Here is a 57,671-nt window from a genome sequence, read left to right on the forward strand (position 1 = left end):
GCGCACATCCCGGCCGCACGAAGGCCGAGGAAATCACGCTGTTCAAGTCGGTCGGCGCCGCATTGGAAGATCTGGCAGGCGCGGTGCTTGCCTTCGAAGCGCAGCGTGACATGGCCTGATCGACGCAAGGCGGCCAGGCCTTTCCGCATCCGGCATCCGGCGACCGGTTTCACCGAATCGTGAGAGCGCCGCCCGCTGGCGCGCATTGACGCGGACGGCATGCGGCTTACCTTCGCCCGACACCTACAGCGCCGCGCGTCTTATCAGACGCGCAACGGACGCTGCAGCACTTTGAATTCCTGCATGTTTTTATCCCTAAATCGGCTACGATTTAAGGAAACATGCAGAAGCGAGACGGAGCGGCTCATGATCGGGCGGGCAAGACAGTTCATCACGGCCGCAACCCTGGCGCTCGGTCTCGCCAGCGAAGCGTCCGCGATCGACGTCAGCGACTGGAATTCGGTCGTCGCGGAGGCCAAGGGCCAGACCGTCTATTTCAATGCCTGGGGCGGCGCAGAAAACATCAACGCCTATATCAAATGGGCCGGCGACGAAATGAAAGCGCGCTACGGCGTCTCCGTCGTCCATGTGAAACTCGACGACACCGCAAAGGCGGTCGCGACCGTCGTCGCGGAAAAGGCCGCTGGAAAGGACCATGGCGGCGCTGTCGATCTCGTCTGGATCAACGGCGAAAACTTCGCGGCGATGAAACGCGAGGGCCTGCTTTTTTCTCCCGATTGGGCGACGAAACTGCCGAATTGGGCCTATGTCGATCATGAGAGCAAAGCGACGGTTCTCACCGATTTCACGATAGCGACCGAGGGACTGGAAAGCCCCTGGGGCAGCGCCAAGCTCGTTTTCTTCTACGATTCGGCGCGCACCCCGAGCGGCGAACTGCCCGATTCGGCCGCTGAACTGCTCGAGTGGGCCAAGGCCAATCCCGGCCGTTTCTCCTATCCGCAGCCACCGGACTTCACCGGCTCGTCGTTCCTCAAGCAGGTGCTGACCGAGCTGATCGACGACAAGGCCAAGCTGCAAAAGCCCGTTGACGAGGCGACCTTTGCCGGGGATGCCGCTCCGCTCTTTGCCTATCTCGACAAGCTCACGCCGCTGCTCTGGCGCAAGGGCAAGGCCTATCCGCAGAACTACCCTGACATGAAACAGAAGTTCGCCGACGGCGAGCTCGACATCATTTTCGCCTTCAATCCGGCGGAAGCGTCGGCGGCGATTGCCAATGGAGAACTGCCGGACAGCGTGCGATCCTTCGTCTTTTCGGGCGGCACGCTCGGCAACACGCATTTCGTCGCGATCCCCTACAACGCCTCGGCGAAAGCGGGCGCGCTGCTCTTCGCCAATTTCCTGCTCTCACCCGAGGCCCAGCTGCGCAAGCAGGACCCGAAAATCTGGGGCGACCCGACCGTCCTGTCGCTGGCAAAGCTTCCGGCCGCCGAGCGGCAAGCCTTCAGGGCACTCGATCTCGGCGCCGCGACGCTCGGCCCCGACCAACTTGGACCTGCGCTCGGCGAGCCGCATCCGGACTGGATGACGCGAATTGAGGCGGAATGGACCCGGCGATATGGGGCAGCGAACTAGGCGGCTGGATCAAGACCGAGGGGTCACGTACGTGACCGCCGGCAACGGCCTTCTTGTCATCATCCTTGGACTCCCGGTGCTGGCGGGGGTCGCGGGAACGATCCTGCCGGCATTCGGCTACCTGCCTGCTCTCGGCGGCTTTCGCCCGACGACGGTGTATCTCGCCGAGCTTGCTGGCCAGCCCCACATCCTTCGTTCCGTCCTTATCGCCCTGGCGGCGGGCCTGATCACCACCTTTGCGGCGCTCGCAATCGTCGGAACCTTCACTGCAGGCTTTGCCGGCACGCCGATTTTTGCCCGCATCCATCATCTCGTTTCGCCGCTGCTTGCCGTTCCACACGCCGCCGCGGCCTTTGCTCTCGCCTTCCTCATCGCGCCTTCCGGGCTGCTTCTCCGACTGGTCTCGCCGGAGCTGACCGGCTTCACGCGGCCGCCGGACTGGCTTCTGCCGAACGACCCCCTCGCGCTCTCGATGATCGCGGGGCTTGTCACAAAGGAAGTGCCCTTCCTCTTCCTGGTGACGCTCGCTGGCTTGCCACAACTTCCGCTGCGCAGGGCAAGGCAGCTGATGGCGGCACTTGGCTACGGACGTTTGTCCGGCTTTCTGATCAGCCTCTGGCCGACGCTCTACAGACAGATCCGACTGCCTGTCTTTGCTGTGCTTGTCTATTCCGTCTCCGTTGTCGATATCGCGATGATCCTTGGTCCGCAGCTGCCGGCGACGCTGCCTGTGCGCATTGCTCATTGGGCGGCCGATCACGACCTCAGGATGCGATTTCTTGCCTCCGCCGGCGCATTGTTGCAACTCTTCGTCGTCTTTGCGGCGATCGGAATCTGGCTCGCGCTCGAACGGCTCGGAAAGCTCGCGCTAACCTTCCTGACGTTCGCGGGTACGCGACTGCGGAAAGACATGCTGCCCCGGGCAACATCGGGATTGGCCATGGCGGGCTGCGCCGCCATCATATTTTCGGGACTGGGCGCCCTCTTCATTTGGTCCGTCGCCGGTCTCTGGCCGTTTCCAAAAGCACTGCCCGGAATGATAACCGCCAAGATCTGGCTGCGCACGTTGCCACAGATCTCTGAGCCGCTGCTCACGACTGTCGCCCTCGCCCTTTCCGCCTCGGCGCTGGCATTGCTTATCGCGATTTCATTGCTTCATCGAGACGGCCAGGGCGGCAACGGTGCAAGCTACAAGCTTCTTTACCTGCCGCTCATCGTACCCGAGATCAGTTTTGTCTTCGGCCTGCAGGTCCTGGCGGTCTCGATCGGCTTCACACCCGCTTTCCCAAGCGTGCTGGCGGTCCATTTGCTGTTCGTCCTGCCCTATGTCCTCCTCTCGCTGTCGGCACCCTGGCGCGAACTCGATCCACGTTTCGAACAGGTAGCGGCCGGGCTCGGGAAACCGCCCCTGCGGGTGCTCGTGACGGTCCGGCTGCCGCTTCTGTTTCGAGCCTGCCTCACCGCCTTTGCCGTCGGGTTTTCGGTGTCGGTGAGCCTCTACCTTCCGACGCTGCTGATCGGAGCAGGACGGCTGACAACGATCACCACCGAGGCGGTTGCTCTTTCGGCCGGCGGCGACCGGCGCGTCATCGGTGTCTATGCGCTCGTCCAGGCGGCTCTTCCCTTTCTCGCATTTGTCGTTGCGTCGCTTGGGCCCCAGTTGCTATTCCGCAACCGTCGCGCAATGAGGATGTGAATGCAGGCAGTTGACGACCCGATGCCGCTCACGCTGGCGGATGTGACGATTCGGCTCGCGGAGCGAACGTTGCTGTCCGTATCGGCGACGGTGATGCCCGGCGAGGTTCTGACCGTCATGGGCCCGTCCGGCTCCGGCAAGTCGACACTGCTCGCCTTTGCCGGCGGGTTTGTCGATCCGGCCTTCCGTGTCAGCGGCCGAATTCTGATCGGTGACAGAGACCTGACCGATGTCCCGGCAAATAAGCGCCGCGCCGGCATCCTGTTTCAGGACCCCCTGCTTTTTCCGCATCTCTCCGTCGGCGGCAATATCCTGTTCGCGATGCCGCAGGCGGTGAAAGGACATAAGATGAGACGACAGCTCGCCGAGCGGGCATTGGAGCAGGTCGGGCTCGCCGGCTTCTTCGATCGCGATCCGGAAACGCTCTCCGGCGGCCAGAAGGCGCGCGTGGCGCTGCAGCGTACGCTCGTTTCGGCACCGCGTTACCTCCTTCTCGACGAACCTTTTTCGAAACTCGACGCGGCACTCAGGCAGCAGACCCGCGCGCTGGTCTTCTCGAAGGCGAAGGCGGCAGGCGTGCCGATCATTCTCGTCACCCATGACGGCGCGGACGCGGAAGCGGCCGGCGGCAGAGTGATCGAGATCGGCAGCGAGGCAGAGGCCTGATGCGCGATCTTCCGCCACTGCCGGTTCGTGACATTCTGCCCCGTGTGGGCGAGGTGCTCAAAGAGGCGCCGTCCGTCGTGCTCTCGGCGCCGCCCGGCGCCGGCAAGACGACGCTTGTGCCGCTCTTTCTTCTGGACCAGCCCTGGCTCAACGGCGGCAAGGTGATCCTCCTGGAGCCACGCAGACTCGCCGCCCGTGCCGCCGCCGGACGGATGGCCGAGCTGCTCGAAGAAAAGGTCGGTGAGACCGTCGGCTACCGCATGCGGCTCGACAACAGAATCTCGGCGCGGACGCGAATCGAGGTGGTGACCGAGGGCGTCTTCAGCCGGATGATCCTCGACGACCCCGAACTTTCCGGCGTTTCGGCCGTGCTCTTCGATGAATTCCACGAGCGCTCGCTCGACGCCGATTTCGGTCTGGCGCTGGCGCTCGATGTGCAGTCGGCTTTGCGCGACGACCTGAAGATCGTCGTCATGTCGGCAACGCTCGACGTCGGGCGGGTCGCCAGGCTGCTTGGCGATGCTCCCGTCATCGAAAGCCAGGGCCGCAGCTTTCCGATCGATATTCGCTACGAGGAGAGGAACGCTGGCGAGAGCGCCGAGAATGCGGTTGCGCGGGCGATCGTGGACGCCCACCGATCCGAAGCGGGTTCGATCCTCGCCTTCCTTCCAGGCCAGGGGGAGATCACCCGCACCGCCGAGCGTCTCGCCGGGCGTTTTGATGAGAAAACCGCGGTCGTGCCGCTCTACGGCAATCTGAGCCAGAAGGAGCAGGATGCGGCCATCCGCCCGGCACCCGCCGGCACGCGCAAGATCGTGCTGGCGACGTCGATCGCCGAGACCTCGATCACCATCGACGGCGTCAGGATCGTCGTCGACAGCGGTCTGCAGCGACTGCCGGTGTTCGAAGCCTCGACGGGGATCACCCGGTTGGAGACGGTGCGCGTATCGCGGGCATCCGCCGATCAGCGCGCTGGGCGCGCCGGACGAACCGAGCCCGGGATTGCAATTCGCCTGTGGCACCCGGGCCAGACCGCAGCGCTTGTCGCCTTCACGCCGCCGCAGATCCTCGCGAGCGATCTTTCCGGCCTTCTGCTCGACCTCGCCCACTGGGGCGTTGCCGATCCATCCTCGCTCGCCTTCATCGATCCGCCGCCCGAGACGACGTTGCGTGAGGCGCGCAGCCTGCTCGTCGAGCTTGGAGCGCTCGATGCCAACGGTGCGCTGACACCGCGCGGGCGCAGGATACGCGATCTCGCTTTGCCGGTCCGGCTGGCGGCAATGGCGGTCTCGGCGGCGGAAGAGGGCGAGGCGCAGGAAGCCTGCCTGCTGGCGGTGATGCTGACCGAGCAAGGCCTCGGCGGCAGCAGCCTCGATCTCGAGGAGCGGCTGCGCCGGTTCCGGGCGGACCGCGGCGATCGCGCCGATGCCGCTCGGGGGCTGGCAAGGCGCATGGCGGCCGACCTCAAGGCGCAGATGAGCAATGGCCAAAGCGCGCTGCCCGGTCCATTGCTGATGCACGCCTTTCCTGACCGGATCGCGCTCCAGCGCGGCGGCCGCGGGCGCTTCGTCATGGCGAACGGACGCGGCGCCGAAGTACCGGAAACCGAGCGGCTTGCCGCAGCGGGAATGCTGGTCATTGCCGATCTGACCGGACGGGCTGGCGCCCAGCGCGTGCTCGCGGCAGCAGAAATCACCAGGGCGGATGTCGAGGCACATATGCCGGAGGCAATCCGGCGGGAGGAGCAGATCTTCTTCGATCGTGCGAGCCACCAGGTGCGCGCCCGCCGGGTCACCCGCCTCGGCGCCATCATCTTCGAGGAAACGCCGCTTTCACGCCCGAGCGGCGAAGCGGCGGCGCGCGCGCTCGCCGACGGCGTTCGTCAGTTGGGCCTTGCCGTCCTGCCCTTCTCGAAGGAAACGGCACAATTGCGCGATCGCATCGGCTTTCTCCATAGGTCGATCGGCGAACCCTGGCCGGACGTCTCGGATGAAGCGTTGCTGTCGCGCCTCGACGACTGGTTCGTGCCGTTTCAGCATGACGCCGGCAGCATCGACGGGATCAGGGCCCATGATCTCGCCGAAGGCCTGCTGTCGCTCGTTCCTTACGATCTTCAGCGCGATCTCGGTAAGCTCGCCCCGACGCATTTCGAAGCGCCGACCGGGCACCGCCATTCGATCCACTATGATGGCGACGAGCCCCTGCTTTCGATCCGCGTACAGGAGCTTTTCGGTCTGAAAGAGCATCCAACGATCGGCAATGGGCGGCTGCCGCTGCTCCTGGAACTCATATCGCCCGGCCACCGCCCGATCCAGACGACCCGCGATCTGCCGGGCTTCTGGGCCGGATCGTGGCGGGACGTGAGAGCCGACATGCGCGGGCGCTATCCGAAGCATCCCTGGCCGGAGGACCCGGCGAACGCGATGCCGACGACACGCGCCAAGCCGCGTGGTACATGAAACCACTGTATAATTCCCGGATCAGATGAGTTTGGGGCATTATAGGGGTGCTGCGACTCCCAAATCCGGCGGACGCAGCGGTGGAACGAAAGCGGCAGCATGGCAGCAGCGATGGCACTCGACTACAATGACATGAACAGCAACCGCAGCCTCAGGCTTCAGACGCTCGTTCGTCTGCGTTGGCTGGCCGTGGGCGGCCAGTCGCTTGCGGTCATCATTACCGCGGTGTGGCTGCAGTTTCCCTTGCCGCTCGTTCCCTGCCTGGCGCTGATCGCGAGCCTTGCGCTGCTGAACACCCTCCTGACGATCCGATTTCCACCGACACACCGGCTGACACCGCCGGCTGCCTTCGCGCTGCTCGGCCTTGATCTCGCGCAGTTGACGGCACTGCTCTTCATCACCGGAGGCCTCGCCAATCCCTTCGCGCCGCTCCTTTGCGTGCCGGTCATCATCTCCTCAGCCTCGCAGCCGAAGCCGCACAGCATCGTGCTGGCGGGCTTTGCGGTCATCGGGGTTACCGCACTTGCCTTCTCGCCCTACCCGCTGCCCTGGTATCCCGGAACCGTTCTCCTGATCCCGCGGGTGCTGACGGCCGGTATCTGGTTCGCGATCGTTTCGATGACGGCGTTTGCCGCTTTCTACACTTACCGGGTTTCGCTGGAGGCAAGCGAGCTTTCGGAAGCGCTAACCGCAACCGAGCTCGTGCTTCAGCGCGAAAAACACCTGTCGCAACTCGACGGCCTCGCCGCCGCCGCGGCGCACGAACTCGGAACGCCACTCGCCACCATCAGCGTCGTCGCCAAGGAGATGGAGCGCGAGCTCGGCGACGATCCCCGCTTCGGCGAGGACGTCCACCTCTTGCGCAGCCAGAGCGAACGCTGCCGCGATATCCTGAAGCGGCTCACGACGCTTTCGTCCGAGAGCGAAGAGCATATGCGGCTCCTGCCGCTTTCCTCGCTGATCGAGGAGGTGATGGCGCCGCATCGCGAATTCGGGATCGAGATCGAGCTCAAGGAAAAAGGCGATCGCGCTTCGGAACCGGTCGGCATCCGCAATGCCGGGATCCTCTACGGGCTCGGCAATCTGCTCGAAAACGCGGTCGATTACGCGCGCAAGAAGGTGACGGTCACGGCCGAGCATACGGCCGAACGCGTCAGGGTGACGATCGAGGATGATGGCGATGGTTTCTCGCCGGATATCCTCATGCGCATCGGCGAGCCTTATGTCACCAAACGGCAGAAGGACGACAGCGCCGGCGGCCTGGGTCTCGGCCTCTTCATTGCCAAGACCTTGCTTGAGCGCTCGGGCGCTCGACTGCGCTTCGAGAACGGCAGTCCGGGTGCGCGTGTCAGCGTCGAATGGCCGCGCGCGCTGATGGATACGAAACTGGCGAAATGACTTTTGGCAGTTTATTGAAGACGACAGCGAGAAAACCCACATAATTTCAGCGAAAACGGCATTGTTCGGGCCGTGTTTTGCCTAGGGATCGGAAGAAATGACGGAAAAATCGACAACCGCGCCGAGTGCACAGTCTTCGGATGCCGACCTGATCGGCCCGGACAGGACGCTGCTGATCGTCGATGACGACGGTCCGTTCCTGCGCCGTCTTGCGCGGGCGATGGAAGCGCGGGGCTTCACGGTCGATATTGCCGAGTCGGTCGCCGAAGGCATCGCCAAGGCCAAGGGCAATCCGCCGAAGCACGCCGTCATTGATCTCCGGCTCGGCGACGGCAGCGGCCTCGACGTGATCGAAGCGATCCGCGGGCGCCGGGACGACACGCGAATGATCATGCTGACCGGCTACGGCAACATCGCCACCGCCGTGAATGCGGTCAAACTCGGCGCCGTCGACTACCTCGCAAAGCCGGCCGATGCCGACGACATCTTCGCCGCGCTCGTCCAGCGCCAGGGCGAGAGGGTGGAGCCGCCGGAAAATCCGATGTCCGCGGACCGGGTCCGCTGGGAACACATCCAGCGCGTCTACGAGATGTGCGACCGCAACGTTTCGGAAACCGCCCGCCGACTCAACATGCACCGCAGAACGCTGCAGCGCATTCTGGCGAAGCGCGCCCCGAAATAATCCGATATCAGCTGTTTTTGAAGTGAAGGCGCACGCGGCTGCCTAACCGTCGCGCGTGCCGGCCACGATATCGCGAATCGAGTCACCGAGTTCCCCGTTTCGCTCCGCTGCCCACTCAGCAAGCATCAGTCGCTGGGCGGCTGTCCGGGCGAATGATTGAACGACGGACTTGCGCGTTGCCGGCGCGAGGCGATGTTCCGGTGCCTCTCGCAGCATGTGCGCCCCGTAGCCGTCGGAAAGCAGCAGGCCGCATTCTTCCGGAAAGATGTCCAGCGGCACGGCCGCGTGGGTCGCGAAAAACAGTCGGTCGCAATGCAGCCGGTACTCGGGCCATTTGCGATCTACGCGAAAATCCTCGATCGACGTCTTGATCTCGATGATCCAGATCTCGCCCTTTGCCGAAAGCGAAATGAGGTCGGCGCGCCTGCCGCTTGCGAGCGTCAGTTCGGGCAGGACGGAATGCCGAAATTCCGCAAGCAGCCGCTGAACGCCGCGGCGCACCTTCATCGCCCGTTCGGACTGACGTCCGTCGGAGAGCGGATTGTCTCCATGGATCGATAGAATCGTCATCGGTTCACTCTCGGACTAAAACAATTCCAGCAGAGGCGTGAAGCGGTTTCCGTCCGGAATTGCGTCGTTTCAACACCTTCCACTTCGCCATTTTGTTGCAAAAAAGCAATCGTGACGGAATTTACACTTTTCGGCCAAATTGCGGCGGCGCAGTCCCTTGCGCGGCGCGATGCAATCGAAAATAAGCTGATGACGCTGACGGCCGGGCATCCTCCCTCCCGTATTCCCTTACTTCCTTTCACGAGACCCCCATGCGCTTCCGCAACGCTATCCTCTTGTGCAGCCTGGCCGCCACTGTTGCCCTCGCCGGCTGCTCGCAAACGACGTCCACGACCGGCCCGGCTCCCGAGGGTCAGAAAATCGCGACGAATCAGATCTTTACCGGCACATACGGCGCCGTCGAGGACCACGGCTACGCGCTGCCTGCTATTCCGATCAACCGGGTCGACCAGCGTTTCCACCGCCAGATCGTCGACTACGCGACGAAGGAGCGACCGGGCACGATCATCGTCAACACGCCGAATCGCTTCCTCTACTATGTCCTGCCGGGCGGTAAGGCCGTACGTTACGGCATCGGCGTCGGCAAGGCCGGGTTCGCCTGGGAAGGCGAGGCCTATGTCGCCTGGAAGCAGGAATGGCCGACCTGGCATCCGCCGAAGGAAATGGCCGAGCGTAAGCCGGAAGTCGCCAAATATGTCGAAGACGGCATGGGCCCCGGCATCAGCAATCCACTCGGCGCGCGAGCTCTCTACCTTTTCAATGACGAGGGCAAGGACACGCTCTTCCGCCTGCATGGCACGCCGGAATGGGCCTCGATCGGCACTGCCGCGTCGTCGGGCTGCATCCGCCTGATGAACCAGGACATCATCGATCTCTATTCGCGTGTCCGGCCGGGCAAGGGCGCAAGGGTGGTCGTTCAGCAGTAACGCTGCCGGGTTTTGATAATGAGAGAGCCGTCGGTCGATGCCGGCGGCCTTGTTTATTTTCCAGCCAATTTAGTGTGTCAGCGGCGCCGTTGCTCGCCCCTCACCATAGCCCTCCCCCGCACGCGGAGAGAGGAGACTGAGGCGGTGCGGCATCGTCCCTTCTCCCGCCTGCGGGGAGAAGGTCGCGGCAGCGGGATGAGGGGCTGCTTATGCCCCCAGCTTCGCCTTCAACTCCAGACGACGGCGATGCAGGACCGGCTCGGTGTAGCCGTTCGGCTGTTCGCGTCCCTTGAGGACGAGGTCCAATGCGGCCTGGAAGGCGACCGATTCGTCGAAGCGGTCGGCCATCGTCGTATAGTTCGGATCTTCCGCGTTCTGCTGGTCGACGACCGCCGCCATTCGCTTCATCGTTTCGACGATCTGCATCTCGCTGACAATGCCGTGATGCAGCCAATTCGCCATGTGCTGCGCCGAAATGCGCAGCGTCGCGCGATCTTCCATCAGGCCGATATTGTTGATGTCCGGCACCTTGGAGCAGCCGACGCCCTGGTCGACCCAGCGCACGACATAGCCGAGAATCCCTTGGGCATTGTTGTCGAGCTCTCGCTGGATTTCGGCCTCGGTCCAGTTCGGCCGCGCCGCCACCGGCACCGAGAGGATGTCGCCGAGCTTGGCACGCGGCCGGTTCTTCAGGCCCTCCTGAACTTCCGCGACGTTGATGCGGTGATAGTGCGTCGCATGCAGGGTCGCGGCCGTCGGCGACGGAACCCAGGCGGTGTTCGCGCCCGCCCTCGGATGGGCAATCTTCTGTTCGAGCATCGCCGCCATAAGGTCCGGCATCGCCCACATGCCCTTGCCGATCTGCGCGTGGCCGGAAAGCCCGCACTCGAGGCCGATGTCGACGTTCCAGTTCTCATAGGCCGTGATCCACGCCGCCTGCTTCATGTCGCCCTTGCGAATCATCGGGCCGGCTTCCATCGAGGTGTGGATCTCATCGCCGGTGCGGTCGAGGAAGCCGGTGTTGATGAAGACGACGCGCTCGCGGGCGGCGCGGATGCATTCCTTCAGGTTGACAGTGGTGCGCCGCTCCTCGTCCATGATGCCCATCTTCATGGTGTTTGCCGGCATTCCAAGCGCCGCCTCGACGCGTGCGAAAATCTCGCAGGCAAAGGCAACCTCTTCCGGCCCATGCATCTTGGGCTTGACGACGTACATCGAACCCGCGCGCGAATTCGCCCGGCGGCCGTTGGATCCGATGTCGTGAAGCGCGATCAGGGCCGTGACCATCGCGTCCATGATGCCTTCCGGGATCTCGCGGTCGTCGCGGTCGAGTATCGCCGGGTTGGTCATCAGGTGGCCGACATTGCGCACCAGCATCAGCGAGCGTCCGGGCAGCGTCAGCGCCGTTCCGTTCGGCGTCGTGTAAACCCGATCGGCATTGAGCTTGCGGGTGAATGTCCTGCCGCCCTTGGAAACCTCTTCCTCGAGGTCGCCCTTCATCAGACCCAGCCAGTTGCGGTAGACGACGACCTTGTCTTCGGCATCGACAGCAGCGACGGAATCCTCGCAGTCCATGATCGTCGTGATCGCCGATTCGATGATGATGTCCGACACGTTAGCCGGATCACCCTTGCCGATCGGCGTCGTCGCATCGAGGACTACGACGATATGAAGATTGTTTTGGCGCAGAACGATTTCCGATGGCGCTTCGGCAGGACCGGAATAACCGGCGAAGCGGGACGGATCCGCGAGCGCCGTCTTGGTGCCGTCCGCAAGCGCGATCGCAAGCGCAGAAGCTTCGACCCTCAACCCTGCCACATCGCTCCAGCGACCCTTGGCGAGCGGCGCGCTTGCATCCAGAAAGTCCCGGGCCCAGGCGATGACCTTGGCGCCGCGCTTCGGATTGTAGGTCTTGCCCCGCTCCGCGCCGTCGGCGTCGGGAATTGCGTCGGTGCCATAGAGCGCGTCATAGAGCGAGCCCCAGCGGGCATTGGCGGCGTTCAGCGCATAACGCGCGTTCATCACCGGCACGACGAGCTGTGGGCCGGCGATCGTCGCGATCTCGGGATCGACATTCGCGGTGGAGACGGAGAAGGCTGGGCCTTCCGGCAGAAGGTAGCCGATCTGCCTCAGAAAGGCCTCGTAGACGTCGAGATCGACGGGCGGGCCGTTGTCGCGATACCAGGCATCGAGCTGCGCCTGCATCTCGTCTCGCTTGGCAAGAAGCGCCCGATTCTTCGGCGCGAGATCGTGGACGAGATCAGCGAAAGCGGAAAAGAACCGCTCGGGGTCGACGCCGGTGCCCGGCATCGCCTCCTCAACCAGGAAATCATGGAGACCTGCATTGATCTTCAACCCAAACTTCTCAACGCGGTCCATGCGACAACTCCTGAAATCTCTGTTTCGGTATTCCGATAAGTAGGGCGGGACGCGGATGGGGAAGCGCGCTGACCCGCTCACGCGCGCGGACAGTCTCTCATCAATCCTTTGCCTGTCAATTCCGCAAGGATGTGAAGAATTCTTTCCAAAACGGAAAAGATCGACATGCATTAGTGATGCGCGATACGCGGCCGGCCGCTGGCCGAAGCGATGAACCGCGCCTCGATCAACTTGCGGCCGCCCTCGATCTCCGGCGCGTCGATCTCTTCCCACATCGTCGCCGCCGGTTCCTCGGCGCCATTCGCGCGGGCGGTCTCGAGCGCCATGGACTGTGCGCGGTGCCGGGCGACGCCGAAAGCCTGCTCCTGATCGAGAAAGCGTTCGCTCGCGCCGGCGCCGTTGACAATGAAGATACCCTCTTCCGGTGTCGTCACGAAAACGGTGACGGAGGCCCGGACCTGCCCAACCACCGCTCCGACGGCATTCGCCACGTCCGCCTCGGCCGGTATCGCTGCATCCGTACCGAGCATCTCGGCGATAGCCGGGTAATAAACGGGCGCCGAAGCGCCGAGACCGACAAGAGGCCGATCAAGCCCGAGCGAAAAACGGACGATGCCGGGTTCGCGTTTCAGGGCACGATCGACGGTGAGTGACGTTGCGGGGTCGATGGTGCCGGCGCCATCCTCGCCGAGACAGGCCTGCAGGATCACTTCCGATGATTGCCGCGTCAGCCGGTCGACGATCATCTCAGCCAGTCCTTCGGCGGATGCGGCGATCGGCTGGCCGGAGCCATCCTTCATGCGTGCGGCGATCTCCAGGCCGAGGCGGGCCGCCGCCGCATTCCACTGCGCCTGCCTGCCGAGCACATGCATCGCATCCGACGGCGTGATGCCTGAGATATGCACCAGCCCTCGCGCCACGAGGCGGTCGAGCGTCGCCTTCTGCGGCGTGCTGAGGAGCACGTCCGCGAGCGCCACCGGCACCGGGCCGATCCGCGCGTATAATGCCTGTTCCTGCGGCTGAAGGCCGCTCGCGAGGTGATCCGGCAGACCGGTCCGCACGGCGAGGCGGCCGTCGTGTCGTCCCGCATGCGTCGCGCGCAGTTGCTTTTCGAGCACGGACAGCACGGCGTCGCCGTGCAAAGCGGCCGCGAGGCTCAACGGCAGGAACCGGCGCGGACCAAGATCGATCTTTGCCTTGAGGCCGCGATCGTTGATGCGCACTTCCGAATCGCCGCCGAGCCCATAGGTGCGCATCGCGACCGCCTCGACCATGGTGCGAAAGCCGCCGACGACGGCGCCTTCGGCGTCGAGCCTCGGACGGCCCTTCTCAAGCACGGCAACATCCGTCGTCGTGCCGCCGATATCGGAGACCACCGCGTTTTCGAGGCCGGTCAGATGCCGGGCGCCGACGAGGCTTGCAGCCGGCCCGGAAAGGATCGTCTCGATCGGTCTCAGCCGCGCTTCCGCTGCGGAGATCAATGCGCCATCGCCGCGCACCACCATCATCGGCACGTGAATGCCGCGGACCTTGAGGAAATCCTCGCAGGAGCCGATCAGCCGATCGATCATCGAGACCAGCCGGGCATTGAGAAGTGTCGTCAGCGCGCGGCGCGGGCCGCCGAGCTTCGACGAAAGCTCATGGCTGCATGTTACCGGCAGGTGCGAAACCTCGCGGATGCGTTCGCGCACGCGCTTTTCATGCGCCGGGTTGCGCACGGCGAAATAGCCGGCGATCGCGAACGACGATACCTGGTTTGCGAGTGTCGGCAGCGCCTCGTCGAGCGCGCTCATGTCGAGCGGCGTCTCGCCGCCATGCACATTGTGCCCGCCGGGCAGGAAAAGCACGGGATCGGAGCCCAATGCCTCAAGCAGGCCGTCGCGCTTCAAATCCTCCGGACCGAAGCCGATCATCACCAGGCCCGCTCTGCCGCCCTGCCCCTCGACCAGTGCGTTGGTGGCGAGCGTCGTCGAGAGCGAAACGAGGCTGATCGCCGAAACAGGAACCTTCGCCTTTTCGAGAACGGCTTCCACCGCTCCGGCGATGCCGACCGCCAGATCATGGCGCGTCGTCAGCGCCTTGGCCTTGGCGACGACGCCCGCCGCTTCGCTGAAGAGAACGGCGTCGGTATAGGTTCCGCCGGTGTCGATGCCGAGAAGAAGATGCGAGGTCAATTTTCTGCTCAGTCCAGTTTTTGAGGATCGGGAGGAGTCCCGAAGGTGGAAGGATCGTCTGGTGATAGGACATAATTCCGGGAAAGACCATCGCGTGAGAGCGACCTTTGTGCGTCTGGTTGGTGCGGCGTCCAATCAGATTGCAACGGTACGGTGGCCACTCAGGGACCTACTCAGCCCGCAGCGACACCTTCATCGGCAGGCCGCCCCTCGGTTGCGTCGTCAGCCGCTGCACCGGCCAGGGATGGGTCGCCTCGGTCAGATCGAAGCGGAAACGGTGCATCAACACGCCGAGCGCGATAACCGCCTCCTGCAGGGCGAAGGTCGCGCCGATGCAGACGCGCGGGCCCGCACCGAAGGGCAGATACTGGAACCGGTTGATCTTCTCCCGGTTCTCCGGGAGGAAGCGCTCCGGCATGAACGCGCGCGGCTTCTGCCAATAGAGCGCGTGCCGATGGAGCGTCCAAGGCATGATTAGCACCGTTATGCCTTTTTCGATGCGGACATATTCGCCGGCCGGCGATGTCCACTCATCTTGCTCGATTGCGGCGCGGTTGATGGACGGCGCGGGCGGATAGAGCCGCAACGCCTCCTCGAAGGCGGCAAGCACATGCGGCATGCGATCAAGCCATTCGACGGGGTCAGCGCCGCTTGTCACCACCTCGTCTACCTCGCGCTCCATCACCTCGCGATAGGCCGGCGTATTGGCGATGCAGTAGAGGGTCCAGGCGAGCGCCCGCGCCGTCGTTTCATGCCCGGCGCCGATGAAAGTCAGGATATTGTCTTCGATCTCGGACGTCGAAAGACCCTCGGGCCCTTCGAGCTGCAGCAACAGCGTCAGAAAATCGTTCGGAACGCGTTCGGATTCCTCCGCCATCCGCCGCCGGCGTTGCGCCATTGTGTCGGAAACGATCGACCGGAACCGGTTCAGGACCTTCTTGCCGCCGATGCGGGTCAGCCGCGGCACCCACGGCGGCGCCATCAGGAGATCCACGGGATCGACTCGGCCCATCCGGTGCAGCAACTCCTCGACGTTGCCCGCAAAGCCTTGCTTTTCGACGGCGATCTCGCCGGAAAAGAGGGTTTCGGCGAGGATCTCGAAGGTGAGCTCAGTCATGTCGACGGCAACGTTCGTCACCAATGGCTCTGCGCCGGCGCGCTCGTAGCGCTCAACGAATTCCTCGCAGACGCGGTGCATCTGGCCGGCAAAGCCCTTGGCGTGCCGCGGCGTGAAAACCGGCGCCATCGCCTTGCGGCACCGCTTCCAGATATCGCCTTCCGCCGTCAGCAGGCCGTCGCGAAGGATCGGGCGAAGGATCAGCTGCCGGACGACCGCCATCTCGTAATTGCCGGCATTCTCGACGAGCACATGGCGGATGAGACCGGGATCGTTGACGATCAGGGTGCGCTGATTGATGAATTTCGTCTCGATCCAGGGCAGCGTGTAGGAGGGCTCGCCCCAGAGTTCCAGCGGATTGCGAAAGACCGTGCGGATGATCTGCAGCCGCGAGGGAATGCCGACCCGGGGTTCGGGCGCGGGCGGCTCGAAGGGTTCCGGTCGCGTGTCCATGATGGAGGCCTTTCTCGATCGTCTACCGTTGCAATTATATACGGCGCAATCGAGGAAGATGCTTCACGTGAATCACAAATGAGCGAAGCGGACGAGCCTCACTCGGCTCAAAGCAGGCCTTCCAGTTCGGCGAGCTTGTCGTTGACGAGCCAGCCGTAATAATTCTCCTCCGGCCAATGGACCTCGCCGCCCTGGTTTTTCGCTGCGAGCGCCGCGGCGCGCTGATCCGGATTACCGACATTGTAGAGCGTCGCGGTCAGACCTGGATTGTTGGAGATGTCCATGCCGGCGATCGAGCGATAGGCATCGATCGAGTGGCGGATCGAGGCCGCCATATAGGCGAGCGAGACGTCCGGATCCATGATCGCCTCATAAACGCCCGCGGCGTTGTTCTCATCCAGGCGCTCGTAGCCCGAAACGCGCGAAACCATGTCCGTCAGCATCAGGGCGGTCAATGGATTGATCTGGCCGAGACCGAATGTCTGGCCAGCGAAAAAGGGCTGGAAGAAGACGGCGCTGAAGCGGTTGTTCGGGAAGGATTGCCCGCCGACCGAGCGGCCGCGGAACTCGCTCTCCCACACGCGCTCGCGGCAACTCCACAGCGCATAGGAATTGTCCTTGCCGGCGCAGGCGGAAAACTGCGGTCGCGCGACGAACTCGTCAACGGACTCGCCGTCATAGCCGAACTGGAAGCTGTTGCCGGCATAGGCGGCCGCCTTGACATAATAGGATTGCAGCCGGTCATAGGCATCGACATTGTAGGTATGCTCGCCGACGATGGCGCCGATCATGTGGATCGGCGCGATGCCATAGGCGCCGGCGACCGACTTGATCTTGCCGACGAGCTGGCGATCGCTGGCGAGCAGATCACGCACTTTCTCGTATTTGGCATTGAAGGAGGTTCGGCCCGCTTTCGTGCGGCGAACCGAGGCGCCCGGTATCTTCGGCTGCTCGACGTGGCGGTTGCCCGCGGGAACCATTTCCGCCGCGGCTCCCGGACCGGCGGAGAGGCAAAGCGTGGCGATGACGAGCAAGCAGGCGGTGAGACGCACGATCTGTTCTTCCTATGAAACTCCGGACCCCCGGTCATTCGAGCGCGCGGCCCCTACGGCAAGATCATGTCGGAATAATGCCCGGCCTTCGATCGATCACCGACCGCTGTAGAAAAAATAAATGCGCCTGTCGAGGGACGGGCGCCTCACAATTCGGCGAGTGCCGGAGTTTGCTTCCCTCCGGCACAGCGATTCAAAGTGCCACAGCATCCCTTGCGCCCCTGACAGGATGCGCGGCGCTGTAGCGGGTCACAAAATATAGCGTGACAGGTCCGTGTTGGCGGCGAGATCGCCGACGTGCTCGCGGACATATTCCGCATCGATCATCACCGTCTGGCCGCCACGGTCCGGCGCGTTGAAGGACACGTCGTCGAGAACCCGCTCCATCACCGTCTGCAGGCGGCGCGCACCGATATTCTCGACGTTGGTGTTGAGCTGAACCGCGACCTCGGCGAGTGCGTCGATCGCATCCTCGGTGAAATCGAGCTTTACTTCCTCCGTGTCGAGAAGCGCCTTGTACTGGCGGATGAGGCTTGCCTCGGTCTCGGTCAGGATACGGCGGAAATCCTCCTTGGTAAGCGCGCGCAGCTCTACGCGGATCGGCAGGCGGCCCTGCAGCTCCGGAAGCAGATCCGACGGCTTGGAGACGTGGAATGCGCCGGAGGCGATAAAGAGGATGTGATCCGTCTTCACCGGCCCGTATTTCGTCGCGACCGTCGTGCCCTCGACCAGCGGCAGCAGGTCCCGCTGGACGCCTTCTCGCGATACGCCGGCACCCATGCCGCCGTCGCGGGCGGCGATCTTGTCGATCTCGTCGAGGAATACGATGCCGTCGTTCTCGGCTGCCGACACGGCCTCACGCTGGATCTGCTCGTTGTCGAGCAGCTTATCGGACTCGTCGTTGATCAACAGCTCATAGGAGGCCTTGACGGTCGTCTTGACCTTCTTGGTCCTGCCGCCGCCGAGCGCCTTGCCGAACATTTCGGAAAGATTGAGGACACCGATATTGGCGCCCGGCATGCCCGGAATCTCGAAGGCCCCCGGAGCGCCGGTTTCGGCAACATCGATCTCGATTTCCTTGTCGTCGAGCTCGTTGGCGCGCAATTTCTTGCGGAAGGAATCGCGCGTCGCGGGCGAGGCCGTCGCGCCGACCAGGGCATCGAGCACACGTTCTTCGGCGTTCTGATGGGCCTTCGCCTTGACGTCGGCGCGCTTCTTCTCCCGCACCAATGTGATGCCGACCTCAACGAGATCACGAACGATCTGCTCCACGTCACGGCCGACATAGCCGACCTCGGTGAACTTGGTGGCTTCGACCTTGACGAAGGGGGCGCCAGCAAGCTTCGCCAGCCGCCGGGAGATTTCCGTCTTGCCGACGCCGGTCGGGCCGATCATCAGGATATTTTTCGGCATCACCTCGTCGCGCAGATCGTCGTCAAGCTGCTGGCGCCGCCAGCGGTTGCGCAAGGCAATGGCAACGGCGCGCTTCGCGTCCTTCTGGCCGATGATGTAGCGGTCGAGCTCCGACACGATTTCTCTGGGTGAAAAGTTGCTCATGAATTCCTCTCAAACTCCGTGCGCGTCAGCTCCATCAGGAGCGTGCGGCCGGACTCGTCTATCCATTCGCCAAAGGGCACGAAGCCTGCCTTCGAATAGGCCCGGACCGCGCGGCGGTTGCCGGCGTCAGGGTCGATCACGATGCGGACGGCGCCGTTTTCGAACAGTCTTTCGGCAAAGGCCTTGAGCGCCAGGGCAGCGATGCCTTTTCCAGTCATTTCAGGCGGGCCTACGAAGATATCCACGCCGGGCGTGTCGGACGGCAGATCCTTCGCCCAGGGCTCGTCATACTGGGACGGCGTCCAGGACTGAATGTATCCGGCGGGCTTTCCGTCGACATGAAAAATGAAGCCCTCCACTTCGCCGCTCGCGCAGCCATCGCGGATCGATTCCAGTTCCTTGTCCGGGTCGCCCCACCACTGCCGTACATGCGGCTCTGAAAGCCAGCCATGCAGCATCGACAGGTGGCTGTCGGCTACGGACAGGAAACTGACGTCGATCCCGTCATTCGGCATCCAGCGTCTCCACCACGAGATTGTGGTTGGTGTAGACGCAGATATCACCCGCGATTTCGAGCGCGCGCCGAGCGATCTCTTCCGCGGACTTGTCGCTGTCCATCAGCGCACGCGCGGCCGCCAGGGCATAGTTTCCGCCCGAGCCGATCGCGATCGTGCCGTGTTCGGGTTCGAGCACGTCGCCATTGCCGGTGATTGCCAGCGTAATGGATCTGTCGGCGACGAGCATCATCGCCTCGAGATTGCGCAGGTATTTGTTCGTGCGCCAATCCTTGGCGAGTTCGACGGCGGCACGCATGAGCTGGTCGGGATATTGCTCGAGCTTGGCCTCGAGCCGTTCGAGCAGCGTGAAGGCATCCGCCGTCGCACCGGCAAAGCCGGCCATCACGTCGCCCTTCGACAGGCGCCGGACCTTGCGGGCGTTGCTCTTCATGACGGTCTGGCCGAGACTGACCTGACCGTCGCCCGCCATCACCACCTTGCCATCCTTGCGCACCGTGATGATGGTGGTCGCATGCATCGTTCCGTAGGGATTGTGTTCACTCATCAAGATACCTATCGGGCCCTCGGGGGCGTTGCGGCTCCACTGCACGATCGCCCTGATCGGGATGATTTAAGGGCAAAATCATGCAGCGACTTTAGAGTGCTGCAGCGATTTTTGCGAGACGCGCGCCGCTGCAGGCGAGCCTGGTTGCTTGACGCCTATGTAAGTGCACGCCGCGCGATTGCAATTGGTCGTGCAGTCTGCCGGCGATCTTCCGTGCCGCCGACCGCGATCGGTCGAATTTCCATGACGGTTCTGGATATTTCGCGCCTCCCCTGATATGGAGCGGCTCTGGAACGGTACGGGAAAAGTGTGACGTGATTTTCCTCCCGCACATCCAGCTCTAGTTTTAGTATCGATCCCGCTGATTTCCGGGCGTTTCAGAGCGAAATCATCCGGATCGAACGCGTACAGGAGAGCCTGATGGCAGAAAGCATGCCCAGCCGCAGCGGCCAAGTTTCCAGAAAGACAAATGAAACCGCTGTATCGGTCTCCGTCAACATCGACGGAACGGGAACGTCGAAGATTGCGACCGGCGTCGGCTTCTTCGACCATATGCTGGACCAGCTTTCGCGCCATTCGCTGATCGACATGGAGATCAAGGCGGACGGCGACCTGCACATCGACGACCATCACACCGTCGAGGACACCGGGATTGCGCTCGGCCAGGCACTCGCCAAGGCGCTCGGCGATCGCCGCGGCATCACGCGCTACGCCTCGATCGACCTGGCCATGGACGAAACGATGACGCGCGCCGCCGTCGATGTTTCCGGCCGGCCGTTCCTCGTCTGGAACGTGGCTTTCACCTCGCCGAAGATCGGCAGCTTCGACACGGAACTGGTGCGTGAATTCTTCCAGGCGCTGGCCCAGCATGCAGGCATCACGCTGCATATCCAGAACATCTACGGCGCCAACAATCATCATATCGCCGAGACCTGCTTCAAGTCCGTCGCCCGCGTGCTTCGCACCGCAACCGAAATCGATCCGCGCCAGGCTGGACGCGTGCCCTCGACCAAGGGAACGCTCGCCTGAGCCGGCAATACCCCGGCTGAGACCCATGGCTTCTTATCTGATCATGACCCCGCCCGGCGCACCGGCCGATGACGAAAGGGCGCGGTTCATCGCGGACGGATTTTCCTGGCCCGCATTTTTCTTTCCCGCGCTTTGGCTGATGAGCAAGCGGGCATGGCTTCTTGGAATCGCAGTTGCCGTTCTGCAAATCCTGTTAATCTTCCTGTCCAGCGTACCGGGTGCCTTTGCCCCCTCGCTTTTCATGCAACTGGCGCTCAGCCTGCTGGTATCGCTCGAAGGCCCGCTTCTGGTCGCGCGGAACCTCAAGAAGCGAGACTGGACGCTTCGCTTGATCGTCCCGGCGCGCGATCTGGAAACAGCGGAAGAGATCTATTTTTCCAACATACCGGCCACGGCGGATGGTAAGACGGCAACTCCGTTGCCGTCAGACGAGCGCTCTGCGGCGAAGCGGGCCGACAGCAGCGCCGGCCTTGGCCTCTTTCAACCCTATGGAGAACGCTGATGCGGGTCGCCATCATTGACTATGGGTCGGGCAATCTGCGCTCGGCCACGAAAGCCTTCGAACGGGCGGCACGGGAAGCCGGCATCGCGGCGGAGATCGACCTGACCGACAGGCCGGAACGGGTGGCGTCCGCCGAGCGCATCGTCCTGCCGGGCGTCGGCGCCTATGCCGATTGCCGCCGCGGCCTCGCTGCGGTCGCCGGCATGGAAGACGCGCTGAAACAGGCTGTCGAGAAGGACGGGCGTCCGTTTCTCGGGATCTGCGTCGGCATGCAACTCATGTCGTCGCGCGGGCTCGAAAAGACGATCACAAAGGGCTTCGGCTGGATTCCGGGCGACGTCAAGGAAATGACACCGGCCGATCCGTCGCTGAAAATCCCCCAGATCGGCTGGAACACGCTCAAGCTCAACCGGCCGCACGCGCTTTTTGCAGGAATTCCGACCGGCGAAAACGGCCTGCATGCCTATTTCGTGCATTCCTATCATCTCGCCGCCGAGAAACCCGAGGACGTCATCGCGGAAGCGGACTACGGCGGCCCGGTGACCGCCTTCGTCGCACGCGACAACAAGGCGGGCTCGCAGTTCCACCCGGAAAAGAGCCAGACGCTTGGCCTCGCCCTCATTTCGAATTTCCTGCGTTGGAAGCCTTGAGGCTGCCGGCGTTCATTCTTGATCGGATCAACACATGATTCTCTTCCCCGCGATCGACCTCAAGGACGGACAATGCGTGCGCCTGAAGCTCGGCGACATGGACCAGGCGACCGTCTATAATCCCGATCCGGCCGCCCAGGCGCGCGCCTTCGAGGAGCAGGGCTTCGAGTGGCTGCATGTCGTCGACCTGAACGGTGCCTTTGCCGGTGAGACGGTGAACGGCGCGGCGGTCGACGCGATCCTCGAGGCAACGCGCAATCCGGTGCAGCTTGGCGGGGGCATCCGCACCCTGGCGCACATTGAGAACTGGCTTTCGCGCGGGCTCGCACGTGTCATTCTCGGCACCGTGGCCGTGCGCGATCCGGCGCTCGTCATCGAAGCCTGCCACAAATTCCCCGGCAGGATCGCCGTCGGCATCGACGCCAAGGGCGGCAAGGTGGCGGTCGAGGGCTGGGCAGAGGCCTCCGAGCTCGGCGTCATCGAGCTTGCGAAGAAATTCGAGGGCGCCGGCGTCGCGGCGATCATCTATACGGATATCGACCGCGACGGCATTCTGACCGGCATCAACTGGGCTTCGACGCTGGAGCTTGCCGATGCGGTGTCGATCCCGGTGATCGCCTCAGGTGGCCTCGCCTCGATGGACGACATTCGCCGCATGATCCAGCCGGATGCGCGCAAGCTCGAGGGCGCCATTTCCGGTCGCGCGCTCTACGACGGCCGCATCGACCCGCAGGAAGCGCTGGCATTGATCCGCGCCGCGAGAAAGGGATGATCCGATGACCTTGAAAGCCCGCGTAATCCCCTGCCTCGACGTCAAGGACGGACGTGTCGTCAAGGGCGTCAATTTCGTCGACCTCATCGACGCGGGCGACCCGGTCGAGGCGGCGCGCGCCTATGACGCGGCCGGTGCCGACGAGCTCTGTTTCCTCGACATCACCGCCTCCTCGGACAATCGCGAAACGATCTTCGACGTCGTCGCCCGTACCGCCGAACAATGCTTCATGCCGCTCACCGTCGGCGGCGGCGTGCGGCAGGTTTCCGATATCCGCAAGCTGCTGCTTGCCGGCGCCGACAAGGTGTCGATCAACACGGCGGCGGTGAAGAATCCGGAGTTCGTCGCGGAGGCCGCCGACAAGTTCGGCAACCAGTGCATCGTCGTCGCGATCGATGCCAAGAAGGTATCCGCCGAGGGCGAGGCGGACCGCTGGGAGATCTTCACCCATGGCGGACGCGAGCGGACCGGCATCGACGCCGTCGAATTCGCCCGGAAGGTCGTCGATCTCGGCGCCGGCGAAATCCTGCTGACGTCCATGGATCGCGACGGCACGAAAAGCGGCTACGATGTCGCGCTCACGCGGGCGATTGCCGATGCGGTGCGTGCGCCCGTCATCGCCTCTGGCGGCGTCGGGACGCTCGACCACATGGTGGAAGGCGTGCGCGACGGCCACGCGACGGCGGTGCTCGCAGCGTCGATCTTCCATTTCGGCACTTACAGTATCGGCGAGGCGAAGCGTTATATGGCCGAGCACGGCATCGCCATGCGGCTCGACTGACGACTATGCGAGCATGCAAGGGCCGCGCGATTGCTACCCCCTCTGGCCCGCCGGCCATCTCCTCCACAAGGGGAGAGAACAGATGCGGCACGCTCCGCGCCTCCGTCCGTGCATTCCGCTCGCCGCAGCTTATCGGTCGGACAACAGGGGCAGCCGCTTGTTTTCTCCCCCCTTGTGGAGGAGATGGCCGGCAGGCCAGAGGGGGTTGACCGGGATGCCGCACAAGACCCAAGGGAGCCAACCATGACCACGTTCACTCTTTCCGATCTCGAAAACATCGTGGCCGTGCGGGCAAAGGCGGCACCGGAGGAATCCTGGACCGCCAAGCTCGTCGCGGCCGGCCAGCGCAAGGCGGCAAAGAAGCTCGGCGAGGAGGCGGTCGAAGCCGTGATCGCTGCGATCAGCGACGACCGCAAGAATCTGGTCGATGAGAGTGCCGACCTTCTCTATCATCTTATGGTCGTATTGAACATTGCAGCCATCCCGTTGCAGGATGTAATGGACGAACTTGCCAGGCGGACCAGCCAGTCCGGCCTTGAGGAGAAGGCAAACCGGAAAAATCCATGACTATCGCAGCGAAAGACGTCGACGCCGCGGATCTTCCAGGCAACCTCCAAGGTGGGGACTACTCGCCCTATCATGTGTTCTCAGCCGAGGAATGGTCGCGCTTTCGTGCCGACACACCTTTGACGCTGACGGCCGATGAGGTGCAGCGCCTGCGCTCGCTGAACGACCCGGTCGACCTTGGCGAGGTACGCCGGATCTACCTGTCGCTGTCGCGCCTGCTTTCCGCCCATGTCGAGGCTTCGCAGATCCTGTTCCAGCAGCGCAAGCGCTTCCTCAGCATGTCCGACGAAACGAAGACGCCCTTCGTCATCGGCATCGCCGGTTCGGTCGCCGTCGGCAAATCGACGACGGCGCGCATTCTCGCCGAGCTGTTGGCGCGCTGGCCCTCGAGCCCGAAGGTCGACCTGATCACCACTGACGGCTTTCTCTACCCGAACGCGATCCTGCAGCGGGAAAACATGATGGATCGCAAGGGTTTTCCGGAGAGCTACGACATCGGCGCGCTCCTGCGCTTCCTCTCGGCGATCAAGGCGGGCCAGCCGAACGTCAAGGCACCAACTTATTCGCACCTGACCTACGACGTCATCCCGGACCGGTTCCAGACCATCGACCGGCCGGACATCCTGATCTTCGAAGGAATCAACGTGCTGCAGTCGCGCAATCTGCCGGCCGACGGCAAGATCGTGCCGATGGTATCGGATTTCTTCGATTTCTCGATCTATATCGATGCCGAGGAAAGCCTCATACACAGCTGGTACGTGAGCCGCTTCATGCGGCTGCGCGAAACGGCCTTCAAGAGCCCGCAGTCCTTCTTCCACCGCTATGCGACGATCAGCGAGGACGCGGCACGCGCCATCGCCGAGGGGCTCTGGCACAACATCAATCTGAAAAACCTGCACCAGAACATCCTGCCGACACGGCCGCGCGCGGACCTGATCCTGCAGAAGGGCCCCAACCACCTGACGCAAACGGTGGCGCTCCGGAAGCTTTGAAGCGAGCACGGCGCCCCAGTACGGCCGCGCCCGATTCCTCATCCGACTTCTAAGGATTGACCCGGCGCAAGGTGAGATTCAGGCGGCCGCCGTTCTTCAGGAGCGTCGAGGTGTTCGGATAGATGCGGTCGACGCCGTGGAAGGCTAGCCTGCCTTCGCCGCCGAGCACGACGACGTCGCCGCTTGCAAGCTTGAACGAGATCGTCTGTCCACTGCGTTCCCGGCCCCCAACCCGAAAGAGGCAGGTATCGCCGAGCGATATCGAAACGACGGCGGTCTCGAGGTCCTTCTCGTCCCTGTCCTGATGCAGGCCCATGCGCGCGTCTGCGGAATAGAAGTTGACGAGGCAGGCCTCCGGCTCCTTGTCGCTTGCCGAAACTGCGCGCCAGATGTCGTTGAGTGCGGCCGGCATTGCCGGCCAGGGCTTGCCCGTCACCGGGTGCTTCGCCTGGTAGCGATAGCCCCCTTCCCGATCGGTAACCCAGCCGAGCGGACCGCAATTGGTCATGCGCACCGACATCGGCTTGCCGGTCTTCGGCATTTCCGGCACGAAGAGCGGCGCCTCCGTCACGACCAGGCGAATGGCCTCGACCAATTCCTCCTGACGGGAGCGGTCGAGGAAACCCGGAATATGTCTTATCCCTTTCGGCAGAACCTGCATTGTGTGTGTCCCGTCATCCGCTGCTGCGATCGACGGGCCCCAGTTCGTCAAACCCGAACTCGCCCGCTCTATAGCTATCGCGGAACTCGGTCGCCACCCGAAAAAAACCGCCGCTCAGCCAGCGTCCAGATCCGGAATGCGCAGAACCTGCCCCGGATAGATCTTGTCGGGATCTTTCAGCATCGGCTTATTCGCTTCGAAGATCAGCGGGTGTTTGGCGCCCTTACCCTTGCCGTACTGCGTCTCGGCAATCTTCCAGAGATTGTCGCCCTTCTTAACGGTGTAGAAGACGGGGGCCTTGGCGGGTGCGGGCGCGGCGCCGGCGTCCGCGACCTTAAGATCGGAGGCTTCCACCGCCGACACGCCGAGCGTGTTGCCGACAGCCACGACGGCCTTTTCGAACGTCGACTGATCCTTGACGACGCCCTTGAGGACAACCTTGTCGTCCACGACTTCGACCTGCACGTCCTTGGTGCCGAGGTCATGCGAGGCGAGTTCCTTCTGGACACTGTCGGCATCCGGCGGCGTATCGTCGCTGCCGATCCCAAGCTTCTTGCCGGCATTCTTGATAAAGCTGAACAAACCCATGGTTGCCTCCTCTTCCGCAGATGCCCCTCGATAAAAGAGGGCGGCACCGGCGAAAGTTCAAGAGAGCGGCCGAAAGATTCACTTGGCCCGTACGAGGAGCCGCGGGCGCGGTTTCTTACGCACGCTCGCAGACTTCCTCACTCGCCGCCGGGCCGCCCGCGAAGCTTCTTGATTTCGGCGCGGCCGGATTTCTCCTTCAGCCGCCGCTCGATCGAACTGCGGGTCGGCTTCGTCTTCTTGCGCGGGGGTGGCGGCGGCTCGGCCGCCTTCAGAATGAGCTCCTTCAGCCGCTCGCGGGCATCCTCGCGATTGCGCTCCTGGCTGCGAAAACGACTGGCCTCGATCATCAGCACGCCGTCCTTTGAGGCACGGCGGCCCGCAAGCCTCAATGCATTTGCCTTGACGCGATCCGGCAGCGACGGCGAGGCCTGAATGTCGAAGAAGAGCTGGACCGCCGTCGACACCTTGTTGACGTTCTGTCCGCCCGGTCCTCCGGCCAGCACGAACTGCTCCGTCAATTCCCAGCCGGCAATGACGATGCCGTCGTTGATGTACAGCGGTTCGCTGGCCATGGTTGCTCCGTTTCAGTCGTGCTGATGCCGCGGGCAGGCGGTTCCCCTTCCCCTCTCTAACCCATCAGAATCGATCACGTTCATGATTTTGGATCGAATCGCTCCGAAATCCACTGTGGCCTATAGCGAAGCATTTGAAAACAATCGGGATAAAACGCGAAAACCCGGCCCAACGGACCGGGTTTCACGTGAATCATAGCCGGCGATCTTTATTCGGCGGCGACCTTCGCTCCGGGTGCCGCGTCGCGCACGCTGCCGTCGACATGGCTTTCGAACTTGGCGAAGTTGGCGACGAACATGTCGACCAGGCGGCGCGCCTGGGAGTCATAGGCCACGCCGTCCGCCCATGTCGAACGCGGATCGAGAATGCCGTCGTTGACGCCCGGCACGGATACCGGGACGGCAAAGCCGAAATTCGCGTCGGTGCGGAACGCCGCATCGTTGAGCGAACCGTCAAGGGCTGCCGAAAGCAGCGCACGCGTCACCTTGATCGGCATGCGATGCCCCGTGCCGTAGGCGCCGCCGGTCCAGCCGGTGTTGACTAGCCAGCAGGTGACGCCGTTCTTGGCAATGAGGTCCTTCAGCAGATTGCCGTATTCCGACGGATGGCGCGGCATGAACGGAGCGCCGAAGCAGGTCGAGAAGGTCGCTTCCGGTTCGGTCACGCCCTTTTCCGTTCCGGCGACCTTGGCCGTGTAGCCGGACAGGAAGTGATACATCGCCTGTTCGGGTGTCAGCCTGGCGATCGGCGGCATGACGCCAAAGGCATCCGCCGTCAGCATGATGACGGTGCGCGGCTGCGGCGCCGTGCCCGTTTCGCTGGCATTCGGAATGAAGTCCAGCGGATAGGCGATACGGGTGTTTTCCGTCAGCGAGCCGTCGTCGAAGTCAGGTACGCGGCGCTGATCGAGCACGACGTTCTCCATCACGGTGCCGAAGCGCCGGGTTGTGGCATAGATCTCCGGCTCGGCCGTGGCCGAGAGCTTGATCGCCTTGGCATAGCAGCCGCCCTCGAAATTGAAGACGCCGTCCTCGCCCCATCCGTGCTCGTCATCGCCGATGAGCGTGCGGGCGGGGTCGGCCGAAAGCGTGGTCTTGCCCGTGCCGGAGAGGCCGAAGAAGATGGCAGTGTCTCCCGCGGGACCGACATTGGCCGAGCAATGCATCGGCATGACATCCTTTTTCGGCAGGAGATAGTTGAGCACCGTAAAGACCGACTTCTTCATTTCGCCGGCATAGGAGGTGCCGCCGATCAGGACGAGGCCGTTCGTGAGGTCACAGGCGATTACCGTCTCGCTGCGGCAACCGTGGCGCGCCGGATCCGCCCGGAAGCTCGGCAAGTCGATGATCGTCAGTTTCGGCTCGAAGCCCGCAAGCGCCTCGCGCGCCGGGCGGATCAAGAGATTGCGGATAAAAAGCGAGTGCCAGGCGAGCTCGGTGACGACGCGCGTCGGCAGGGCATGGGCCGGATCGGCGCCGCCGATGAGGTCCTGCACGTAAAGCGACTTGCCCTTGGCATGAGCAAGCATGTCCTGGCGCAGGCGCTCGAAGTTTTCGGCCGACATCGCGTTGTTGTTGTCCCACCAGATCTGGTCAGCGGTCGCCGCGTCGCGGACGACGAACTTGTCCTTGGGGGAGCGGCCCGTGTGCTGCCCGGTCCGAGCGCAGAGTGCGCCGTGTGCGGTCAATTGCGCCTCGCCACGGCGAAGGGCGTCCTCGTAAAGCTCCGCTGCCTCGAAGTTGTAGCGGACGAAAGCCAGGTCCGAAAAGCCTATTGTTTCCAGTCCGTTCGAGGGGTTGCGGCTGCCGAGTTGCTCCATGGTCAAGCTTCCTTTGTCATTGGCCATCGGTGGTGAAGATCGTCGGAACATACCGACAAGGTTGATCGAAGACAAGATATCGACTCCTAAAACAATAATGATATCAGTATATTAATCGATTTAAAGAAAAATGTGTATTTTTTAATCGGTTGAATTATGCTTCACCAAGACACATTTGTCGGCCAGTCCCGAGACGATTGACAGGCGGCGCTTTTCTGCTTCGCCACAATTTGTTCCACCTTTATACTCAAGTAACGCCGATGACTCGCGATTGCCGCGATTCCTGCAGCGGGTCTGGCCAACGGACCAAAATAAGACGGAGTTGAATACGATGCAGACCATCGCGCTTGTCGATGACGACCGCAATATCCTGACATCCGTGTCCATCGCGCTGGAAGCCGAGGGCTACAAGGTCGAAACCTACACCGACGGTGCATCGGCACTCGAGGGCCTGCTGGCGCGTCCGCCGCAGCTCGCAATCTTCGACATCAAGATGCCGCGCATGGATGGCATGGAGCTGTTGCGCCGCCTGCGGCAGAAATCCGACCTGCCGGTGATTTTCCTGACGTCTAAGGACGAGGAGATCGACGAGCTTTTCGGTCTCAAGATGGGTGCCGACGATTTCATCACCAAGCCCTTTTCCCAGCGCCTGCTGGTCGAGCGCGTGAAGGCGATCCTGCGCCGCGCGCCGAATCGCGACCTTGCCGCGGTCGGCGCCATCGGCACGGCAAAGGCTTCCGACGCACCGTCCCGGTCGCTGGAACGCGGCCAGCTCGTGATGGACCAGGAGCGCCACACCTGCACCTGGAAGAACGAGTCGGTCACGCTTACAGTCACCGAATTTCTCATCCTGCACTCGCTGGCGCAGCGTCCGGGCGTGGTGAAGAGCCGCGACGCATTGATGGATGCCGCCTATGATGAGCAGGTCTATGTGGATGACCGCACGATCGACAGCCACATCAAGCGGCTTCGCAAGAAGTTCAAGATGGTCGACAACGACTTCGACATGATCGAAACACTTTACGGCGTCGGCTATCGTTTTCGCGAGACGGCCTGAGGGCCTTAGCACCACGCTTGCCATGGCGGCGATTGTGGATCATGCAGAAATGGCGTAACGGCGACGCGGGAGTGGCAACCCGCGTCGAGCAGGCCGCGTCCGCGGGACAAGAGCCGCCCCGGCGCATGAGCCGGGAACCAGGCGGAGCCCCGGGATCAGGCGGATGCAATGTGCCGGCGCACTGCATTCAAAGAGCTACAGCGTCCTTTGCGCATCTGATTAGACGCGCGGCGCTTTAGGAGAAGAAGGCGACGGAATTTTCGTCGTGGGAGCGGGAGACTTGGTAGAAGTCTTGCAGGGCGATCTCGAGGATATCGAAGGGCGGGCATCGGCGCGCAGCGAGCGCCGATGGGCGCACCCCTTCACGCTGATCCGGCGCCTGTTCGGCAATGCCGTCTTTTCGAGCCTCACCCGGCGCATCGTCTTCTTCAACCTCGTCGCGCTCGTGGTGCTCGTCGGCGGCATCATGTATCTCAACCAGTTCCGCGAGGGCCTGATCGACGCCCGGGTGGAAAGCCTGCTCACCCAGGGCGAGATCATCGCCGGGGCCATTTCGGCCTCCGCCTCGGTCGACACCAACTCGATCACCATCGATCCGGAAAAACTGCTCGAACTGCAGGCCGGTGAAAGCATCACGCCGCTGCCGAACGACGAGGATCTCGAATTCCCGATCATCCAGGAGCGTGTAGCACCGGTCCTCAGACGGCTGATTTCGCCGACGCGGACGCGCGCCCGTCTCTTCGACGCCGATGCCGATCTCCTGCTCGACTCCCGCCACCTCTATAGCGGCGGCCAGGTGCTGCGCTTCGACCTTCCGCCGGTCGACCCGGAAACGACCGGCATCGCCGACAAGCTCAGCATGTGGCTCAACCGGCTGCTGCAGCCGGGCGACCTGCCGCTCTACAAGGAGCCGCCGGGCGGCAACGGCTCGATCTATCCGGAGGTGATGAATGCGCTGACCGGTGTGCGCGGCGCCGTCGTGCGGGTGACGGAGAAGGGCGAGCTCATCGTTTCGGTCGCAGTGCCGGTGCAGCGTTTCCGCGCCGTGCTTGGCGTACTCCTGCTTTCGACGCAGGCGGGCGACATCGACAAGATCGTCCATGCCGAGCGCCTGGCCATCATCCGCGTCTTCGGTGTTGCCGCGCTCGTCAACGTGATCCTGTCGCTGCTTCTGTCGTCGACGATCGCCAATCCGCTGAGAAGGCTGTCGGCTGCCGCGATCCGCGTGCGCCGCGGCGGCGCTAAGGAACGGGAGGAAATCCCGGATTTCTCGTCGCGCCAGGACGAAATCGGTAACCTCTCCGTGGCGCTTCGGGAAATGACGACGGCGCTCTATGACCGCATCGCGGCGATCGAAAACTTTGCCGCCGACGTCAGCCACGAGCTCAAGAACCCGCTCACGTCGCTGCGCAGCGCCGTCGAGACCCTGCCGCTCGCGCGCAACGACGACTCGAAGAAGCGGCTGCTCGACGTCATCCAGCATGACGTACGCCGCCTCGACCGGCTGATCAGCGATATCTCCGACGCCTCGCGGCTCGATGCCGAACTGGCGCGCAGCGACGCCAAGAAGATCGACCTGGAGAAGCTGCTCGGCGATCTCATCGATATTTCCCGACAGATCCGCAGCAAGAAGAAGCCGGTGCTCCTCGACTTCGTCATCGACCGCAAGGACAATCCGCGGGCAAGCTTTGTCGTCAACGGCTACGAGCTGCGCATCGGCCAGATCGTCACGAACCTCATCGAAAATGCCCGCTCCTTCGTGCCCGAGCAGAATGGCCGCATCGTCGTGCGCCTGACCCGGTCGCGGTCCCGCTGCATCGTCTATGTCGAAGACAACGGACCAGGCATCCAGGCCGAAGACATCGATCGCATTTTCGAACGCTTCTATACCGACCGGCCGGAGGGCGAGGACTTTGGCCAGAATTCCGGCCTCGGCCTTTCGATCTCGCGCCAGATCGCCGAAGCGCATGGCGGCACGCTGAAGGCGGAAAACATCGTCGGCCAGGGCGGGCACGTGACCGGCGCCCGCTTCATCCTCGCGCTGCCCGCCGAGCCGCACCAGTGACCGCGCCTACCTGCAATATCCACGCAACGGCCATCGTTCTCGGCTCGACCGGATTTCTGATTACCGGCCCTTCCGGTTCGGGCAAGTCGGCCCTGGCGCTTTCCTGCATTTCCGAGGCGAGGCGGCGCGGACGTTTCGCGGCACTCGTCGCCGACGACCGGGTCGACCTCAGCCTTTTAAACGATCGGATAATCGCCCGGTGCCCCCCATCCATTCGCGGCCTGATCGAGATCCGCGGCGGCGGCATCGTCGCCGCCGAAACGGTTTCGGCCTGCGTTCTCGACTGGGCGATTATGCCGGTCCGACCGTCCGGCGATGAGCGTCTGCCGCCCGAGAACGAAGAGCTGCAGCTAGATATTGGGCGAAGTCTGCCGCTGTTGCGCGTTCCCGTTGAAAACCTCGTTTCGCCTCTCGATGCACTGCACGCGCTGCTACCCAAAAATCTAGCACTTTAGCCTTATCCGAAGGCATAAGGGCTGCTTTTTCGGCATTTTTGGCTTGCACTTCCCCTTTTCCTTGCCAAGATGGCCGCCCCAACAGGTGGACGAAATTGCTGCATTGCGATATCTGACCATCAACGAGTTGCTATGCAGTTGGAGCAAAGATACCCATGATCGGACTTGTGCTTGTCACCCATGGCAAGCTGGCGGAAGAGTTTCGGCATGCTTTGGAGCATGTGGTCGGTCCGCAAAAAGCTATCGAGACCGTGTGCATCGGGCCCGAGGACGACATGGACCAGCGGCGTCAGGATATCCTCGATGCGGTCGCGGGCGCGGACGAGGGCAATGGCGTCATCATCCTGACGGACATGTTCGGCGGCACGCCTTCCAACCTTGCCATCTCGGTGATGCGCAGCGGCAGCGTCGAGGTGATCGCGGGGGTCAATCTGCCGATGCTGATCAAACTTGCCGGGGTTCGCGGCGAGAGTGACATGGACAAGGCCCTCGTCGAGGCCTCCGAGGCGGGGCGCAAATACATCAATGTCGCCAGCCGCGTGCTGAGTGGAAAATGATGGACCATCGCCCGGACATGTCGCTGACTCGGGAGCTGCTGATCATCAACAAACGCGGCTTGCATGCACGCGCTTCGGCGAAATTCGTCCAGACCGTCGAAGCCTATGATGCCGAGATCACCGTCTCCAAGGACGGCATGACGGTCGGCGGCACGTCAATCATGGGGCTGATGATGCTCGCCGCCAGCACGGGCTGCACCGTTTTCGTGACCGCCAGCGGCGTGCAGGCGGAAGAGGCGCTCAACGCCCTCGACGCCTTGGTGCGCGACAAGTTCGGCGAAGAGATCTGACGCGGTTCGTCGCGCGATCAGACCGAGGGTCACTTCCCGCGCATCGCCCGATATAAACATATAAAGACTTCTTTATATCGCGGTTGCCCTACCCGTCGATTCCTGATAGACCGTGGCCACTCTCCCCGCGATCCTGCGCGGGAGGCATTGTTATGCCGCCAGAAGGCCAAGGGGCCGGCGCGGCCGGAAGAGATCAGCCCTGGAGAACTCCATGACCGCAACTCAGGACTATATTGTCGCCGATATCGGGCTCGCCGATTTCGGTCGCAAGGAAATTGCCATCGCCGAAACGGAAATGCCGGGCCTGATGGCCTGCCGCGAGGAATTCGGTGCATCGAAGCCGCTGAAGGGCGCGCGCATCACCGGCTCGCTGCATATGACCATCCAGACCGCCGTGCTGATCGAGACGCTGGTTGCGCTCGGTGCCGAGGTTCGCTGGGCGTCGTGCAACATCTTCTCGACCCAGGATCACGCTGCTGCCGCCATCGCAGCAAGCGGTGTTCCGGTCTTCGCCGTCAAGGGCGAAACGCTTGAGGAATACTGGACCTATACCGACAAGATCTTCCAGTGGGCCGACGGCGGCCTCTCGAACATGATTCTCGACGATGGCGGGGACGCCACCATGTACATCCTGCTCGGCGCACGCGCCGAAGCCGGCGAGAACGTGCTTTCGAACCCGGGTTCGGAAGAGGAGGAAATCCTCTTTGCACAGATCAAGAAGCGTCTCGCCGCCTCCCCGGGCTGGTTCACCAAGCAGCGCGACGCCATCAAGGGCGTCACCGAAGAAACGACCACCGGCGTCAACCGCCTCTACCAGCTCCAGGCCAAGGGTCTGCTTCCCTTCCCGGCGATCAACGTCAACGACAGCGTCACGAAGTCGAAGTTCGACAACAAGTACGGCTGCAAGGAATCGCTCGTCGACGGCATCCGCCGCGGCACCGACGTGATGATGGCCGGCAAGGTCGCCGTCGTTTGCGGATATGGCGACGTCGGCAAGGGCTCGGCTGCCTCGCTGAAGGGCGCGGGCGCCCGCGTAAAGGTCACCGAAGTCGACCCGATCTGCGCGCTGCAGGCCGCCATGGACGGCTACGAAGTGGTCCAGCTCGAGGACGTCGTTTCGACCGCCGATATCTTCATCACGACGACCGGCAACAAGGACGTCATCCGCATGGACCACATGCGCGAGATGAAGGACATGGCGATTGTCGGCAACATCGGCCACTTCGACAACGAAATCCAGGTTTCGGCGCTGCGCAACCTCAAATGGACCAACATCAAGCCGCAGGTAGACATGATCGAGTTCCCGAAGGGCAACCGCATGATCCTGCTTTCGGAAGGCCGCCTGCTCAATCTCGGCAACGCCACCGGCCATCCGTCTTTCGTTATGTCGGCCTCCTTCTCCAACCAGGTGCTGGCGCAGATCGAGCTCTTCACCAAGGGCGGTAACTACAAGAACGAGGTCTACGTGCTGCCGAAGCAGCTCGATGAGAAGGTCGCCCGCCTGCATCTCGCAAAGCTCGGTGCCAAGCTGACCGAGCTCTCGGAAGAGCAGGCCGCCTATATCGGCGTGAAGCCGCAGGGTCCGTTCAAGGCCGAACACTACCGGTACTAATCGTTAGCCGGACAATCCACAAGATGTTGTGGCCGCGATCTTGACAGGAGATCGCGGCCTCTTTTTTGAGCCGCGCACTTTCCGGCGATTCGTCAAACAAGTATGCTTAAGTCATTGATTCGTGACGCTACTGCAGCGTCCTTCGCGCGTCTCAAAAGACGCGCAGCGCTGGAGGGCGGACCTTCGAGTGTCACGGATGGGGATGTCTTGTCGGACATGCGGCAAACAGACGGAGACAGACCGGGGATGCAATCGCAACTGACGCAAACCCCTTTCAGGGGTTTCGGTGCATGGCGGCGTAAGGTCGGCGGCAACTTCCGGACAAACGGGGACGGCGGCGCCATGGAAACTGAACGATCGACGCTTTTCGGCGGGGACCTTGGGGCGCCTACACTGGTGCGGCGGTTGCTCGCAAGCACCGTGTTCTTCGCGGCGACCGACGCAGCGGCCCAGGCGTCGACGCCCGTGGCCAAGGCCATATTCGGCTCCTCCGAAGTCGTCACCTTTTCCGTGCTGATCGGCGTTATTTCCGCCGCCATGATTTCTGCCATCTGGCTCATCCGCCAGCGCGGCAATATCGAGGCCGAGAACCGCGAACTGAGGTCCGGACTTTCCGATGCAAACCAGCGGATTTCCCGTTTCCAGGCCCTCATCGCCGACAAGAACCGGCGCATCGTGATCTGGGACGGTCTGGCCGAACGCCCCGAGTTCCTCGGACAGCTTCCCGTCGAAACCGGCGCTCCGCAGGACGACCGCACTTTTCTCGCCTTCGGACGCTGGCTCAAGGCGCCATCAGCCAGCCAGCTCGAGAAGGCGATCGAGACATTGCGCGCGCAGGCGCAAAGCTTCGACCTCGTGCTCGAAACGCAGCGCAACGAGGTGCTGGAAGCCCAGGGCCGCGTTTCCGGCGGACGGGCATTCGTGCGTTTCATCGCGCTCAACAATCTCCGCGCCGAACTTGCCGAGCTGAAACTGGAACGCGATCGTCTGCACGCATCGCTGTCGACCTTCCGCACGCTGCTCGACGCCATCGACCTGCCTGTCTGGCAACGGACCGCCGACGGCAAGCTCGAATGGGTCAACGAAGCCTATGCCGAGGCAGTCGAGACACAGAGCACGAGCCTCGCCGTCGCCGAAGGGCGCGAATTGCTTTCGACTGCGGCGCGCGAAAAAATCCGCGCCGTTTCAACCCTTGAAACGCCTTTCAGCGACAAAGTTTCGACAGTGGTCAAGGGCAATCGCACTTTCTTTGATGTCGTCGACGCCCGCAGCCCGGTCGGCTCGGCCGGCATCGCCATCGACGTCTCCGGCACCGAGGCCGTGCGCGAGGAGCTTGCCCGCACCTTGAAGAGCCATGCGGAGACGCTCGACCATCTGGCCACGCCCGTAGCGATCTTCGACGGCAATCAGCGCCTGCAGTTCTACAACCAGGCGTTCCAGCGGCTCTGGAACCTCGACATGGGCTTCCTCGAGCGCAAGCCCGACAACGGGGAGGTGCTCGACCGGCTGCGGGCCGGCGGCAAGCTTCCCGAACAGCTCAACTGGAAACAATGGAAGGCCAATGCGCTGTCCGTCTATCAGGCGCTCGATACGCAATCCGACCTCTGGCACCTGCCGAACGGCCAGACGCTCCGCGTCTTCGCCACCGCCCGGCCGCAGGGCGGCGCAACCTGGGTCTTCGAGAACCTGACCGAGAAGGTCGATCTTGAAACCCGTTACAATACCCTGCTCCAGGTCCAGGGCGAAACGATCGACCATCTCGCCGAAGGGGTCGCGGTGTTCGGGCCAGATGGCCGCATCCGGCTTTCCAACCCGGCCTTCCGGGCGATCTGGGGCATCAGCGAGGCGGAGGCCAAGCCCGGTACGCATATTCGCGCCGTCGAACAGGCGTGCCTGCCATCCTACGACCAGCCGGATGGCTGGAAGCGGTTTGCCCATATCATCACCAGCTTCGACGACGAACGGCCGTCGAGCCGCGGCATTCTGGAGTTGCGCACCGGCCTGATCCTCGATTACGCCGTGATCCCGCTGCCGAACGCCCAGACGATGCTGACCTTCGTCAACATCACCGACAGCGTCAGGGTCGAGCGCGCCCTGACCGAGAAAAACGAGGCGCTGCGTAAGGCTGACGCCCTGAAAAACGATTTCGTTCATCACGTCTCCTATGAATTGCGCTCGCCGCTCACAAACATCATCGGCTTCGCCGATCTCCTGAAGACGCCCGCTTTCGGCGAGCTTAACGAGCGCCAGGCGGAATATGTCGACCATATCGCGACGTCCTCGTCGCTGCTGCTGACGATCGTCAACGATATCCTCGACCTGGCGACCGTCGACGCGGGCATCGTCGAGCTCGACATGTCCGAGGTGAACCTCGTCGATTTCCTCGACGACGTCGCGCATCAAATGGCCGACAGGCTTGTCGAAAGCGGCGTCGCCTTGCGGGTGGATGCGCCCGACAACCTCGGCCGCATGGTCGCGGACCAGCAGCGGCTGAAGCAGATCTTCATCAAGCTTCTCACCAACGCTGCCAACTTTGCGCCCGATGGCAGCACCATCGATCTCAAGTGCCGGCGTGAAGGCAGCGATTTCGTCTTCTCCGTCAGCGATTCCGGCCCCGGAATCCCGCAGGATGTACTGAACACCGTCTTCAACCGCTTCGAAAGCTACGGCCAGCACGGCGGCGCCGGTCTCGGACTGTCGATCGTGGAGAGCTTCGTCAGCCTGCACCACGGCACCGTTTCGATCCGCAGCAAGGAAGGCGAAGGCACCGAGGTCACCTGCCGCATTCCGTCGTCCGAAATGCCGAAGATCATCGCGGCCGAATAATGAAGCATCTGCAACGGTTTCTGAAGGACGAGGCCGCCACCATCGAGCTTGGCGAAGACCTGGCGCTGGCGCTGAAGGCCGGCGATTGCGTCGCCCTGTCCGGCGATCTCGGCGCGGGAAAATCGACCTTCGCGCGCGCCCTGCTGCGGGCGATCGCCGACGACGAGACGCTCGAAGTGCCGAGTCCCACCTTCACACTCGTGCAAAACTACGACCTGCGCATCCCCGTCGCGCATTTTGACCTCTATCGCCTCGCCGACGCTTCGGAACTCGACGAACTCGGCTTCGACGAGGCCCTTTCCGACGGAATCTGTCTCGTCGAATGGCCGGAGAAGGCTGAGGAAGCGCTTCCTTCCGAACGCATCACGCTCACCTTCACACATGAGGGCGATGGACGCCGGCTTGCGATCTCCGCGCCCGATATTTCATTCGAGCGAATCTCCCGCTCGCTGGCGATCCGCAGCTTCCTCTCGCAAAGCGGCTACGCGACGGCCCAGCGCCGGCATTTGAGCGGTGACGCGTCGATCAGGGCCTATGAACGGATTGAAACTGACGGTGAGCCGGCGAAGATTCTCATGGATGCGCCGAGGCATAAGCCGGGCCCCATTCTCCAGGACGGAAAATATTACCAGCAGCTCGCGCATCTCGCCGAGGACGTCGTTCCATTCGTCGCGATCTCCGAACTGCTGCGCGGACGCGGCTTCGCCGCGCCGGCGATTTATGCCCGCGACCTCGACAAGGGCATCCTGCTGATCGAGGATCTGGGCTCCGAGGGCATTCTCGACGCGGAGGGAAGACCGGTCGCCGAGCGCTATCTCGAAAGCGTACGCGTGCTCGCCCGCCTTCATGGCGAGCCGCCGAAGCGCGAGATTGCCATTGGCGATGGCCTCATCCACCGCGTTCCCGATTTCGATCGCACGGCGATCAAGATCGAGACGAGCCTGCTGATCGACTGGTACCTGCCATGGAAGCGCGGCGAAGGGGCCTCCGACAGCGAGCGCAAAGAATACTTCGCCATCTGGGACCAGCTCATCGACGTTCTCGAATCGGCCGAAAAGAACCTGCTGCTGCGCGATTTTCACTCGCCGAACATTCTCTGGCGCGCGGAGCGTAAAGGGCTCGACCGCGTCGGCATCATCGATTTCCAGGACGCGATGATCGGCCCGACCGCCTATGATGTCGCATCGCTCACGCAGGATGCGCGCGTGACCATCGGCGAGGATCTTGCCGACCGGCTGATCAATGCCTATCTCGCCGAGCGCAAGGCCTCCGGTCCATTTGACGCGACAAGCTTTCTTCGCGATTGGCACCTGATGTCGGCGCAACGCAACTGCAAGCTCGCCGGCATCTGGGTCCGGCTGATGCAGCGTGACGGCAAGCCGGGTTATATGAAACACATGCCCCGCACCTTCGCTTATCTGAACCGTGCGCTCGGCCATGAGGTGCTGACACCCTTGCGCGATTGGTGCATTAAGGCTGGAATCCTGGCTAGCGAATCAGCCAACTGACAGGAAATCATGCCCATCACCAATGCCATGGTGCTTGCGGCCGGACTGGGCACCCGCCTTCGGCCAATCACCGATACACTGCCGAAGCCACTCGTCCGGATCGCCGGCAAGCCAATGATCGACTACGTGCTGGACATCCTGGCGGCCGCCGGCGTGACCAAGGCGGCGGTGAACGTTCATCACTTTGCCGACCAGATGGAAGAGCATCTCCGTCGCCGTGAGACGCCGCATATCCTGATTTCGGACGAGCGCGGCGCCTTGATGAATTCCGGCGGCGGGCTTGCCAAGGGGCTGAAGCTGCTGGACGACGGGCCGCTGATCGTCATGAATGCCGATCTCTTCTGGATCGGCGAGGAGGCGGGAAAGCCGAGCAATCTTCAAAGGCTTGCCGATTTCTTCGATCCGCAGAAGATGGACATGGCACTCCTCTGCGTGCGCCTCGAGGATACGACCGGGCACAACGGCAAGAAGGATTTTTCGCTCGCCGAGGACGGCAGGCTCGCGCGCTACGAGGACGGCATGGACAGTCCCGTCGTTTATGCCGGCGCGATCGCCATGGAGTCGCGCCTCTTTGCCGATGCGCCGAGCGATGCCTTCAACCTCAACATCTATTTCGATCGCGCGATCGCCAGAGGACGCCTCTTCGGGCTGATGCTCGACGGCCACTGGATGACCGTCGGCACACCGGAAGCGATCGGTGAAGCCGAGGCGGTCGTAAAGCGCTTCCAGCCGGGAGGATAGCTTGCCCGGCCACGCCTCGAACGTCTTCACGATCCCCACTGGTCTGCCCTTCCTCAGGACCTTGGCGCAAAAGCTCTGCGACGGCGGGCTGGTTCCGGATTTCAAGTACGATCCAGCAGACCCGCTGATGCTTGCCGGCGTGACGATCTTCGTTCCCACGCGACGGTCGGCGCGCGTGCTTCGCTCGGAGTTCGTCGATCTGCTTGGTGGCCGCTCGGCAATCCTGCCGACGATCCGGGCGCTCGGCGAGACGGACGACGACAGCGGCTTTTTCGACGCCGAAGTGCCAGCGATCCTCGATCTCGCCCCACCTCTATCCGGCACCGCGCGCCTGATCGAGCTCGGCCGGCTTATTCTCGCCTGGCGCAACCAGCTGCCTCAGGCGGTTCTCGATATCCATGGCGAAAGTCCGCTGATCGCGCCGGCGAGTCCCGCCGATGCCATCTGGCTCGCGCGCAATCTCGCCGACCTGATCGACGCCGTGGAAACCGAGGAACTCGACTGGGAGGCGCTCGACGAGCTCGACGCCGGCGAACATGCGCTCTGGTGGCAGTTGACGCTGGCCTTCCTGAAGATCGCCCGCACCTACTGGCCGGAGCGGCTGGACGAGCTCAAGCAATCCTCTCCTTCGCGCCACCGCAACGCCGTTCTGCAGGCGGAAACACAGCGCATCGCCGCAGGCAAGCTGAGCGGGCCGATCATCATCGCCGGCTCGACCGGGTCGATCCCCGTGACGGCCGCGCTTATTGCAGCCGTGAGCAGGCTGCCGAACGGCACTATCGTTCTGCCGGGCCTCGATCAGACGATGAGCGATACGGAATGGGAGCTGATCGTCGGCGATGCTTCGACTGGCTTCACAAGAGATCCGGCAAGCCGCAGCCACCCGCAATACGGCTTCTACCGCCTGCTGAAACGCATGGGCATCGGGCGGCGTGATGTCCTGACACTCCAGCCGGCCGACGACTTCCTCGACTACCGCAGCATGGTTCTCTCGCGCGCCCTGCTTCCGGCAAAGGCGACCGACAGCTGGACCCGCGCGCGTGACGATTTCGATCAGGCGAAACTTCTCTCGGCCTTCGCAGACGTCGCGCTGATCGAGACGGCCAATGAACGGGAGGAGGCTACGGCCATTGCCATCGCACTCCGGCTCGCGCTTGCCGACAGCGATGAAAGCCAGGCGGCGTTGATCACCCCGGACCGCGGCCTTGCGCGGCGAGTCGGGGCGGAGCTTGCCCGCTTCGGCATCGAGGCCGACGATTCCGCCGGCACGCCGCTCTCCGCCACAGCCGCCGGCGCCATCGTCCGTTTGCTGCTGGAGGCGGCGTTGCGGCCGGGCGATCCCGTGCCGCTGGTCGCTCTCTTGAAGCACCCGCTCGCCCGCTTCGGCGGGGCGACCGAGGATGTCCGGCGCGCCGCCGATGCGCTGGAACTTCTGGCGCTGCGCGGCGGTACCAGCAATGCCGACATTTCGGCGCTTGTCCCCCTCGTCGAGCAGGCACTCGAAAAGCGAAAGCAGGATCGTCATCCGCCTCCGTGGCAGAGTCGCCTCAACGAGGAGGACATAACCGCCGCCCGCATGCTTGCCGAACGCATTGCGTTGGCCGCCGAACCCTTGACGAGCGCGTCCGCGATCGGCATCGACGGCCGGCTTCGGTCCAAGGTGCTCACCCTTGCCGACTGGGCGGAGCGAACGGGCCGCGCACTGGAAGCCGTCTGCGTCGACGAGCGTGGCAGCCTTGGCGACCTCTGGTCGACGGAAGCCGGCGAAGCATTGGCAACGCTTCTCAAAGGCATCATCGAGACCGAAGGTCAAATGAGCGCCGACGGGCCGCAATGGTGCGACATCGTCGAAGCGCTCGCGGCGAGCGAAGCGGTCAAGCCGCGATCGATGCGGCATCCCCGCGTCTTCATTTTCGGGGCGCTGGAATCGCGCCTGCAAAGCATGGATCTCGTGGTGCTCGGCGGCATGAACGAGGGTACCTGGCCGGGACAGACGTCAAACGATCCCTTCCTGTCACGAACGATGAAATCCGGAATCGGCCTTGAGCCGCCGGAACGGCGTATCGGTCAGCTTGCCCACGATTTCCAGATGGCCTGTGGCACGCGTCGGTTGATCCTTTCGCGCTCAATGCGCCAGGGTTCGGCGCCAACGGTCGCTTCGAGGTGGCTGCAGCGCCTGCAGGCACTCGGCGGCGAAGGCCTGACGCGACTCATCAAGTCCAACGGCGCGGATTATCTGCACTGGGCGCGCATTCTCGATGAAGGCGAAACCCAGCCGCTCGCCACAAGACCGGAACCGAAGCCGCCCGCAGAACTGCAGCCGCGCAAATATTCCTTCAGCGAAGTCACCCGCCTCCGCCGTGATCCCTATGCCGTCTACGCGCGGCGGATCCTGCGGCTGCAGCCGATCGACCCGTTCAATCGTGATCCGGGGGCGGCCGAGCGTGGAACGCTCTACCATCGAATCGTCGATCGCTTCGTCAGGGGGGGCTTCGATCCGGCCTCGCCCGAGGCCGAAGCGGTGATGACCAGGTTACTCAACCAGGCTTTCGACGAGGAAGGGCTTCCGCCGCATATCGACACGATCTGGCGTCCGCGTTTTGCCGCCGTCGGAAGGGCGTTCCTTAAATGGGAGCGCGAACGCCGGAAGAGCATCACGAAATCTTTCACCGAGGTTCCGGCATCCATGGATATCGGCCTTGCGGATATCCGGCTGACCGGCGTCGCCGATCGCCTTGATCGGCGCCCCGACGGCACCATCGACATCATCGACTACAAGACCGGCTCCAGCCCCTCGCCCAGGGAAGCGCGCAGTCTGCTCGATCCGCAGCTTTCGCTCGAGGCCGCCGCGCTCAAGGCGGGAGCCTTCGGCGCGACGGGACGCGCCGAGCCGAATGCGCTTCTCTACGTCCGCCTGAAACCCGGCAGCCGCTTCAGCGTCGATCCCGTCAACAACGAGGGCGGTAGGCAAAAAGAAACGAAATCCGCCGACCAGCTGGCGGAAGAAGCGCTTATCGAGCTGAGAAAGCTGCTCGCGGCTCTGATGAGCGGCAGGCACGGTTTCGCATCACGCCTGATTGTTCAGAAGGAGCGCGACTACGGAGGCGAATACGATCATCTGGCGCGGGTCGCCGAGTGGGCGACAGCCGAAGGCGAGGATGATGCCGATGAGGGATGACGCTTTCGGACCTCGGGAAACGACCCCCAGGGCTTGGCTCGACTGGACGACGGAGCGGCAATCGCTTGCTTCCGATCCGGCGCGCTCGGCCTGGGTTTCCGCCAACGCCGGATCGGGCAAGACGCATGTCCTGACGCAGCGCGTCATCCGCTTGCTGCTCGCCGGCTGCCGCCCTTCCGCGATCCTGTGTCTCACCTATACGAAGGCCGCCGCTTCGGAAATGTCGAACCGGGTGTTCGAGCGCCTGGCCGAATGGGCGACGCTTGACGACACCACCCTTGAGAAACGCATCGAAGCGATCGAAGGCGTCCGGCCCTCGGCCGTGAAAATCCAGGAGGCACGGCGGTTGTTCGCCGCCGCCCTTGAGACGCCCGGCGGCCTGAAGATCCAGACGATCCACGCCTTCTGCGAAGCGCTGCTGCATCAGTTTCCGCTCGAAGCCAATGTCGCCGGGCATTTTTCCGTGCTCGACGACAGCGCCGCCGCCGTCCTGCTCGCCGATGCCCGGCGCGCGTTGCTGGCGGCCACGGCGGGCGACGACAGAGAGCTAGCCGACGCCTTCGCCACGGTTCTCGATCTCGCCGACGATACCGGTCTTGAACGGCTGCTGGCGACGATCGTCGCCAACCGTACGCCTATCCAAGCCTTTCTCGATCGCGCCTCGGCACGGGGCGGACTGGACACGCACCTGCGCGCAGCGCTCGCGATTGCGCCGGGCGAGTCCACCGAAAGCGTGCTCGGTAAGGTCTGGCCACTGGCCGGGCTGAATGGGGCGGTCCTGGAGCAATATCTCGACCTCGCAGCACGCAAGGGCGGCGCCAAGCCTTCCGAGTTTGCGGAAGGCTTGAAGGCGGTCGCAAGGCTCAGCGATCCCGAGGAACGCTACCGAAGCCTGCTTGGGCTCTTCTTCAACGGCGGGGGCAAGCCGAGGGCCGACTCGACCTTTCTCAATGCGGCGATGCGGCGCGAGGCGCCTGAGCTCGCACCTCTGGTAGAACAGGCGCGCGATCATGTCGTGGCGTACGTGGATCGGCTCAGCATCGTCCGGATGTACGAGGCGACACGTGCCGCTCTCACCCTCGCTGAAAGGCTCAACCGCGATTACGAGGAAATCAAGAAGGCGCGCAGCCAACTCGACTTCGAGGATCTGATCAACCGCACGGCAGCGCTTCTCTCGCGCGGCGATGTCGGCGCCTGGGTCCACTACAAGCTCGACCAGGGCATCGACCATATTCTCGTCGACGAGGCACAGGACACGAGCCCTGCGCAATGGACGATCATCCAGGCGCTTGCCGCCGATTTCTTCGCCGGCGAGACGGCGAGAGCCGACGAGCGGACGATCTTCGCAGTCGGCGACGAGAAGCAGTCGATCTATTCGTTCCAGGGTGCGCGGCCGGAGCGCTTCTCCCGCGAGAGCATCGTGACGGAGCGGCGGGTACGCGCTGGCGGAAAATACTTCAGCCCGATCCGCCTGCAGCTTTCCTTCCGGTCGACGATCGACGTCCTGTCGGCCGTCGACACGGTCTTTGCCAACAAGGGAAATGCCAAGGGGCTCAGCGCGAAGGACGAGGCGATCGTCCATGCCTCGAACCGGATCGGGCACCCCGGCGCGGTCGACATATGGGACGTGATTGCGCCCGAACCGGTGCCTGCGGAAGAGGAGTGGACAGCAGCGTTCGATGCGACGCCCGAGCGCGCGCCGGCCAACATTCTGGCTCGACGCATCGCCTCGGTTCTCGAGGACTGGATCGGCAAGGAGACGGTCATCGAGAAGGGCGTTCGCCGACCGATGCGGCCGGGTGACGTCATCGTCCTTGTTCGCAAGCGTGACGCCTTCGTCAACGCTTTGACGCGGGCCCTGAAGCGCAGAAACAACATACCGGTGGCGGGTGCCGACCGCCTGGTATTGACCAGCCACATTGCGATCCAGGATCTGATGGCGCTCGGCCGCTTTGCGCTGCTGCCCGACGACGACCTTTCTCTCGCCGCGCTGTTGAAAAGCCCGCTCATCAATCTCGGTGAGGACGATCTTTTCGAGCTTGCGGCGGGAAGGGCGGAAACCGAGAGCCTCTGGCAGCGCCTGCAAAGCCTCGGCGTCGACGAGACGAGCCGATACCGCCCGGTCGCAGGCAGGCTCTCGCAATATTCCGATCTCGCCCGCCAGATGCTGCCGCACGACTTCTACGCCCGCATCCTCGGCGTTCTCGGCGGCAGGGCGGCTTTCCTCGCCCGGCTGGGCAGCGAAGTCAGCGACATTCTCGATGAATTCCTGACCTTTGCACTCGATCACGAAAGGGCCGGTTTGCCCGGGCTGCAGGCCTTCATCTCGACGCTCGAGATCGAAGCGCCGACGGTCAAGCGCGAACAGGACAAGGAGCGGGACGAAGTGCGCGTCATGACCGTGCACGCGGCAAAGGGCCTGGAGGCGCCGGTCGTCTTCCTCGTCGACGGCGGTGGCAAGGCCTTCAACAGCCAGCATGTTCCCGATCTCCGCCTTTTCGAAAAGCAACGGCCCGACGGTTCCACCGTCACCGTGCCTGTCTGGCGGGCGCCCGGCTCCGGAACGAATTCCCTGCTCAACGCCGACAATGCGCGCCTGAAGGCGCTGGCGGAAGAGGAATACCGACGTCTGCTCTATGTCGGCATGACGCGCGCCGCAGACCGGCTCGTCATTTGCGGCTATCGCGGGCAGAGGGAGAACACCGATACCTGGCACGCCATGGTCCAGGGGACGTTGGCGCAGGACCTTAAGGGACGCGGAATGCCGATGGTGTTCCGCGCGGGTGGTGAAGAATGGACGGGCCACGCGTGGCGCGAGACGCATCCCCATATCGACACCCCTGTTGCAGATGGCAATGAAGCCGAGGGAGAGCGCATGGTGCCGGGCCTGCCCGCCACGCTTTCCGCCCCGTTGCCGCCGCCGCGTCGGCTGCCGCGGCCGCTAACCCCATCGGGCACCGGCATTGTCTTCGACGAGCCGGACAGCGAATCGATCGTCGGATCGGCGCTCTTCGCGGAAAAGGCGGCGCCCAATCGCTCGCTGCTGCGTGGCGCGATCCTTCATCGCCTGCTGCAGGTTCTCCCGTCGGTCGATGCCGCTGAACGCCGCGCGGCGGCGGACCGCTATCTGCTGCGGTCGGTCCCACGCTGGTCCGAGCCGGAGCGCCGGGCTCTTGCCGATGCCGTGATGGATGTGCTGGACCACCCCGACCTCACGACGCTTTTTGCCGCGCACAGCCGGCCGGAAGTCTCCGTCATGGGAACGCTCACCCTCGGCGGGCGCGAGTTCGCGGTGTCGGGCCGCGTCGACCGACTATCCGTTTCCGGAGACATGGTGACGATTGCGGACTTCAAGACGAATCGCGAGGTGCCGAAGTCGCTCGCGGAGGTGCCGCCTGTCTACAGCACACAGCTTGCCATCTACAGGGAACTGCTCAAGCCGCTCTATCCGGGGCGACGCTTCCGTTGCGCGCTGATCTTCACCGAGGGACCGACGATCCAGGTGCTTCCCGACGCGATGCTGGACAGGAGCCTTGAAGAGCTCGCGACAAAGTGAGATACACGATATTGAAAATCCGGTGGCGACGCCTCACATGAGGCACAACATCTGGACATGCCGCGCCGGCCCGGTTCAACCCGCAAAGGCGCGGTAACATTTTTAAGTACCGCACGACCCAGGTCGTACGGTCGCCATTTCCGAAAGCAAGGAGCAGCAGATGGCCACTGTGAAAGTCGATACCTCCAATTTTCAGCAGGAAGTCCTGAACTCGGCCGAGCCGGTCGTCGTCGATTTCTGGGCGGAATGGTGCGGTCCGTGCAAGATGATCGCGCCGAGCCTTGAGGAAATCGCCACCGAGCTCGCCGGCAAGGTCAAGGTTGCCAAGCTCAACATCGACGAAAATCCCGAGCTTGCCGCTCAATACGGCGTGCGCTCGATCCCGACACTCGCAATGTTCAAGGCCGGCGAAGTGGCGGACATCAAGGTTGGCGCCGCTCCGAAGACCGCGCTGACTTCCTGGATTTCGACTGCCGCAGCCTGAAACGGCCAAGTCCCAGAACTCGAAAAGCCCGGCTCGCCGGGCTTTTTTCTTGCCGCCGGGAACGTGTTGTCCGCCAAATGCCGCCTACCGCGGCGGCGTGCCGTTTTCGGCGAGCACGTCGCCGACGAGATAAAGCGATCCGCCGATCAGGATGCGCGGCGGAACGGGATCCTCATCGACAAGCTCGGCAATGATCCCGAGCGCTTCCGCAACGGATGAAGTCGCGGTGGTCTCGAAGCCGACGGCGGCGGCATCCTCGGCCAGGGCTACCGGATCGAGGCCGGCATCGGACCCGTGGATCGGCACCGTGAAGACCTGTTCCGCAAGATCGAGGAAGGCCTTGAAATAGCCGACCGGGTCCTTAGTGTTGATCATGCCGATGATGAGGAACAGGGGCCGCGGCTCGCGCTCCTCGAAACTCGCCATCGCCTCGGCGATCACCTGGCCCGCACCCGGGTTGTGTCCGCCGTCGATCCAGATCTCGGCACCTGGAGGACCGTGATGCGAAAGCTTGCCGCCGGCAAGGCGCTGCAGACGCCCGGGCCATTCGACGCCAGACAACCCCTTTTCGATGGCGGCCTCCGGAACCTCGAAACCGGCCGCCCTGACGGCGCGGATCGCCGCGGCGGCGTTGGCGTATTGGTGTCGACCGGGCAGCCGCGGCAGCGGCAGGTCCGCCAGTCCGCGTTCATCCTGAAAGACGAGCCGGCCAAACTCCTCATGCGCCATGAAGTCCTGTCCATAGACGGACATCGGGCAACCAAGGCGCTCGGCTGTCGACACGAGCACATCGCGCACGCCCTCCTCCTCCTGATGGCCAATCACCACCGGGCAGCCGCGCTTCATGATCCCGGCCTTTTCGGCGGCGATCAGTTCCACGCGATCGCCGAGATAGGACTGGTGATCGAGCGAAATCGGCATGATGACGGACACCGCCGGGCGCGCGATCACGTTCGTCGCATCGAACCGGCCGCCGAGACCGACCTCGATGATCGCAACGTCGGCAGGATGCTCGGCAAAGAGAAGGAAGGTCACGGCCGTCAGGATTTCGAAGACCGTGATCTCCTGGCCGGCATTGGCTTCCGCGACGCGCCGCACCGCTTCGGCAAGCACGCGATCGCCAGCCAGCGCGCCCTTGCCGCCCTTGACGCCGAGGCGATAGCGCTCGTGCCAGTTCACGAGATGCGGTGACGTGTGGACGTGGACGCTGAGACCCGCAGCCTCGAGGATAGCCCGCGAGAAGGCGGTGACAGAACCCTTTCCGTTGGTGCCGGCGACATGAATGACGGGCGGCAGCCGCTCCTCAGGGTTTCCGAGGGCCGCCAAAAGCCGGGTGATCCTGTCGAGCGACAGGTCGTACCCCTTGGGATGCAGGGCAAGAAGCTTCTCGATCTCCTGCGCCGCCTCGCTGACCTGTGTCGCCGTCATGTCCATCGCCTCGAAAAATCCGGGTGCCACACCAAGTCCACCGAAACCGAGCAGGCGCGACGTCTAGGCCCGCGCCGCGACCGGCAAGGCCGTCGCTTGCGATCCGCCCTCGCGCTTGGCAGCTTCGACCGGTTTCTTCATTAGAATCTTCAGCACACGTGCAAGGGTCGCCGGCAGGTCATGCCGCTTGACCACCATGTCGATCATGCCGTGCTCCAGCAGGTATTCGGACGTCTGGAAGCCTTCCGGCAGCTTCTCGCGCAGGGTCTGCTCGATCACCCGCTTTCCGGCGAAGCCGATTTCTGCGCCCGGCTCAGCCATGTGGATGTCACCGAGCATGGCGTAGGACGCTGTCACGCCACCCGTCGTCGGGTTGGTCAGGACTACGATGTAGGGAAGCCCTGCTTCCTTGAGCATGTTCACCGCCACGGTCGTGCGCGGAAGCTGCATCAGCGACAGGATACCTTCCTGCATGCGGGCGCCACCGGAGGCGGGAAAGATGACGAGTGGGCATTTTTCCGCAATGGCCCGCTCGAACGCCTTCACGATCGCCTCGCCGGCCGCCATGCCGAGCGATCCGCCAATGAAGTTGAACTCGTGGACGACGGCGACGAGCTTGACGCCCTGAACAAGGCCAAGACCTGCGACGATGGTATCCTCAAGCTCGGTCTTCGCGCGGCTGTCGCGCAAGCGATCGGTGTATTTCTTCGAATCGCGGAACTTGAGCGGGTCCTGCGCCACCTTCGGCTGCGGCAACGCTTCATAGATCCCGCCGTCGAAGAGATCCTTCAGTCGAGCCTTCGCCGGCATCTTCATGTGATGGCCGGACTGTGGAATGACCCACTTGTTCTCTTCGAGATCGCGATGAAATACCATCTCGCCCGTTTCAGGGCACTTGATCCAGAGATTTTCCGGAACTTCCCTGCGGCCCAGCATCGAATTGATCTTCGGCCGAACGTAGTTTGTGATCCAGTTCACTTATAAACTCCTGAAGATTTCCTTCGGGTTGTGCGCGTTAATCTGGGCGATTATTCGGCTGCAGCGAGCCTTGCCGCCCGCACACCAGCCGAGAGGCCCTTGACCAGCGCTTCGACACCCGGCACCGTCGCCTCGGTGGCACGTCCCTCCTCCGTAAGGCTGGAGGCGATCTGATTGACGATCGCGGTGCCGACGACGACACCATCGGCCGATGCGCCGATCGCCCGCGCGTGCTCAGCCGTCTTGACGCCGAAGCCGACACAGACGGGCAGCTCAGTGTGCGACTTGATCCGCTGAACGGCGCCCACAATCAGCGACGGATCCGGCAGAGCCGAACCGGTGATGCCGGTCATCGAGACGTAATATACGAAACCCGACGTGTTTTCGAGCACCTTCGGCAGGCGGCGGTCATCGGTCGTCGGCGTCGCCAGGCGAATGAAGTTGATATCCCTCTTCAGCGCGGGGATGCAGAGCTCGTCGTCCATCTCCGGCGGCAGGTCGACCACGATCAGGCCATCGATCCCCGCAGCCAGTGCGTCCGTCAGGAAACGATCGACGCCATAGATGTAGATAGGATTGTAATAGCCCATCAGCACGATGGGCGTGTGCTGGTCCTCTGCGCGGAAGAGGCGCGCAAGCTCAAGCGTCTTGGCAAGCGTCTGGCCGCCCTTCAGCGAGCGTTGCCCCGCGAGTTGGATCGCCGGCCCGTCGGCCATCGGATCGGAAAATGGCATGCCAAGCTCGATCACGTCGGCCCCTGCCTTGGGCAGCGCCTTCATGATCGCCAGCGACGTATCGAAATCCGGGTCGCCGCCCATGAAATAGGTGACGAGGACCGGACGACCCTCCGCCGCCACGTCGGCAAACCTTTTCTCCATGCGTGCGGTCATGATCGTTATTGCCCCATACCCAGAATTTTGCCGACCGTGAAAATGTCCTTGTCGCCGCGACCGGAAAGATTCATCAAGATGATCTCGTCCTTGCCCATCTTCGGCGCCCGCTTGATGACCTCAGCCAGCGCATGCGACGGTTCGAGCGCCGGAATGATGCCCTCAAGCTTTGTCAGGATCTGGAAGGCTTCAAGCGCCTCATGGTCCATGATCGGGACATATTCGACGCGGCCGATGTCGTTCAGCCACGCGTGCTCCGGACCGATGCCCGGATAATCGAGACCGGCCGAGATCGAATGGCCTTCCTTGATCTGGCCGTCGCCGTCCTGAAGCAGATAGGTGCGGTTGCCGTGCAAGACGCCCGGCGAGCCGGCTGTGATCGAGGCGCAATGCTCGTCACCTTCAAGGCCCTTGCCACCCGCCTCGACGCCGACAATCTTGACGCCTTCGTCGTCGAGGAACGGATGGAAGATGCCGATTGCGTTGGAGCCGCCACCGACCGCCGCGATAACGAGATCGGGAAGCCGGCCCTCCGCCGCGAGAATCTGTTCCTTGGCCTCCTGGCCGATGACCGACTGGAAGTCGCGCACCATTTCCGGATAGGGATGCGGGCCGGCGGCGGTGCCAATCAGATAATAGGTGCTGTCGACGTTCGTCACCCAGTCGCGCAGCGCCTCGTTCATCGCATCCTTGAGCGTGCCGTGACCGGCCGTAACCGGCTTCACCTCGGCCCCGAGGAGCTTCATGCGGAAGACGTTCGGCGCCTGACGCTCGACGTCGGTCGCGCCCATATAGACGACGCACGGCAGGCCGAAGCGGGCAGCGACGGTTGCGGAGGCAACGCCGTGCTGGCCCGCGCCGGTCTCGGCGATGATGCGCGTCTTGCCCATGCGCTTGGCGAGCAGGATCTGGCCGATGCAGTTGTTGATCTTGTGGGAGCCCGTGTGGTTCAGCTCCTCGCGCTTGAAATAGATTTTTGCGCCGCCGAGTTCGGCCGTCAGGCGCTCGGCGAAATAAAGCGGGCTCGGGCGACCGATGTAGTGCGCCCCAAGCTTTTCTAGTTCGGCCTTGAAGCTCGGATCCGACTTTGCCTTGTTCCATTCATCCTGAAGGTCGAGGATCAGCGGCATCAGCGTTTCGGCGACGAAACGGCCACCAAAGATACCGAAGCGGCCTTCCTCGTCGGGTCCGGCTCTGAAGGAGTTCAGTTTAGGCGCCTCGTTCACGTCTTGCTCCCTGCTCGTGCCCGCTCGTCGTCCGCCCGGCGAACGGCATCGAAAAATGCTTCCATGAGCTTCAAATCCTTGATGCCCGGCGCGCTCTCGACGCCGGAGGATGTGTCGATGGCCCGCGCGCCGGTCAGCGCAAGGGCCTCGCCGATGTTGCTTGCATTCAATCCACCGGAAAGCATGTAATCGACGCTGCCGTCAAGCGCATCGAGCAGCCGCCAGTCGAACGAAACGCCGTTGCCGCCCGGCAGGTCGGAGCCCGCCGGCGGCTTGGCGTCGAACAGGAAACGATCTGCAATGCCGACATAGGGTTCCATCCGGTCGAGATCGGATGCCTCGCGGATCGACAGGGCCTTCATGACGGGAAGGCCGTAGACCGCCTTGACCGTCAGCACGCGGTCCGGGCTTTCCGAGCCGTGAAGCTGCAGCATATCCGGCTTGAGAGCCGAAACGATCTCGTCGAGGTCGTCATTGTCGGCATCGACCGTAACTGCCACGATCTTCGCCCGCCCGCGAATACGGTCGGCAAGACGGCCGGCGTCGTCCGGTTCGATATTGCGCGGGCTTTTCGGAAAGAAGATGAACCCGGTGTGCGAGGCGCCCAGCGCGGCAGCGCGCTCCACTGCCTCGGCGGTCTTCAACCCGCATATTTTCACGTCAGTTTTCATGGGAAGCGACCTTGCACGAAATGTCGCCCGAGTCGAGCCAAAACGTTGCGTCGCCTTAACCGCGGCCGGCGCAACGTTGCGGGACGGCCAGCTTCTCACCATATGCATTATACCACAACGGAGAAGGAACCATGCGTCTGCTGATTGCTCTTATCTTGCCCTGGCTGCAGTTCTTCACGATCGGCCGGCCCTTTGCCGGCATCATCCGCCGCATTCTGCAGCTTACACTGATCGGCTGGATTCCGGCGGCGATCTGGTCGGTCTACGCGCTCAGCCAGTACAAGACGGACCAAAAGATCAAGGCAGCGCTCGACGCCCGATATCGCGCCTGACCCTTCGAAACAGCAGACGGAAACGGTGACGCCGCTCTCCTGGAATTACTTCAGCCAAAATCTATGGCGTGCAGCATCGTGCCGTTGCGCTTCAGCCAGTGCTTGGCGTCGCGCGTGTCGGGGCACAGTTTTTCGCAGAGCGCCCAGAAATCCGGGCCGTGGTTCATCTCCTGAAGATGGGCGACCTCGTGCGCCGCGAGATAGGCGATGACTTTTGGCGGCGCCATGGCAATCCGCCAGGAAAAGCTCAAGTCGCCATCGACGGAACAGGAGCCCCAGCGGCTGCGCGTGTCCTTGAGGCTCAAGGAACGCGCCCGGCGCCCTATCCTGCCGGTATAGACCGCCACGAGCCGTTCGAGATCGCTGCGCGCTTCCTTCTTCAAAAAGTCGGCAACCCGTCGGCGCAAATGTTCTTCGCCGCCGCTCACCCGCAAGATGCTCTCCTCGCCGAGCACTACGGCCTCGGTCAGGCCGCGGATCCGACCCGTTCGCTCGATGCGGTGGGCAACGCCGCGGATCAGGATCGAGCCGCCCTCCTCGAGTTCGCTTTCACCGGAAAACCGCGCCAGTTTGGTCATCAGCCAACCCTGATGACGGTTCAGAAAGGACTGGACTTCGCGCTCCGGCAGGCCTTCTGGCACGGTCAGCTTCAGCGCCCGGCCGCCCGGCTCGATACGAAGCGTCATGCGTGTTGCACGGGCGTTCTGTCGAATGGTCAGCGGCAGGAGCTTGCCGGCAACCTCGATATCGCGCGTAATATCGGCAGGGGTTCCATTGTGGCGGCGCCGCTTGAGAGAGGGAAACATGGCGCCTTTCTATCCGATTCGCGGATCATTCGCGACATAGGCATGCATATCCGGCGTTTCACATGAAACGCCGGATAGGTACTTTCGGTTCAGTTCGTCTCAGGACCGGCGGACGGCGAAGGGCCGCCGTTCTTGCGCTCGCGCATGAAGCGGTCGAACTCTTCCTGATCCTTGGCGCGGCGAAGTTCACGCACATAGGCGTCGAATTCCTCGCGCATTTCGTCCAGTTTGCGGCGCTCTTCGTCGAGGCGGGCAAGCTCCGCCTCGCGCCAGTCGTCAAACGCGACGTTGCCGGTGCGATGATGCGCCCAGTGCTGGCGATGGTTGCGCCGGAAGCCGGCGCACATGCGATCCACACTGCCGTTGGCGTCCCTCTTGAACGCCCTCAGCTTTTCGCCGAAGAGGATATAAGCGAGCATTGCCAGGCCAAGCGGCCAGAACACAACGAAGCCGAGCACCATCAATGCAATGGTCGCGGGCGTCCAGTCCGGACGGATCAATGCAGATTGGTTCATCTTCACGATTCCTCGCAATCAGCGGGCCGCGACAATCGCGACCCGATGAAAACGATGTGGGAAAGGCCCGCCGCCTCTGCAAGACTTTCCATGTCGGAATCGAACAAAGTCTTGACTCTGCTCAGTCAAAACGACCGCTTCAATCGAGCCTTTCCTGTCAGGCTGACTTTCCGCCCTTGATGAGCTGCTTGACCGGCGAGGCGCGACGCGCATGCTCGCGCTGGAAAGCGACGATGCGCGGCGCGATCTCGCGGCGGAAACGCGATCCGTTGAAGACGCCGTAATGGCCGACATCCGGTTGCATGTAATGCTGACGCATGTGTTCCGGGATGTTGGTGCAGATCGTCTGCGCGGCCTTCGTCTGGCCGACGCCGGAAATGTCGTCGTTTTCGCCCTCGACGGTCAGGAGCGCCACCTTGCGGATCGCCGAAGGGTCGACGCGCCGCCCGCGGTGCATCATCTCGCCCTTCGGCAAGGCATGCTGCATGAACACGACCTGCACCGTCTGCAGGTAGAATTCTGCCGTCAGATCCATGACCGCCAGGTATTCGTCATAGAAATCGCGGTGTTTGTCGGCCGCATCACCGTCGTTCTTGACGAGATGGGCGAAGAATTCCTTGTGGGCGATCAGGTGCCGATCGAGATTCATCGACATGAAGCCGGAGAGCTGCAGGAAACCCGGATAGACCATGCGCATGAAACCCGGCTGCGGCCACGGCACGGGCATGATGACATTGTCACGGAACCATTCGATCGGCCGCTCTTTCGCCAGTTGATTGACGGCCGTGGGATTGATGCGCGTGTCGATCGGCCCGCCCATCAGCGTCATCGACGCCGGTGCGAGCGGATCTTCCGCCGCTTCCATCAGCGAGACCGCAGCCAGGACCGGCACCGCCGGCTGACAGACGCCGATCACATGGGTATCGGGGCCGAGGAAGTGCACCATCTGGACGACGTAGTCGATGTAGTCGTCGAGATCGAACGTACCTTCGGCGAGAGGCACCATCCGCGCGTCGATCCAATCGGTGATGTAGACATCGGCATGCGGCAGCAGCGCCTCGACGGTGCCGCGCAGCAGCGTCGCGTAGTGCCCGGACATCGGCGCCACCATCAGCACCTTGTGATCCGGCGCTCTTCCTTTCGGAAGGGAGCGCTCGAAGTGGATGAGATTGCAGAAAGGCTCACGCCAGACGATCTTCTCCCGCACGGCCACCGTCTCACCGTCGACGATGGTTTCGGCAAGGCCGAATTCCGGCTTGCCGTAACGGCGTGTGGCGCGCTCGAAAACCTCCAATCCCGCAGCGGTGGCACGACCGAAATAGGTGTGCGAGACCGGATTCATCGGATTGTTGAAGGCAAGCCGCAGGGCATCCGCGGCGGTGCGCCACGGCGCCATCATGGCATGGTTCAATTCGTAAAGCTGGTAGAACATGGGACGCGTACCCCTTGTTTCAAATCAACGACAACGCCGCTCCCAGTCGGACGCAAGCTTGCGATTGTTTGTCTTGGTGTCCGCAATCGCTGGCAGACTACCATGTTTCTTGTGCGGTGCAACAATGATGTCCTTTCCGCCCCGGTACAAGGTCTCTCCGTAAAATGTTACTGGATTTCCGAACGCTGCGCCCGTTCGCTTGCGCAATGCCATCCTTGTCTGCTTCCTGATTTCAGGACAAAAGCATGAAGCAATTCAAAGTACTACAGCGACTTTCGGCGCATCCGGCCGGACGCACGGCAGTGAAGTAAGCCGGGCAAGGCAAATCCTTAGCCGGAAATTCCGTAAAAGCGGGCGGCCGTCCGCGAGAAAACATTCTCCCGTTCCAGGGATGTGAGATGCGCCGTCAGTTCCTGTGCTGCAGCAAACCATGCGCCATAGTCGGCGTCGAGCAAGACGACCGGCCAGTCGCTGCCGAACATCACACGATCTGCTCCAAAGACATCGAGGAGATGCGCGGCGTAAGGCTTGAGCCTCTCGACCGACCAGCCGCCGCCCGCCTCGGTCACAAGCCCGGAGAGCTTGACGTGGACGTTCGGGCGGCGGGCGAGTGCGGCCATGTCGGACCGCCACGGCTCCAGCTTTCCGGCCGCGATGAAAGGCTTGGCACCATGGTCGACGACGATCGCCAGCTCCGGCACCTGATCGGCAAGGGCGGCAATGACCGGCAGATGCCGCGGCTGGATCAGGGCGTCGAACCGCATATCGAGTCCAGGCAGGGCCTGCAGCGTGGCGATCGCCGGCGGCTGCAGGATCCAGGCGGTTTCCGCAATGGCCTGCAGCATCGGGCGGATGCCCTTGAGTTTGGGGTTGGTCTTCAGGCGCCTGATTTCTGAAACGGCATCGGTCGCCAATATATTGACCCAGCCGACCACCGCCGCCACACTCTTCTCCCGCTCGGCGACCGAAAGCAGGAACTCGGTTTCCCTCACGTTCGGAGCGGCCTGGACGAGAACGGTCCGCGAAATTCCTGAGGCTGCCAGATTAGGCTTGAGGTCCTCCGGCCCGAAATCGCGGTAGATCGGCGCGAGATCCGGCTCCGGCCAGTCGTTATGGCCAAGGCCGAGCGTCCAATAGTGCTGGTGAGCATCGATGAGGGTCATGCGGCACCCACTGTGATTACGGCCTTGACGAGGCCGCCTTTTTCGTGCGCCCAGCGTGGCAGGTCGTTCACCGCCTCAGCGAGTGTCGTGCGATGGGTGATCAGCGCGTCGACCGGAACCAGACCGTCACGGATCGACGCGATGACATGATCGAAATCAGCCCGTGTCGCATTGCGGCTGGCGACCAGCGTCATCTCGCGCTTGTGGAATTCCGGATCGGAGAAACGGATATCGTCCTTGACCACGCTGACGAAGACCAGCGTTCCGCCATGGGCGACGTAGGCGAACGACCGCTCCATCGACGTTGTGTTGCCCGTCGCGTCGAAGACGACATCAAAGCCATCGCCATTCGTCGCCTCAGCGATTGCACGTTCCGTGTCGCGATCGGCCACGACGCCGTGCGGGAAGCCGAGCCTGTCGCGGGCAAAGGCCAGTCGTTCCGCGCTCGTGTCGAGGAGGGTCACGTCGTGCCCGGCAATGCGGGAAAAAAGCGCCGTCCCGAGGCCGATCGGGCCGGCACCGATGACCAGCGAACGGGCACCGGGCGCCGCCGTCGACCGGCGGACGGCATGGGCGCCGATCGCCAGGAACTCGACCGTAGCGGCGGCTTCGGGCGAGAGATCCTGAGCCGGATAGAGATTTCCTTCCGGCATGGTGATCTCCTCGCAGAAAGCACCGTCGGTGTGCACGCCGAGGACACGGATCGCCGTGCAGCAATTCGGCTTTCCGCTTCGGCAGGCGACACAGCTTCCGCAGGAGAGATAGGGATTGACCACCACCAGCGTCCCGGGCGCGAGCGACGTTTCAGGTCCCGCTTCGATCACCTTTGCCGAGATTTCGTGCCCCATCACGCGGGGATATTCCAGGAAGGGATGCTTGCCTTCGAAGATATGATAGTCGGTGCCGCAGATCCCGACATGGCTGACGGCAAGGCGCACCCAGCCGGCGGCCGGCGCCGCGGGCCGGCTGCGGTCGACGATCTCGAGGCGGCCCGGCTCCGGGCAGAGGACGGCCTTCATACCGTCAACCCCGGTCATCGCTCGCCCCGCCGCCGGAGCTGGTCGAAGTAGACGATGACGATGATGAGCAGCCCGGTGATGATGCGTTGCCAGAAGGAATTGACGTTCAAAAGATTGGCGCCGTTGTTGATGGTCGCCAGAATGAAGGCGCCGAGCAGCGGACC

At 63.1% G+C, this 57,671-nt stretch carries 51 protein-coding genes (2 of these 51 only partly in view); 28 read left to right on the forward strand and 23 right to left on the reverse strand.

Annotation, left to right across the window (positions count from 1 at the left end; genetic code table 11):
- The 7 genes from lhpI to GHK62_RS18225 form a co-directional block, all read left to right on the forward strand.
- Positions 1-119: the final stretch of a bifunctional Delta(1)-pyrroline-2-carboxylate/Delta(1)-piperideine-2-carboxylate reductase gene (lhpI, locus tag GHK62_RS18195; protein WP_153440541.1), read on the forward strand. Its footprint begins 829 nt before the window's first position; 119 of the gene's 948 nt are visible here — the last part of the coding sequence; its start codon lies off the left edge, out of view; it ends in the stop codon at positions 117-119.
- A 247-nt stretch (positions 120-366) separates the two neighbouring features.
- Entirely contained in the window at positions 367-1,593 is a 1,227-nt protein-coding gene (locus GHK62_RS18200; RefSeq protein ID WP_153440542.1) for an ABC transporter substrate-binding protein, read from the forward strand.
- Entirely contained in the window at positions 1,577-3,289 is a 1,713-nt protein-coding gene (locus GHK62_RS18205; RefSeq protein ID WP_153440543.1) for an ABC transporter permease, read from the forward strand. The genes GHK62_RS18200 and GHK62_RS18205 overlap by 17 nt, the downstream gene beginning before the upstream one ends.
- Positions 3,290-3,955 carry an ATP-binding cassette domain-containing protein gene (locus GHK62_RS18210; RefSeq protein ID WP_153440544.1) on the forward strand — a complete coding sequence of 222 codons (666 nt, stop codon included), beginning with the start codon at positions 3,290-3,292 and terminating at the stop codon, positions 3,953-3,955.
- Entirely contained in the window at positions 3,955-6,414 is a 2,460-nt protein-coding gene (gene hrpB / locus GHK62_RS18215; protein ID WP_153440545.1) for an ATP-dependent helicase HrpB, read from the forward strand. Before GHK62_RS18210 ends, hrpB begins: the two co-directional genes overlap by 1 nt.
- A gap of 99 nt (positions 6,415-6,513) precedes the next feature.
- Positions 6,514-7,812 (forward strand): ActS/PrrB/RegB family redox-sensitive histidine kinase, encoded by a 1,299-nt coding sequence (locus tag GHK62_RS18220; protein WP_153440546.1) that lies wholly within the window; start codon positions 6,514-6,516, stop codon positions 7,810-7,812.
- Between the two features lie 97 nt (positions 7,813-7,909).
- Positions 7,910-8,494 (forward strand): ActR/PrrA/RegA family redox response regulator transcription factor, encoded by a 585-nt coding sequence (locus tag GHK62_RS18225; protein ID WP_153440547.1) that lies wholly within the window; start codon positions 7,910-7,912, stop codon positions 8,492-8,494.
- A 42-nt stretch (positions 8,495-8,536) separates the two neighbouring features.
- Here GHK62_RS18225 and GHK62_RS18230 read toward each other — a convergent pair whose 3' ends face one another.
- Entirely contained in the window at positions 8,537-9,064 is a 528-nt protein-coding gene (locus tag GHK62_RS18230) for an MmcB family DNA repair protein (protein WP_153440548.1), read from the reverse strand.
- 251 nt (positions 9,065-9,315) lie between these two features.
- On the opposite strand from GHK62_RS18230, the gene GHK62_RS18235 reads away from it, so the two are divergent.
- Positions 9,316-9,990: a L,D-transpeptidase gene (locus tag GHK62_RS18235; RefSeq protein WP_153440549.1), complete on the forward strand. Its 675-nt coding sequence runs from the start codon at positions 9,316-9,318 to the stop codon at positions 9,988-9,990.
- Positions 9,991-10,197: 207 nt separating this feature from the next.
- On the opposite strand, the gene GHK62_RS18240 is transcribed toward GHK62_RS18235, so the two are convergent.
- From GHK62_RS18240 to hslV, 7 genes are all read right to left on the reverse strand, one after another.
- Positions 10,198-12,369: a malate synthase G gene (locus GHK62_RS18240; RefSeq protein ID WP_153440550.1), complete on the reverse strand. Its 2,172-nt coding sequence runs from the start codon at positions 12,367-12,369 to the stop codon at positions 10,198-10,200.
- A gap of 170 nt (positions 12,370-12,539) precedes the next feature.
- Positions 12,540-14,543, reverse strand: coding sequence for a hydantoinase/oxoprolinase N-terminal domain-containing protein (locus GHK62_RS18245; protein WP_153440551.1), 2,004 nt, complete (start codon positions 14,541-14,543; stop codon positions 12,540-12,542).
- A gap of 169 nt (positions 14,544-14,712) precedes the next feature.
- Positions 14,713-16,113, reverse strand: a complete 1,401-nt coding sequence (locus GHK62_RS18250) for a cytochrome P450 (RefSeq protein ID WP_153440552.1) — start codon at positions 16,111-16,113, stop codon at positions 14,713-14,715.
- Between the two features lie 107 nt (positions 16,114-16,220).
- A complete protein-coding gene (locus tag GHK62_RS18255) occupies positions 16,221-17,165 on the reverse strand; it encodes a DUF1402 family protein (protein ID WP_184108617.1) in 945 nt (314 codons plus the stop codon).
- A gap of 249 nt (positions 17,166-17,414) precedes the next feature.
- Positions 17,415-18,722 carry an ATP-dependent protease ATPase subunit HslU gene (gene hslU / locus GHK62_RS18260; protein WP_153440553.1) on the reverse strand — a complete coding sequence of 436 codons (1,308 nt, stop codon included), beginning with the start codon at positions 18,720-18,722 and terminating at the stop codon, positions 17,415-17,417.
- Entirely contained in the window at positions 18,719-19,237 is a 519-nt protein-coding gene (locus tag GHK62_RS18265; RefSeq protein ID WP_153440554.1) for a GNAT family N-acetyltransferase, read from the reverse strand. The genes hslU and GHK62_RS18265 overlap by 4 nt, the downstream gene beginning before the upstream one ends.
- Positions 19,227-19,784 (reverse strand): ATP-dependent protease subunit HslV, encoded by a 558-nt coding sequence (gene hslV / locus GHK62_RS18270; RefSeq protein ID WP_153440555.1) that lies wholly within the window; start codon positions 19,782-19,784, stop codon positions 19,227-19,229. Before hslV ends, GHK62_RS18265 begins: the two co-directional genes overlap by 11 nt.
- A gap of 420 nt (positions 19,785-20,204) precedes the next feature.
- On the opposite strand from hslV, the gene hisB reads away from it, so the two are divergent.
- From hisB to coaA, 7 genes are all read left to right on the forward strand, one after another.
- Positions 20,205-20,813, forward strand: coding sequence for an imidazoleglycerol-phosphate dehydratase HisB (gene hisB / locus GHK62_RS18275; RefSeq protein WP_153440556.1), 609 nt, complete (start codon positions 20,205-20,207; stop codon positions 20,811-20,813).
- Between the two features lie 25 nt (positions 20,814-20,838).
- Positions 20,839-21,315 carry a DUF2628 domain-containing protein gene (locus GHK62_RS18280; RefSeq protein WP_153440557.1) on the forward strand — a complete coding sequence of 159 codons (477 nt, stop codon included), beginning with the start codon at positions 20,839-20,841 and terminating at the stop codon, positions 21,313-21,315.
- On the forward strand, positions 21,315-21,965 hold the full coding sequence (hisH, locus tag GHK62_RS18285; RefSeq protein ID WP_153440558.1) for an imidazole glycerol phosphate synthase subunit HisH: 651 nt from the start codon (positions 21,315-21,317) through the stop codon (positions 21,963-21,965). Before GHK62_RS18280 ends, hisH begins: the two co-directional genes overlap by 1 nt.
- A 34-nt stretch (positions 21,966-21,999) precedes the next feature.
- Positions 22,000-22,737, forward strand: coding sequence for a 1-(5-phosphoribosyl)-5-[(5-phosphoribosylamino)methylideneamino]imidazole-4-carboxamide isomerase (gene hisA, locus GHK62_RS18290; protein ID WP_153440559.1), 738 nt, complete (start codon positions 22,000-22,002; stop codon positions 22,735-22,737).
- A 4-nt stretch (positions 22,738-22,741) separates the two neighbouring features.
- Positions 22,742-23,518 carry an imidazole glycerol phosphate synthase subunit HisF gene (gene hisF, locus GHK62_RS18295; RefSeq protein ID WP_153440560.1) on the forward strand — a complete coding sequence of 259 codons (777 nt, stop codon included), beginning with the start codon at positions 22,742-22,744 and terminating at the stop codon, positions 23,516-23,518.
- A 243-nt stretch (positions 23,519-23,761) separates the two neighbouring features.
- A complete protein-coding gene (locus GHK62_RS18300; RefSeq protein WP_153440561.1) occupies positions 23,762-24,085 on the forward strand; it encodes a phosphoribosyl-ATP diphosphatase in 324 nt (107 codons plus the stop codon).
- Positions 24,082-25,077: a type I pantothenate kinase gene (gene coaA, locus GHK62_RS18305; RefSeq protein ID WP_153440562.1), complete on the forward strand. Its 996-nt coding sequence runs from the start codon at positions 24,082-24,084 to the stop codon at positions 25,075-25,077. The genes GHK62_RS18300 and coaA overlap by 4 nt, the downstream gene beginning before the upstream one ends.
- Before the next feature lie 49 nt (positions 25,078-25,126).
- Here the strand turns inward: coaA and GHK62_RS18310 are convergent, their stop codons facing one another.
- The 4 genes from GHK62_RS18310 to GHK62_RS18325 form a co-directional block, all read right to left on the reverse strand.
- On the reverse strand, positions 25,127-25,738 hold the full coding sequence (locus GHK62_RS18310) for an alpha-ketoglutarate-dependent dioxygenase AlkB (protein ID WP_153440563.1): 612 nt from the start codon (positions 25,736-25,738) through the stop codon (positions 25,127-25,129).
- 114 nt (positions 25,739-25,852) lie between these two features.
- Entirely contained in the window at positions 25,853-26,326 is a 474-nt protein-coding gene (gene lysM, locus GHK62_RS18315; RefSeq protein ID WP_153440564.1) for a peptidoglycan-binding protein LysM, read from the reverse strand.
- Positions 26,327-26,463: 137 nt separating this feature from the next.
- On the reverse strand, positions 26,464-26,898 hold the full coding sequence (gene arfB, locus GHK62_RS18320; protein ID WP_153440565.1) for an alternative ribosome rescue aminoacyl-tRNA hydrolase ArfB: 435 nt from the start codon (positions 26,896-26,898) through the stop codon (positions 26,464-26,466).
- A 209-nt stretch (positions 26,899-27,107) separates the two neighbouring features.
- Entirely contained in the window at positions 27,108-28,718 is a 1,611-nt protein-coding gene (locus tag GHK62_RS18325) for a phosphoenolpyruvate carboxykinase (RefSeq protein WP_153440566.1), read from the reverse strand.
- A 331-nt stretch (positions 28,719-29,049) separates the two neighbouring features.
- Here GHK62_RS18325 and chvI point away from each other — a divergent pair, with 331 nt between their 5' ends.
- The 12 genes from chvI to trxA all read left to right on the forward strand — a co-directional run bounded on the left by chvI (position 29,050) and on the right by trxA (position 47,047).
- Complete coding sequence (gene chvI, locus GHK62_RS18330) at positions 29,050-29,775, forward strand: two-component system response regulator ChvI (RefSeq protein ID WP_153440567.1); 726 nt, start codon at positions 29,050-29,052, stop codon at positions 29,773-29,775.
- Between the two features lie 280 nt (positions 29,776-30,055).
- The gene (locus GHK62_RS18335) at positions 30,056-31,840 is read left to right on the forward strand and encodes a sensor histidine kinase (RefSeq protein ID WP_153440568.1); all 1,785 of its coding nucleotides are present in this window, start codon (positions 30,056-30,058) and stop codon (positions 31,838-31,840) included.
- The gene (locus tag GHK62_RS18340; protein WP_184108619.1) at positions 31,837-32,295 is read left to right on the forward strand and encodes an HPr kinase/phosphorylase; all 459 of its coding nucleotides are present in this window, start codon (positions 31,837-31,839) and stop codon (positions 32,293-32,295) included. Before GHK62_RS18335 ends, GHK62_RS18340 begins: the two co-directional genes overlap by 4 nt.
- Positions 32,296-32,450: 155 nt before the next feature.
- Entirely contained in the window at positions 32,451-32,852 is a 402-nt protein-coding gene (locus tag GHK62_RS18345; protein ID WP_153440569.1) for a PTS sugar transporter subunit IIA, read from the forward strand.
- Complete coding sequence (locus GHK62_RS18350) at positions 32,849-33,142, forward strand: HPr family phosphocarrier protein (RefSeq protein ID WP_167528290.1); 294 nt, start codon at positions 32,849-32,851, stop codon at positions 33,140-33,142. Before GHK62_RS18345 ends, GHK62_RS18350 begins: the two co-directional genes overlap by 4 nt.
- A 211-nt stretch (positions 33,143-33,353) precedes the next feature.
- Positions 33,354-34,754: an adenosylhomocysteinase gene (gene ahcY, locus GHK62_RS18355; protein WP_153440570.1), complete on the forward strand. Its 1,401-nt coding sequence runs from the start codon at positions 33,354-33,356 to the stop codon at positions 34,752-34,754.
- Positions 34,755-35,096: 342 nt separating this feature from the next.
- A complete protein-coding gene (locus GHK62_RS18360) occupies positions 35,097-37,580 on the forward strand; it encodes a PAS domain-containing sensor histidine kinase (RefSeq protein WP_153440571.1) in 2,484 nt (827 codons plus the stop codon).
- Positions 37,580-39,088: a tRNA (adenosine(37)-N6)-threonylcarbamoyltransferase complex ATPase subunit type 1 TsaE gene (tsaE, locus tag GHK62_RS18365; protein ID WP_153440572.1), complete on the forward strand. Its 1,509-nt coding sequence runs from the start codon at positions 37,580-37,582 to the stop codon at positions 39,086-39,088. The genes GHK62_RS18360 and tsaE overlap by 1 nt, the downstream gene beginning before the upstream one ends.
- A gap of 9 nt (positions 39,089-39,097) precedes the next feature.
- The gene (locus GHK62_RS18370; RefSeq protein WP_153440573.1) at positions 39,098-39,829 is read left to right on the forward strand and encodes a nucleotidyltransferase family protein; all 732 of its coding nucleotides are present in this window, start codon (positions 39,098-39,100) and stop codon (positions 39,827-39,829) included.
- Position 39,830: 1 nt separating this feature from the next.
- Positions 39,831-43,007 carry a double-strand break repair protein AddB gene (gene addB, locus GHK62_RS18375; RefSeq protein ID WP_153440574.1) on the forward strand — a complete coding sequence of 1,059 codons (3,177 nt, stop codon included), beginning with the start codon at positions 39,831-39,833 and terminating at the stop codon, positions 43,005-43,007.
- The gene (addA, locus tag GHK62_RS18380) at positions 42,997-46,563 is read left to right on the forward strand and encodes a double-strand break repair helicase AddA (protein ID WP_153440575.1); all 3,567 of its coding nucleotides are present in this window, start codon (positions 42,997-42,999) and stop codon (positions 46,561-46,563) included. The genes addB and addA overlap by 11 nt, the downstream gene beginning before the upstream one ends.
- Before the next feature lie 160 nt (positions 46,564-46,723).
- Complete coding sequence (gene trxA, locus GHK62_RS18385) at positions 46,724-47,047, forward strand: thioredoxin (RefSeq protein WP_153440576.1); 324 nt, start codon at positions 46,724-46,726, stop codon at positions 47,045-47,047.
- An 84-nt stretch (positions 47,048-47,131) separates the two neighbouring features.
- Here the strand turns inward: trxA and GHK62_RS18390 are convergent, their stop codons facing one another.
- The 5 genes from GHK62_RS18390 to GHK62_RS18410 form a co-directional block, all read right to left on the reverse strand.
- Positions 47,132-48,475, reverse strand: coding sequence for a bifunctional folylpolyglutamate synthase/dihydrofolate synthase (locus tag GHK62_RS18390; RefSeq protein ID WP_153440577.1), 1,344 nt, complete (start codon positions 48,473-48,475; stop codon positions 47,132-47,134).
- A 63-nt stretch (positions 48,476-48,538) separates the two neighbouring features.
- On the reverse strand, positions 48,539-49,453 hold the full coding sequence (gene accD, locus GHK62_RS18395) for an acetyl-CoA carboxylase, carboxyltransferase subunit beta (protein ID WP_184108621.1): 915 nt from the start codon (positions 49,451-49,453) through the stop codon (positions 48,539-48,541).
- Positions 49,454-49,503: 50 nt separating this feature from the next.
- The gene (gene trpA, locus GHK62_RS18400) at positions 49,504-50,343 is read right to left on the reverse strand and encodes a tryptophan synthase subunit alpha (RefSeq protein ID WP_153440578.1); all 840 of its coding nucleotides are present in this window, start codon (positions 50,341-50,343) and stop codon (positions 49,504-49,506) included.
- Between the two features lie 5 nt (positions 50,344-50,348).
- Positions 50,349-51,569 carry a tryptophan synthase subunit beta gene (gene trpB, locus GHK62_RS18405; protein ID WP_184108622.1) on the reverse strand — a complete coding sequence of 407 codons (1,221 nt, stop codon included), beginning with the start codon at positions 51,567-51,569 and terminating at the stop codon, positions 50,349-50,351.
- A complete protein-coding gene (locus GHK62_RS18410) occupies positions 51,566-52,240 on the reverse strand; it encodes a phosphoribosylanthranilate isomerase (protein WP_153440579.1) in 675 nt (224 codons plus the stop codon). Before GHK62_RS18410 ends, trpB begins: the two co-directional genes overlap by 4 nt.
- A 131-nt stretch (positions 52,241-52,371) precedes the next feature.
- On the opposite strand from GHK62_RS18410, the gene GHK62_RS18415 reads away from it, so the two are divergent.
- Positions 52,372-52,572 carry a YqaE/Pmp3 family membrane protein gene (locus GHK62_RS18415; RefSeq protein ID WP_153440580.1) on the forward strand — a complete coding sequence of 67 codons (201 nt, stop codon included), beginning with the start codon at positions 52,372-52,374 and terminating at the stop codon, positions 52,570-52,572.
- Positions 52,573-52,622: 50 nt separating this feature from the next.
- On the opposite strand, the gene GHK62_RS18420 is transcribed toward GHK62_RS18415, so the two are convergent.
- From GHK62_RS18420 to GHK62_RS18445, 6 genes are all read right to left on the reverse strand, one after another.
- The gene (locus GHK62_RS18420; RefSeq protein ID WP_153440581.1) at positions 52,623-53,378 is read right to left on the reverse strand and encodes a M48 family metallopeptidase; all 756 of its coding nucleotides are present in this window, start codon (positions 53,376-53,378) and stop codon (positions 52,623-52,625) included.
- 89 nt (positions 53,379-53,467) lie between these two features.
- Entirely contained in the window at positions 53,468-53,893 is a 426-nt protein-coding gene (locus GHK62_RS18425; protein WP_153440582.1) for a DUF2852 domain-containing protein, read from the reverse strand.
- Positions 53,894-54,050: 157 nt separating this feature from the next.
- Positions 54,051-55,325: a polyhydroxyalkanoate depolymerase gene (phaZ, locus tag GHK62_RS18430; RefSeq protein WP_153440583.1), complete on the reverse strand. Its 1,275-nt coding sequence runs from the start codon at positions 55,323-55,325 to the stop codon at positions 54,051-54,053.
- 329 nt (positions 55,326-55,654) lie between these two features.
- Positions 55,655-56,488 carry an amidohydrolase family protein gene (locus GHK62_RS18435; RefSeq protein ID WP_153440584.1) on the reverse strand — a complete coding sequence of 278 codons (834 nt, stop codon included), beginning with the start codon at positions 56,486-56,488 and terminating at the stop codon, positions 55,655-55,657.
- Positions 56,485-57,507 carry a zinc-binding alcohol dehydrogenase family protein gene (locus GHK62_RS18440; protein ID WP_153440636.1) on the reverse strand — a complete coding sequence of 341 codons (1,023 nt, stop codon included), beginning with the start codon at positions 57,505-57,507 and terminating at the stop codon, positions 56,485-56,487. Before GHK62_RS18440 ends, GHK62_RS18435 begins: the two co-directional genes overlap by 4 nt.
- Positions 57,508-57,521: 14 nt before the next feature.
- Positions 57,522-57,671: the 3' end of an ABC transporter permease gene (locus GHK62_RS18445; RefSeq protein ID WP_153440585.1), read on the reverse strand. It continues 828 nt past the right edge of the window; the window shows 150 of its 978 coding nt (coding positions 829-978); its start codon lies off the right edge, out of view; its stop codon occupies positions 57,522-57,524.

Source organism: Sinorhizobium terangae, assembly GCF_009601505.1.
Lineage (GTDB): Bacteria > Pseudomonadota > Alphaproteobacteria > Rhizobiales > Rhizobiaceae > Sinorhizobium > Sinorhizobium terangae.

Bases quoted from the DNA above. Each gene is read 5' to 3' on its own strand.
- GHK62_RS18390 (WP_153440577.1), bottom strand. From the start codon at position 48,475: ATGACGGCGACACAGGTCAGCGAGGCGGCGCAGGAGATCGAGAAGCTT.
- hisH (WP_153440558.1), top strand. From the start codon at position 21,315: ATGCGGGTCGCCATCATTGACTATGGGTCGGGCAATCTGCGCTCGGCC.
- hslU (WP_153440553.1), bottom strand. From the start codon at position 18,722: ATGAGCAACTTTTCACCCAGAGAAATCGTGTCGGAGCTCGACCGCTAC.
- GHK62_RS18250 (WP_153440552.1), bottom strand. From the start codon at position 16,113: ATGGACACGCGACCGGAACCCTTCGAGCCGCCCGCGCCCGAACCCCGG.
- GHK62_RS18345 (WP_153440569.1), top strand. From the start codon at position 32,451: ATGATCGGACTTGTGCTTGTCACCCATGGCAAGCTGGCGGAAGAGTTT.
- hisB (WP_153440556.1), top strand. From the start codon at position 20,205: ATGGCAGAAAGCATGCCCAGCCGCAGCGGCCAAGTTTCCAGAAAGACA.
- GHK62_RS18310 (WP_153440563.1), bottom strand. From the start codon at position 25,738: ATGCAGGTTCTGCCGAAAGGGATAAGACATATTCCGGGTTTCCTCGAC.
- GHK62_RS18300 (WP_153440561.1), top strand. From the start codon at position 23,762: ATGACCACGTTCACTCTTTCCGATCTCGAAAACATCGTGGCCGTGCGG.
- GHK62_RS18440 (WP_153440636.1), bottom strand. From the start codon at position 57,507: ATGAAGGCCGTCCTCTGCCCGGAGCCGGGCCGCCTCGAGATCGTCGAC.
- GHK62_RS18265 (WP_153440554.1), bottom strand. From the start codon at position 19,237: ATGCCGAATGACGGGATCGACGTCAGTTTCCTGTCCGTAGCCGACAGC.
- GHK62_RS18360 (WP_153440571.1), top strand. From the start codon at position 35,097: ATGGAAACTGAACGATCGACGCTTTTCGGCGGGGACCTTGGGGCGCCT.
- GHK62_RS18205 (WP_153440543.1), top strand. From the start codon at position 1,577: ATGGGGCAGCGAACTAGGCGGCTGGATCAAGACCGAGGGGTCACGTAC.
- trxA (WP_153440576.1), top strand. From the start codon at position 46,724: ATGGCCACTGTGAAAGTCGATACCTCCAATTTTCAGCAGGAAGTCCTG.
- hrpB (WP_153440545.1), top strand. From the start codon at position 3,955: ATGCGCGATCTTCCGCCACTGCCGGTTCGTGACATTCTGCCCCGTGTG.
- arfB (WP_153440565.1), bottom strand. From the start codon at position 26,898: ATGGCCAGCGAACCGCTGTACATCAACGACGGCATCGTCATTGCCGGC.
- GHK62_RS18325 (WP_153440566.1), bottom strand. From the start codon at position 28,718: ATGGAGCAACTCGGCAGCCGCAACCCCTCGAACGGACTGGAAACAATA.
- GHK62_RS18240 (WP_153440550.1), bottom strand. From the start codon at position 12,369: ATGGACCGCGTTGAGAAGTTTGGGTTGAAGATCAATGCAGGTCTCCAT.
- lysM (WP_153440564.1), bottom strand. From the start codon at position 26,326: ATGGGTTTGTTCAGCTTTATCAAGAATGCCGGCAAGAAGCTTGGGATC.
- phaZ (WP_153440583.1), bottom strand. From the start codon at position 55,325: ATGTTCTACCAGCTTTACGAATTGAACCATGCCATGATGGCGCCGTGG.
- addA (WP_153440575.1), top strand. From the start codon at position 42,997: ATGAGGGATGACGCTTTCGGACCTCGGGAAACGACCCCCAGGGCTTGG.
- GHK62_RS18425 (WP_153440582.1), bottom strand. From the start codon at position 53,893: ATGAACCAATCTGCATTGATCCGTCCGGACTGGACGCCCGCGACCATT.
- GHK62_RS18225 (WP_153440547.1), top strand. From the start codon at position 7,910: ATGACGGAAAAATCGACAACCGCGCCGAGTGCACAGTCTTCGGATGCC.
- GHK62_RS18370 (WP_153440573.1), top strand. From the start codon at position 39,098: ATGCCCATCACCAATGCCATGGTGCTTGCGGCCGGACTGGGCACCCGC.
- hslV (WP_153440555.1), bottom strand. From the start codon at position 19,784: ATGAGTGAACACAATCCCTACGGAACGATGCATGCGACCACCATCATC.
- hisA (WP_153440559.1), top strand. From the start codon at position 22,000: ATGATTCTCTTCCCCGCGATCGACCTCAAGGACGGACAATGCGTGCGC.
- hisF (WP_153440560.1), top strand. From the start codon at position 22,742: ATGACCTTGAAAGCCCGCGTAATCCCCTGCCTCGACGTCAAGGACGGA.
- ahcY (WP_153440570.1), top strand. From the start codon at position 33,354: ATGACCGCAACTCAGGACTATATTGTCGCCGATATCGGGCTCGCCGAT.
- GHK62_RS18220 (WP_153440546.1), top strand. From the start codon at position 6,514: ATGGCAGCAGCGATGGCACTCGACTACAATGACATGAACAGCAACCGC.
- GHK62_RS18235 (WP_153440549.1), top strand. From the start codon at position 9,316: ATGCGCTTCCGCAACGCTATCCTCTTGTGCAGCCTGGCCGCCACTGTT.
- GHK62_RS18350 (WP_167528290.1), top strand. From the start codon at position 32,849: ATGATGGACCATCGCCCGGACATGTCGCTGACTCGGGAGCTGCTGATC.
- GHK62_RS18200 (WP_153440542.1), top strand. From the start codon at position 367: ATGATCGGGCGGGCAAGACAGTTCATCACGGCCGCAACCCTGGCGCTC.
- GHK62_RS18230 (WP_153440548.1), bottom strand. From the start codon at position 9,064: ATGACGATTCTATCGATCCATGGAGACAATCCGCTCTCCGACGGACGT.
- tsaE (WP_153440572.1), top strand. From the start codon at position 37,580: ATGAAGCATCTGCAACGGTTTCTGAAGGACGAGGCCGCCACCATCGAG.
- GHK62_RS18420 (WP_153440581.1), bottom strand. From the start codon at position 53,378: ATGTTTCCCTCTCTCAAGCGGCGCCGCCACAATGGAACCCCTGCCGAT.
- coaA (WP_153440562.1), top strand. From the start codon at position 24,082: ATGACTATCGCAGCGAAAGACGTCGACGCCGCGGATCTTCCAGGCAAC.
- trpA (WP_153440578.1), bottom strand. From the start codon at position 50,343: ATGACCGCACGCATGGAGAAAAGGTTTGCCGACGTGGCGGCGGAGGGT.
- GHK62_RS18410 (WP_153440579.1), bottom strand. From the start codon at position 52,240: ATGAAAACTGACGTGAAAATATGCGGGTTGAAGACCGCCGAGGCAGTG.
- chvI (WP_153440567.1), top strand. From the start codon at position 29,050: ATGCAGACCATCGCGCTTGTCGATGACGACCGCAATATCCTGACATCC.
- GHK62_RS18280 (WP_153440557.1), top strand. From the start codon at position 20,839: ATGGCTTCTTATCTGATCATGACCCCGCCCGGCGCACCGGCCGATGAC.
- GHK62_RS18415 (WP_153440580.1), top strand. From the start codon at position 52,372: ATGCGTCTGCTGATTGCTCTTATCTTGCCCTGGCTGCAGTTCTTCACG.
- GHK62_RS18210 (WP_153440544.1), top strand. From the start codon at position 3,290: ATGCAGGCAGTTGACGACCCGATGCCGCTCACGCTGGCGGATGTGACG.
- GHK62_RS18435 (WP_153440584.1), bottom strand. From the start codon at position 56,488: ATGACCCTCATCGATGCTCACCAGCACTATTGGACGCTCGGCCTTGGC.